Source organism: Variovorax sp. 10N432, from assembly GCF_056394465.1.
Genome location: NZ_JBFTHX010000022.1, coordinates 1 through 52,405 on the forward strand (window position 1 = coordinate 1; position 52,405 = coordinate 52,405).

A 52,405-nucleotide genomic window follows, 5' to 3' on the forward strand; every position below is an offset into this window, starting at 1 on the left:
GGCCGGGGCCGCGCGGGCCTGGGTGGCGGTGGCGGGACGGCTGCCGGCGGTGCCGCGCTGGCCGCTTCGACGGCGGGCGGCGGCGCGATGACGATGCTGCGCGTGATGAAGGTCTGGGCCAGCGGCGAGGGCCGCGGCCCCGAGCCCAGGGGCGCCAGCCCCAGCAGCGCCAGGTGGACCAGCACCACGGCCGCCGTCAACAGCGCCAGCCCGCGCCAGGGCGGGCGCGGAAAGCCGGGGTCGACGGACAGGGCGGGGGAGGGCATCGAGGATGGAGTGGACGCCGGCCCGGAGGTTCACCTCGGTACACTGCCGCCCGTCCACTCAGTTTAGTTGCGTGTGCCCTGCCGGCATCCGCCGTCACCCATGAAACTCGCCACCCTCAAAGACGGTTCGCGCGACGGCCAGCTGGTCGTCGTCTCGCGCGACCTGGCCAGCGCCCACTACGCCACCGGCATCGCCAGCCGCATGCAGCAGGTGCTCGACGACTGGGGCTTCATGAGCCCGCAGCTGCAGGATCTCTACGACGCGCTCAACGCCGGGCGGGCCCGCCACGCGTTCCCCTTCGATCCGGCGCAGTGCATGGCGCCGCTGCCGCGCGCCTACCAGTGGGCCGACGGTTCGGCCTACCTGAACCACGTCGAACTGGTGCGCAAGGCGCGCAACGCCGAGGTGCCCGCGAGCTTCTACAGCGACCCGCTGATGTACCAGGGCGGCAGCGACGACTTCATCGGTCCCTGCGATCCGGTGGTGGTGGCCAGCGAGGCCTTCGGCATCGATTTCGAGGCCGAGATCGCGGTCGTCACCGGCGACGTCAGGATGGGCGCGACGGCGGCGCAGGCGCTGGACGGCATCCGGCTCGTGATGCTCGCCAACGACGTCAGCCTGCGCAACCTGATCCCGGCCGAACTGGCCAAGGGCTTCGGCTTCTTCCAGAGCAAGCCGGCCACCGCCTTCAGCCCGGTGGCCGTGACGCCGGGCGAGCTGGGCGAGGCCTGGCAGGGTGGCCGCGTGCACCTGCCGCTGCAAAGCACGTGGAACGGCCGCAAGGTCGGGATGTGCGATGCGGGCGAGGAGATGACCTTCCACTTCGGCGAGCTGATCGCGCACATCGCCAAGACCCGCAACGTGCGCGCCGGCAGCATCGTCGGCAGCGGCACCGTGAGCAACAAGGGCGTCGAGAAGAAGGGCCGCATGGAATGGCCCAAGGGCTACAGCTGCATCGCCGAGAAGCGCTGCATCGAGACCATCCAGGACGGCCAGCCCAGCACCGAGTTCATGAAGTACGGCGACACCATCCGGATCGAGATGAAGGATGCGGACGGGCAGTCGGTGTTCGGTGCGATCGACCAGGAAGTGGTGGCGGCAGCGGGCTAGCCACTGCCCCGGCGCTCAGGCGCTGCGCATCAGTTCCTTGAGGGTCCGCAGCCCGAGCCGACGGAACGCACGGTATTGGTGCGTGCGCACCGTCGTCAGCTCGATCCCGATCTCGCGCGCCGTCTCCTTGGCGGTCTTGCCGGCCAGCAGGTGGCCGATCACCTCGCGCTCGCGCAGGCTCAGCGCCAGCAGGCGCGAGGCCAGTGCCGGCTCCGCGGCCTCGCGGGCGGCGACGGCGCTGCGGCCGTGGGCGGCGGTGGCGTCGGCCAGCAGCGCGGCGTGGGCTTCGAGCAGCGCGAAATCCGCCGGCCCGAAATCGGGCTGGGCCAGGCTGCGGTAGAAGCTCACCGCGGCGCGCTGGCCGCTCGGCAGCAGCAACAGCACCGAGCTGCGCTCGCGGATGCCGACGTCGCTGTAGCAGGCGGCACGGTAGGCGGCATCTTCGACCTCCTCGGCCCGGTGGTGGCCGAGCCACAACTGCGGCCGCTTCGGCAGCTTGCGGCCCGCCAGCCAGGCCATGTGCGGGTCGAGCCGGTCGAAGCGCTCGGCCACGTAGCGCTCGGCGGTGCGCTCCGCCGTGTTGCCATAGCTGCTGGCGGCCGAGATCGTCTCGATGCGGCCGTTGGCGCCGGCCGCGAAGACCGTGCAGAAGGTCACCGGCAGCACCCGGTGCATCGCCGCCAGGTAGCTGGCGGCCAGGTGGGCGGTGCCGATGCCGGCCAGCACGCTGCCGACCACCGGGCCCGCCAGGGCTTGGTCGTGGGCACGGACGGGCCAGCGCTTCATTGCATTCCTAGGGTAATCACTTCGTACGAAGTTATGACAAAGGGCGAGCCGCCGCATCCGGACAATCCCCTTCCATGAACACCGCTGCCGCGATTCCTCCCGCCGCCCGCGCCGGCGACGCCGCCACCGGCCCGATCCCGCCGGCGGGCGTCGAACTGCCGCCCTCGGTCGGCGCCTTCCACTACACGCGCTTCGCGCCTTCGCTGCCGCCGCTGGTGGGGGGCGTCGAAGCCGGCATGCATCCGGTGGTGATCGCCGGCGGCGGCCCGGTCGGCATGGCGCTCGCGCTCGGGCTCGCGAACCATGGGGTGCGCAGCGTGGTGCTCGAGGCCGACGACACGGTCTGCGTCGGCAGCCGCGCGGCCTGCATCTCGCGCCGCAGCCTCGAGATCATCCAGCGCCTCGGCGCGCTGCCGGCCTTCCTGGCGAAGGGCCTGCCCTGGACCGGCGGACGCAGCTTCTACAAGACCGAAGAGGTGTTCCGCTTCGAGATGCCGCACGACGAGCTGCAGAAGCTGCCGCCGATGATCAATCTCGAGCAGTACTACATCGAACAGTACCTGCTGGACGAGATCGAGCGCCGCAACGCCGCGGTGCCGGGCCTGGTCGACATCCGGTGGGGCAGCACGCTGACCGGGATCGAGGAGGAAGCCGATGGACTGCGGCTGTCGGTGCGCAACGCGCTCGGCGACCATGCGCTGCGCGGCCAATGGCTCGCGGCCTGCGATGGCGGCCAGAGCTTCGTGCGCAAGTCGCTTGGCCTCGAGCTGGTCGGCACCGGCTACGAAGGCCGCTACGTGATCATCGACATCGAGCTGCACAGCGGCCATCCGACCGAACGCCGCGCCTGGTTCGACCCGCCGTGGAACCCCGGCTCGACGGTGCTGATGCACAAGCAGCCCGACGACATCTGGCGCATCGACTACCAGCTGCGCGCCGGCCAGAGCACCGAGGAGGCCTTGCAGCCCGCGGCGGTGCAGGAATTCGTGCAGCGCCACCTCGATGCGATCGGCGAAGGCCACCTGCCCTGGCACACGGTATGGACCTCGGTCTACCGCGCCGGCGCGATGACGCTCGAAAGCTATCGCCACGGCCGGGTCGTGTTCGCCGGCAACGCGGCCCATGCGATGCCGATCTTCGGCGTTCGCGGGCTCAATTCGGGCTTCGACGACGCTGACAACCTGGCCTGGAAGCTGGCGCTGGTGGCGCGCGGCGTGTCCGATGCGTCGCTGCTCGACAGCTATTCGCAGGAGCGCATCGCGGCCTTCCACATCAATGCCGAGAACGCGATGCGCAGCACCGAGTTCATGTCGCCGCCCTCGCGTGGCTTCGACCTGCTGCGCGAGGCGGCGCTGTCGCTCGCGGGCGCGCACCGCGGCATCGCCAACCTGATCAATCCGCGCCAGACCCAGGCCGTGGGCTACGAGGGCTCGATGCTGTCGAGCCCGGGCGACGAACTGGCGCAGGGGCCGCGGCCCGGCGAGGCCCTGTCCGAGCAGGCGCTGGCCGACGGCTCGCACCTCACCGACCGGGTCGGCGCGGCCTTCACCGTGCTGCTGCTGAACCTGCCGCAGCCCGACGACGCCCTGCGTGCCGAGGTGGCGCAGGCGCAGGCCGGCCCGTTGCCCGTGGCGCTGTGCGCGCTGTCGCCGCAGGACGCCGACCCGCAGGTGTTCGAAGCGCTAGGCGCGGGGCAAGGCGCCGTCTATCTGCTGCGCCCCGACGGCCACGTGGCGGCGCGTTGGCGCCGGCCGCCTCCCGGCGCGCTGCGCCGGGCCCTGGCGCGGGCGGCCGCGCTGATCCCCAAGGAGCCCGCATGACGACGACTGCCCTGCCACCCGAGGCGCGTGATCGCGTCTACGCCGAATGCGCCCGCGCCATCAGCGAGGCCGGCCCCGAGCGGGAGTCGCTGTTCCTCGCCCGCCTCGCGCTGCTGCTGTTCGAGCAGGTCGGCGACGAGGCGCGCTGCCGCGAGGCGCTCGCGCAAGCGATCGACGGGCTGCCGACGCCGTCGCTCTCCGCCTGAGCCCTCTGCGCAGCCCTTACATTTGAAGACATACAAACCAGGAGACCTTTCGATGGATCGCAGAACCCTGCTCACCACCCTCGCTGCCACCGCGGCCGCTGCCGCGGCACCGTGGGCGCGCGCCCAGGGCGCCTTTCCCGACCAGCTGATCAAGTGGGTCGTGCCGTACCCGGCCGGCGGCGGCACCGACGTGATCGCGCGCACCCTGTCCGAGGCGATGCGGCAGACGCTGGGCCAGCAGATCGTGATCGACAACCGCCCCGGCGCCTCGACCAACATCGGTGCCGAACTGGTCGCCAAGGCCAAGCCCGACGGCTACACGATCATGTCGGCCGACAACGCGCTGCTGGCCTTCAACGAGCACCTGTTCAGCAAGCTGCCCTTCAATCCCGAGAAGGACTTCAGCTACATCGGCGCGATCGGCAAGTTCCCGCTGGCGCTGGTCGTGCATCCGGACTTTCCGGCGCAGGACTTCAAGGCCTTCCTGGCCTACGTGAAGGCCAATCCGGGCAAGGTCAACTACGCCTCGCCGGGCAACGGCTCGCCGCACCACCTGGCGATGGAGATGTTCAAGGTCCGCACCGGCACCTTCATCACCCACATTCCCTACCGCGGCGCCGCACCGKCGATGGCCGACGTGATGGGCGGCCAGGTGCCGGCGATGTTCCTCGACCTGGCCTCGGGCCTGTCGATCATGCAGGGCAAGAAGGTGCGCGTGCTGGCGATCGGATCGGGCAGCCGCTCGAAGCTGCTGCCGGACGTGCCGACGCTGGCCGAAGTCGGCGTCGCGAATTCCGAGGTGTTCGCCTTCCAGGGCATCGTCGGGCCGGCCGGGATTCCGGCGCCGATCGTCGCGCGGCTGAATGGCGATCTCAACCGTGCCTTCACGACGCCGGCGGTGCAGAAGCGCTTCAGCGACTTCGGCATGGAGGCGATGCCGGGCTCGCCGGCTCAGTTCGCGGCGCTGTCGCGGGCGGAGTCGCAGCGGTGGGGGCCGATCATCAAGGCGGCGGGGATCAAGTTGGATTGAGACCTTGCGGGACAGACCAAAGACTGCGCAGCAGTTCTTGCTCTGTCCTCAACTGATCAAGGCTTTCCCTTCCGCGACCCATCCTCGAACACCTCGTCCTCCCGCTCCAGCTTGCCGTTGGCGTCCCAGCTGCGTTCGCGCGTGACGCGGCCCTTGTCGTCATAGACCGATTCGGCGATGAGCAGGCCGCTGTCGCTGAATCGCTGGTGGGTGCCGGTCGGCAGCTGTCGCAGACGGTCGTTGGCCAGGTAGCGGCCGATCGCGGCGCGCTGGCCGTTGTCGTGGTATTCGGTGACCTCGATCAGGCGCGGGTTGCCGTCCACGCCATAGACCGACTTGCTGCGCGGCTGGCCGTTCTGGTAGAAGCTCTCGTCGCTCAGCGGCGATCCCGTGCTGTTCCAGCGCTGCTCGCGCACCAGCGTCCCCCGCTCGGAGAACTCCTGCTCGCGCTGCCGGACCGTGCCGCGCTCGCCCAGCAGCGAGACCACTTCGCGGCGCTTGACGCCTTCGGACGAAAAGCGCCGTTCGATGCGCTGGTTGCCCATCATCTCGTCCTGGGCCGCGGGCTTGCCGTTGTCGTAGAGCTCTTCGCTGCGCACCCGCTTGCCGGCCACGTAGGACAGCCGCGAGCGCAGGATGCCCCTGGCATCGAACAGCTCGACCCGCGAGGCGCCGCCGACGAATCCGCACAGCTGCGCGTCGTCGGCCGCGGGGGCCAGCACCGGCTTGTCGCCGCAGCGCAGCGCCGAGAGCTGGCCGCGTTCGGTGAACTCGACCGAGGCGCGCTCGCCCGCCGCATCGGCGAAGAAGGTGACGCGGCGCAGCGATCCGTCCGGGTAGAAGATGCGCACCAGGCCCATCTCGTGGCCGTCCTCGTACGTCGCGTCGCGCAGCACCTGGCCGGAGGGCGAGAACTCGCGCGCCCGGCCTTCGATGTTGCCGCGGGCGTTCAGGCTGTGCTCCTTGGCGAGCTTGCCGTCCTCGTAGAAGCGCACCAGGCCCATGAAGGTGCCGCTCTGGACCTGCTGTTCGCGGACCAGCTGACCGCTGTCGCGGTCCTTGCAGCGCATCACGCCGGTCTTGCCGGCAGTGGTTGCCGCGTTGGCCGGGTTCACGGCCTGGCCGTTGAGTTCGCAGTCCTGCACCGCATGGGCGGCCGTGGCGGCGAACAGCAACGCAGCCGCCGCGCCGCCGATGCGCAGGCGCATCGGCGGGGCGACTGGCGCGGCCGACACACTCATGCGTCGTAGACGGTGTCCAGCGACCGGAAGCCCTTGGCTTCGATCGGATTGCCGAAGGGGTCGCAGAAGAACATGGTCCATTGCTCGCCCGGCAGGCCCTCGAAGCGCACCTGCGGCTTGAGCACGAAGTCCATGCCCGACGCCTCGAGCCGCTTCGCCAGTTCCTGCCAGGCCGGCAGCTCGAGCACGATGCCGAAATGCGGCATCGGCACCATCACCTCGCCCACGCGGCCGGTGCGCGCGGTGGCGAAGGGCTCGCCGAGATGCAGCGAGATCTGGTGGCCGAAGAAATCGAAGTCGACCCAGGTGTCGGTGCTGCGGCCTTCTGCGCAGCCCAGCACGCCGCCGTAGAAGCGGCGCGCCTGGTCGAGATCGCGGACATGGAAGGCGAGATGGAAGATGGACATGTGTCTTTCTGTGTCTGTTTGGGCATTGTCCACAAGCCGGGCCCTCATGGCGAGTGCCGGATGCAGCCGGGCACCCCAAAAGCCCTGACGCTTGGAGTAAGCTGCCCGGACAACAAACACAGACCCGGAGCACGCCATGAGCGACGCCAGCAAGCCCTTCGCCTTCAGTCAGTTCGTTCCGGGCTTCGACTTCCTCAAGAATCTGACGGGCGGCGCCAGCGCTTCGCCCGGCGCCGTGCCCGGCCTGCCGAGCCTGTCGAGCTGGGTGGCGCCGACGCTGAGCGTCGAAGAGGTCGACAAGCGCATCCAGGAGCTCAAGACCGTGCAGTATTGGCTCGAGCAGAACGGCCACGCGCTGAAGGCGACCATCCAGGCGCTCGAGGTGCAGAAGATGACGCTCTCGACCTTGCGCGGCATGAACGTCCGCATGGAAGACCTCGCCAACGCCTTCACCCGGCCGGCCCCGACCGCCGCGCCCGAACCCGAACCCGAACCCGAACCCGAAGCGCAGCCGGAGGCCGAAGAGCCACCGGCGCCGAAGCGCGCCAAGGCCGCCGCCGCCCAAGACTCGGCTGGCGTCGTCGATCCGGTCCAGTGGTGGGGTGCGTTGACCCAGCAGTTCCAGCAGATCGCCAGTTCGGCGCTGCAGGAAGCCTCCCAGCTCAAGATGCCGGTGATGCCGCAGCCGCTGGGCGATCACGCGGGCTCTGGCGCTGCGTCCGCAACGGCCCGGGCCGCCGAGCGGCCGGCCGCCGCCGCCAAGAAGGCGCCGGCCACGCGCCGCGGCGCCAGTGCGTCCGCCAAGCGACCTGCGCCGGCGCGCAAGCGCGCGGGCTGAAAGGCCAGCCATGAAGCTGTTTCCGAGCGGGCACGCCACCCATCCGCAATGGCGCATGGCGGCCGGCCTGGTGCTGGCGCAGCTGCGGGCGCAGATGGCGCTGCCGGACTACGCCCGCGCGCCGTCGCTGGGCCTGCTCTACATCACCGACCACTACGGGGAAGATGCCCAGGAGATCCTCGATCACCTGGGCGCCGAGCTGCCCGAGATCACCGACTGGACCGGGACGGTGGGCGTGGGCGTGGCCGCCAACAACGCCGAGTACTTCGACGAGCCGGCGCTCAGCGTGATGCTGTGCGAGCTGCCGAGCGACCAGTACCGGGTGTTTTCCGGCGTGGCGCCGCTGGCCAGCTCCGAAATGAGCGGCTTCGCGGCCCACACGGCACTGGTCCATGCCGACCCGCGGACACCCGAACTCGGCGAACTGATCGCCGAGATGGCGGACCGCACCGACACCGGTTATTTGTTCGGCGGCCTGTCCTCCGGGCGGGTCGGCTCGCTGCAGTTCGCGATCGGCGGCAATGGCAACATCCGCGGCCACGGCGCGGTCGGCGGCGTGTTCTCGGGCGGCCTGTCGGGCGTGGTGTTCGGCGAGGGCGTACGGCTGGTCTCGCGCGTGACCCAGGGCTGCCAGCCGGTCTCGCGCGAACGCGAGATCACCGAGGCCGACGGCAACCTGCTGCTGGCGCTCGATGGCCAGCCCGCGCTCGACGTGCTGCTGGCCGACCTGCGGGTCTCGCTCGATGCCCCCGAGCAGGCGATCGACGCGGTCCGCGCCACCCTGGTCGGACTGGTCGAGGCCGGCAGCGACGGCGTCCGGCGCACCGGCGATCTCGGCGCCGACGTCCGGGTGCGCCACATCATCGGCCTCGACCCGACGCGTCGCGGCGTGGCGATCGCCGACAACGCCGAGGCCGGGATGCGCCTGAGCTTCTGCCGCCGCAACGCGCAGGCCGCGCGGGCCGACCTGATGCGCGTCTGCGCGGAGATCCGCGAGGAGCTGGAGCCGCAGGAGCAGACGCTCGCCACCGCGCGCGAAGTCGCGGCCGGCGAGGCCGAGGCCGCGCCGCATCCGGCGCGCCGCATCGCGGGCGCCATCTACGTCAGCTGTTCGGGCCGCGGCGGCCCGCATTTCGGCGCGCCCGGTGCCGAGCTGCAGATCGTGCGCCATGCCCTCGGCGACGTCCCGCTGGTCGGCTTTTTCGCCGCCGGCGAGATCGCCCGCAATCACCTCTACGGCTACACCGGCGTGCTGACCGTCTTCACCGCGGGGGATTGAGCCGCGGCGCGCAGCCCGGTGAACGCAAAATCGACTTCCGGCTTCAGCCCGCTCACGATCCGCGCGATCGACTTGCCCGAGCCGCAGGCGTGGGTCCAGCCCAGCGTGCCGTGGCCGGTGTTCAGGAACAGGTTCGGCAGCCGGGTGGCGCCGATCAGCGGCACGTTGCTCGGCGTCGCCGGGCGCAGTCCGGTCCAGAACTGTGCTTCGGATGCGTCGCCGGCACCGGGGAACAATTGCTCGACGCGCCGCACGATCGCCTCGCAGCGCACCCGGTTCAGGTCGCGGTCGTAGCCGTTGAGCTCGGCGGTGCCGGCGATCCGCAGCCGGTCGCCGCCGGCCGAGGTGTAGCGCGAGAACACCAGCTTGAACTCGTCGTCGGTCAGCGAGACCTGGTGCGCCCTGGACGCGTCCTTGACCGGCATCGTGACCGAATAGCCCTTGGCCGGATAGATCGGCAGCCGGATGCCCAGCGGCGCCGCATAGAGCGGGCTCAGCGAGCCCATCGCCAGCACGAAGGCATCGCCGCGGATGCGCTGGAAGCGGCCTTCGCTGTCGGTCGCCTCGACATGGTCGATGGTGCCGCCGGCCTCGCGCAGCGCGGTCACCGTGTGGCTCATGAGAAAGCGCACGCCGGCCGTCTCGGCCAGCTTGACCAGCTCGCGCGCGAAGCGGTTGGCATCGCCCGATTCGTCTTCCGCCGTGTAGGTCGCACCGGCCAGCTGCGGGCGGATGTGGGCCAGCGCGGGCTCGAGCTTCACCGCCTCGTCGGCCGAAATCACGCGCCGGTCGCAGCCGAGCGCGCGCATCTGCTCGGCTGGCGCCAGCGCGGCGTCGAACTCCTTTTGCGTCGTGTAGAAGTGCAGGATGCCCTGGGTGCGCTGGTCGTAGGCCAGGCCGGTGTCGCGCCGCAGCTGCTGCAGCGTGTCGCGGCTGTAGGTGCCCAGGCGCACGATCTGCTCGATGTTGTGGCGCGTGCGTGCCGGCGTGCATTCGCGCAGGAACTGCAGGCCCCAGAGCCACTGGCGCATGTCGGCGCGGATGCGGAACAGCAGGGGGGCGTCTTCCTTGCCCAGCCATTGCAGCACCTTGAGCGGCGCGCCCGGATTGGCCCAGGGCTCGGCATGGCTGACCGAAATCTGGCCGCCGTTGGCGAAGCTGGTTTCCGCCGCCGGCGTGGCCTGGCGGTCGATGACGGTCACTTCGTGGCCGAGTTGCTGGAGGTAGTAGGCCGAGGTCACGCCGAGCAGGCCGGCGCCAAGAACGATCACGCGCATATCGAGAACCCTTGAAGGTTGCAGCGCTCGGACGCGACGGTTCGGATTGCCGACGGGAACGAAGGCAACCGGACCGGAAGTCCAAGTTGCCGCTCCCCCTGTCCTCGGTACCTGAGAGATTCACCCGCTGCGCCCGCAGCGGGTTTGCTCCTTCGGTGCATCACGCGCGGGCGCGATGGCTCTCCAGACGGCTTTGACAGTTGGTGCAGTACAGGCCCATCACGTGGGCCGACCTGAGCGTTTATGGGAGTTTGCGCCTTCGGTGGGGCCCGTGGGCCCGCTCTCCTGCAGTGGGCGGATTCTAAGGGCGCCGGAACGCGAAGTCGAGTTCGGGCCGCAGGCCGCTGACGATGCGCGCGATCGACTTGCCGGCGCCGCAGGCGTGGATCCAGGTGCGGGTGCCGGGCGCGGTGTTCAGGAACAGGTTGGGCAGCCGGGTCTTGCCGATCATCGGCAGCCGGTTGGTGCTGACCGCGTGCATCGCCGTGTCGAAGCTGGCCCGGCTGGCGTCGGCCACGCCGGGCAGCAGCATCTCGGTGCGGCGCACGATCGCCTGGAAGCGGTCGGAGTCGGGTTCGGCCTCCTCGTCGAGTCCGGCCATCACGATCGCGTGGATCCGCAACTGGTCGCCGGCCGGGGTTTCGATCCGCACGATACGCAGCTTGCCCTGGCGGTCGCGCAGCGCGATGCGCGGCGCCATGGCGGGATCCAGGATCGGCATCGTGACGATGTATTCGCGCACGAAGCGCAGCGGCATGTCGATGCCGAGGTCTTCCGCGTGCGGCACGCTGGCCGCACCCAGCGCCAGCACGTAGGCCTGGCCGCGCAAGGTGGTGGTCCGGCCGGCGCCATCGAGCAACTCGACATGGTCGATGCGACCGTCCTGCTCCTTGAGCGCGACCACCGTGTGGCGGGTCATGAAGCGCACCCCGGCGGCGCGGCACAGGAAGACCAGGCCGGCGGCGAACTGGGCCGGGTCGCGCGCCGGATCCTCTTGCGCGTAGGTGGCCCCGACCAGCTTGCTGCGCATGGCCGCCAGCGCCGGTTCCAGGCCGATGGCCTCGTCGACCGACAGCAGCCGCTCCTCGCAGCCCAGCCCCGACCAGTGGGTGGCGTTCGCCATCCGGGTCCGAAAGGCCTCGGGGTCGGTGAACAGGTTCATGAGGCCGGCCGTGCGGGCGCCGTGCGGCACGCCGGTTTCGTCGCCCAGGAGGCGCGCGCTCTTGCGGCTGTAGGCGGCCAGGCGCACCAGGTGATCGAGCGGATCGCGCTTCGGCGGCGTGCCGACGGCGCGGTCGATCAGGCGGGCAAAGCCGCGGCGGATGCGGCTGCGCAGTGTCGAGAGCTTCTTGCCGCGCCGCTTCGGCGGCGCGGTCGCAGTCGCCGCGCCGGGACGGGCGGCAGCGACGCCGCGCGCCTTGGCCGCTGGTGTCGCGTGCCGATCCACCACGATCACTTCGTGGCCCAGCTGTTGCAGGTAATAGGCCGAAGTCACGCCGAGCAAGCCGGCGCCAAGTACAACCACGCGCATGTCCGAATCCTTGTGGGAGGGCATGAACGGCGGGCGTTAGCGCTTACTGTGGCAAGCGGCAAGACCCGGGGTTCAGAATGCCGCTCCCCCTGTCTCTGTTACCTGAGAGTTTCACCGCGCTGCGACCGGCAACGGGTTTGCTCCTTCGGTGCACCACGTGGCGTGGTGACTCTCCAGTCGGCGATTGATCACGAATAAGGCAGTGTCTGAACCGCTGCGGGGGCGGTTCACCTGAGCGTTCATGGGAGATTGCGCCATCGGTGGGACGGATGCGTCCGCTTTTCTGCTGGGCGAATCTTACAGAAGAAACCGGTTTCGTGTGTTTTCAGGCCCGGCGCAGGCGGGTGAACAGTTCGAACTCCCAGTTGCGCATGCCCAGCAGCAGCGTGTAGCCCTCGCGCTCCTTGGGCGACAGCTTCTGGTCGGTCTGGTGCTGCTGGGCGAAGTCCTGCGCCACCCGCTGGAGCCGGTCGAGGAAGGCCGGCGCCAGCGACTTGCTGATCGATCCGTGCACCAGCAGCAGCCCTTCGGCCGGGCCGTCGAAGCCGCCGCGGTAGTAGTCGAGCACCACGTTCTCGCGGAAGAAGTCCATCACCGGCCCGTGCGGCCGCCAGCGAAAGGTCTTGGCGAGCTTGAGCCGGTAGCGGTTCAGCGGCCGCAGCTCGATGATGCCGATGCGGTCCAGCTGGGCCAGGTGGCCGATGCACTCGGCCTCGGTGATCCGGTAGGCGCCGACGATCTGCTCCAGCGTCCACTGGCTCAGCACGCAGATCGCCAGCAGCAGCAGCTTCTTGTCCTTGACCACGGCCTTTTCCTGTTCGAGCGTGAGCTCCTTGAGCAGCGGCTGGGCGTCGGCCACCCGGCGTGCCAGTTCGGCGAAGTCGATCTTCAGGGCCCGGCAGATGGCGTCGACCCGGGTCAGCGGCATGTCGCCCTTGGCCAGCATCCGCTTGACGCTGGACTCGGCCATGTCCAGCGACTTGGCCAGGTCGGCATAGGTCATGTGGGCGGACTTGAGCTCGTTCTTGAGGGCATTGACCAGGTCGACAGTGGTACTCATGGGCGGAGGAAGTATTGCGGATTGATACCCGAAGTGGTGAAAAAGTGCTCCGTATCGATTCTCGATGCCGGCCGGTGGGTTGACAACCTAGATTCAGCTCCCACGCGCACCCATCGGAGCCTGCCATGTCCCTGCCGTCCCTGCCGTCGCTCACCCGTCGTGAACATTCCCTGCTCGCGCTGGCCCTGCTGCTGGTCAGCGCCGCGGTGCTCGGGCCCTCGGTCGCGGCCCCGGCGCTGGGCGGCGCGCCCTTCGCCGATGGCCAGTCCTGGCGCACGCTGCCGAACGCCATGGACGTGCTGAGCAACCTGCCTTTCGCGGTGCTGGGCATCTGGGGCCTGCGCTGGCTGCATTGGCTGGACCGTGCCCACGAGCGGCTGCAGGACGCCGCGCCGCTGCCCCAGGCGCTCGCGCTGCCGCCCTTCAATGCGCTGGACTGCGCCTGGATGTTCTTCGCCGGCCTGATCCTGACCGCGCTCGGCTCGGCCTTCTATCACCTGCAGCCCGACGACCTGCGGCTGGCCGCGGACCGCGCCGGCATGGCGGTGGCCTTCTCGGGCCTGGTCGGCTTCGCGGTCTGCGAACGGGTCAGCGCCCGCGCCGGCTGGCCGGCCGCCTGGTTCACGCTCGGGGGCGGGCTGCTGGCGGCGGCGGTCTGCCAAAAGTACGGCAACGCCTTGCCTTGGGCCGTGGTGCAGTTCGGCGGCATGGCACTGGTGCTGGCGCTGGCGCTGTGTCGGCCGGTAGCGGGGGCGATCGGCCTCAAGCTCGGCTGGGTGGTGTTCTTCTATGCCCTGGCGAAGCTGTTCGAGCTCGCGGACCACGCCATCTTCGAGGCCACCCGGCACCTGGTGTCGGGCCACAGCCTGAAGCACCTGACGGCGGCCCTGGCGGCGCTGCCGGTGCTGCACGCCCTGCAGGTGATGGGGCGGCGGACGCTGCGGCACAATTCGCACGCCGCTTCCCTGCGAACGCGCTCCGCCGCCTCCACCTGAAACATGACGCCCACCACCGAAGCTGCCTCCACCCGCCTGCCCGAAGGCCACGCCAACCAGTTCGCGCTGTTGCGGCAGCGGCGCTTCGCGCCCTTTTTCTGGACCCAGTTCGCCGGTGCCGCCAACGACAACCTGTTCAAGTTCGCCTTCACGGTGATGGTGACCTACCAGCTGCAGCTGGCCTGGATGCCCCCGGCGATGGCCGGGCTGGCGATCGGGGCGCTGTTCATCCTGCCTTTCCTGCTGTTTTCCGCCACCGCGGGACAGCTCACCGACAAGCACGACAAGACGAAGATGATCCGCTTCGTCAAGAACCTCGAGATCGCGATCATGGCGATCGCGGCCTGGGGCTTCCTGCGGGCCGACGCCGGGGTGCTGCTCGCCTGCGTCTTCCTGATGGGGCTGCACTCGACCCTGTTCGGCCCGGTCAAGTTCGCCTATCTGCCGCAGGTGCTGGCGCCACGCGAACTGACCGGCGGCAACGGCATGGTCGAGATGGGCACCTTCGTCGCCATCCTGCTCGGCCAGGTGGCCGGCGGGCTGCTGGTGGCCCTGCCGCAGGTCGGCCATGCGACGGTGGCCGTGGCCTGCCTGCTGCTGGCGCTGGCCGGCCGCGCGGTGGCGCAGGCGATCCCGCCGGCGCCGGCCATCGACCCGGGCCTGAAGATCAACTGGAACCCGGTCAGCGAGACCTGGCGCAACCTGAAGCTGGCGCATGGCAACGTGGTGGTGTTCCGCTCGCTGCTGGGCATCTCGTGGATGTGGTTCTTCGGCGCGGTCTTCCTGGCCCAGTTCCCGAGCTTCGCCAAGGAGGTGCTGCACGGCGACGAGCAGGTGGCCTCGCTGCTGCTGGTGGTGTTCTCGGTCGGCATCGGCGCCGGCTCGCTGCTGTGCGAGACGCTCAGCCGCCGCCAGGTCGAGATCGGCCTGGTGCCGCTCGGTGCGATCGGCATGAGCGTGTTCGCGATCGACCTGTACTTCGCCTCGCGGGGGCTGCCGGCCGCCGCGCAGATGGGGCTGGGCACCTTCACGGCCCAGCCGGCGCACTGGCGCGTGATGGCCGACCTGGGCCTGCTGTCGCTGTTCGCCGGGCTCTACAGCGTGCCGATGTATGCGCTGATCCAGATGCGCAGCCAGCCCACCCACCGGGCCCGCATCATCGCGGCGAACAACATCCTGAACGCGCTCTTCATGATCGCCAGCTCGGTCATCGCCGGGGTGCTGCTCAAGGCCGGCTTCACGATCCCGCAGATCTTCCTGTTCACCGGCATCGCCAACGCCGTGGTCGCCTTCTACATCTTCATGCTGGTTCCCGAGTACCTGCTGCGTTTCGTGGCCTGGGTGCTGTCGCGCTTCGTCTACCGCTTCGACATCCAGGGCCAGGAGCACATTCCGGAGGAGGGCGCCGCGGTGCTGGTCTGCAACCACGTCAGCTTCATCGATGCGGTGCTGCTCATGGCCGCCAGCCCGCGCCCGATCCGCTTCATCATGGACCACCGGATCTTCCGCGTGCCGGTGCTCGGCTGGCTGTTCCGGCTCGCCAAGGCGATCCCGATCGCGCCCCAGAAGGAAGACCCGGCGGCCTACGAGCAGGCCTTCGCCGACGCCGTTCAGGTGCTGCGCGAGGGCGACTTGCTGGCGATCTTTCCCGAGGGCGCGATCACGCGCGACGGCAGCCTGCAGCCCTTCAAGGGCGGCGTGATGAAGATCATCGAGGCCGCGCGCGCCGAAGGCATGGAGCCGCCGGTGGTGCCGATGGCGCTGACCAATCTCTGGGGCTCCTACTTCAGCCGGATCGAGCAGCGCGACGGCCAGCAGGTGGCGATGGTGCGGCCGTTCCGGCGCGGCCTCTTCAGCCGCGTCGGGCTCCGCGTCGGCAGCGCGATGCCCCGCGCCGAGGTGCAGCCCGAATCCCTTCAGCGGCGCGTCAGCGTGCTTCTCGGCACCTGACGCCCCGCCGATGCCCCATTTGCACGATCTCCTGCACGCGATCACCTGGTTCGGTGACAGCGGCTTCCTGCTGCCGGCCTCGCTCTGGATCGGCGTCTGGCTCGGAATTCGCAGCCCCACCCGGCCGCTGGCGTGGCTGTGGATCCTGCTGTTCGGCTTCGGCGGCAGCCTGATCGCCGCGTCGAAGATCGCCTTCCTCGGCTGGGGCATCGGCAGCGCCCGGCTCGATTTCACGGGCTTCAGCGGCCACACGGCGATCGCCGCCAGCGTCTGGCCCGTGGCCTGCTGGCTGGCGGTCTCGCGCCAGGGGCACCGCGCGCGGGTCGCGGCGGCCGTTTTCGGCTGGCTGTTCGCCGCCTTCATCGGCGCCACCCGGCTGGCGCTCGACGCCCATTCGTGGTCGGAAGTCATCGCCGGCTACGCGCTCGGCGTGGGCGTCAGCGCCACCTTCCTCTGGTGGCAGCATCGCATGCCGCACCCCCGCGTGAGCTGGGTGCTGGTGCTGCTGAGCCTGGCGACCCCCCTGTTCTTCCTGCAGCCCGGCACGCCGGCGCCGACCCAGAGCCTGCTCGAGAAAATCGCCGTGCGGCTGGCAGGGATCGAGCGGCCTTTCACGCGCGCCGACCTGCTGGCCGGCCGCCGGACGCCGCTTGGTATCGAATAGCGATACCGGCGGCGCAGGGTATCGGCACCACCGAAGGAATGGACCCGGGGCGTCCGATGGCCGGACCATGATCCGCCCACTTTCAACGGCGGACGAGAAGAATTCCATGAAGCTGTATCTGCTGACATTCCTGGTGGCCGCCTGCGCCGCCTGCACCCACCTCATCACGCCGGGCGGGAGCCCGTGGTGAGCCGCCAGATCACCAATTTCGGTCCTTACGAGCGGGAGTACCGGGAGCGGGTGCCGCGCTCGCAGCACCTGCTGCGGCTGGCGCTGCAGGGCGGGCTGACGGCCGCCGCCGTGATCGCGGCCGGCGTCTTCGTGTTCCCGATGGAGCGCAGGCCGGAGGCGGCCGTCGTCCAGAATCAGCCGGCCCGATTCAACCCCCCTTCAACAGAGGAAGATTGCAATGAGCAAGGCACTGCGCCTGTCCGAAAAGTGGTTTCGCCGCGGCCTGTGGGTGGTGGCGATTGTGTTCGCCAGCTTCCTGGTCGGGCTCGGTAGCACGATCGTCGGCGACCTGCCCCGGGTCGAGCACCGGATCGAGCTCGATGATTTCATCGACCGCGCGGCGGCCGACCCGCTGCGCACCACGGTGCGCGATGCCGAGCGCAGCGAGCAGCAGGCCGGGCGCGAGCGCGAGCAGGCCGAACTCAAGCTGGTCACGGCCCAGCAGGCCAGCCGGGCGGCGCGCGAGACCTTCGGCAACTGGCTCGCCACCCGCCGCGCCACCGCCCAGCCCGACCAGGACACCGAGCTGATCGCCCGCACCAGGGCGCTCGACGCCTTGAAGGCGAAGGAGGACGAGGCCGAGCGCGGCGTGGTGGCGCAGCGCCAGATCGCGCTCGACGCCCGGCAGTCGCGGCAGCGGGCCCAGCAGCAGCTGGCGCTGCTCGAGGAAGAAGCACGCAAACGGCTCGAGGCCGAGAACCACAAGGTCGAATTGCGGGTGTTCCTTTACCGGCTGGCGCTCACGCTGCCGTTGCTGGTGGTCGCCGGCTGGCTGTTCGCGAAGAAGCGCAAGAGCACCTGGTGGCCCTTCGTCTGGGGCTTCATCTACTTCGCGCTGTTCGCCTTCTTCGTCGAACTCGTGCCTTACCTGCCAAGCTATGGCGGCTACGTGCGCTATGTGGTGGGGATCGTGGTGACGGTGCTGGTCGGGCGCTACGCCATCCTGGCACTCAACCGCTACCTGGCACGGCAGAAGCTGGCCGAGGCCCAGCCGGAGACCGTGCGCCGCAACGAGCTGAGCTACGACACCGCGCTGGCTCGGCTGGCCAAGAGCGTGTGCCCGGGCTGCGAGCGTCCGGTCGACCTCAAGAACACCGAGATCGATTTCTGCCCGCACTGCGGCATCGGCCTGTTCGACCACTGCCGGGCCTGCGACGCGCGCAAGAGCGCCTTCGCCAAGTTCTGCCATGCCTGCGGGACCTCTGCCGCGCCAGACGCCACGGCGCTGCCGGGGCCGCTTCAGGTCCAGCCGGCGTCCACCACGTAGTCCTGGGCGCTGCACATCTTCGAATCGTCGGCGGCCAGGAACAGCGCCATGGCGGCGATGTCCTCGGCCATCACGCGGCCGGGCAGGCATTGGGCGGCGTCGATCTCGGCGTGCGACTCGGGCTTGACCCATAGCCGCAGCTGGCGCTCGGTCATGACCCAGCCCGGCACGATCGTGTTGACGCGGATGTTGGCCTTGCCCAGGTCGCGCGCCAGCGAGCGCGTCAGTCCGCGGGCGGCCGACTTGCAGGCCTGGTAGACCGGATAGCCGGCGCCCTTGATCATCCAGCTGATCGAGCCGAAGTTGATGATCGAGCCGCCGCCGAGCGCGCGCATGTCGTCGGCCACCGCCTGGGCGGCGAAGAACTGGTGCTTGAAGTTGACCGCGACCAGGCGGTCGAAATCCTCGCTCGTGACGTCGGCCATCTGGTGCCGGCGGTCGTTGGCGGCGTTGTTCAGCAGCACCTGGATCGGGCCGAAGCGCGCGCGCACCGCCCCGATGGCGGCCGCGAGCGCGGCCACGTCGGTGACGTCGCATTCAAGGAACAGGGGCGCGTTGCCGCCGCCGAGCTGCTGCGCCAGCGCCGTGCCGGCCGCGACGTCGAGGTCGCAGAAGCCGACCCGGGCGCCCTGCGCATGGAAGGCGCGCACCAGGCCCTCGCCGATGCCGGAGGCACCGCCGGAAATGAAGACGGTGCGTCCGGCCAGCGAAGGGTAGATGGCCGATGGGGCCGGGGAAGTCGATGTGGTCATGGGCAAATTCTGACCTCCCCGCGTGTCGCCCGCCACCCGCGTGGCCGAAAATAGCCGGCGTCCGCAACGCTTGACGAGGTGCCTTCCAAATGAGTGATGAGCAGACAGGCGCAGCCAGCCCCGCGGGCCTGGTTGAACTGGCCGCCGGCGCGATGCGGCTGCGGCTGGCGCCGCGCGTCGGCGGTGCCATCGCGGCGCTGCACGAGCAGCACGGCGACGAGCGGCTCGACTGGCTGCGGCCGGCCACGCCCGAAGACCTGGCGCGCGGCGATCCCTTCGCGATGGGCAGCTTCCCGTTGCTGCCGTGGTGCAACCGCATCCGCGACAGCCGGGCGCATTTCGGCGACCGCGAGATCGCCCTGGCCGCCGGCCACCCGGCGCGGCCGTCGGGCAAGCATGCGCTGCACGGGTTGGGCTGGCTGCGGCCCTGGCAGGTGGCCGAGGCCGGTCCGGCGCGGGCCCGCCTCGGGCTGGCCCGCGAGGCCGACGGGCAATGGCCCTGGGACTTCGAGGCCTCGCAGCTGTTCGAGCTCGATCCCGCGGGGCTGCGCTGCACGGTGGCCTTGACCAACCGGGATTCGGCGCCGATGCCCGCCGGCATCGGCCACCACCCGTACTTCCCGCACCGTCGCGGCACGCGGCTGCGGGCCGATACCGCGGCCATGTGGCGGGCCGACGCCGAGGTGATGCCGGTGTCGCTCGAAGCCGGCGCCGAGGTCTCGCGGCTGCGCGAGGGCGTGCTGCTGTCGGAACTGGATCTCGACAACAACTTCACGGGCTGGCAGCGCGAGACCCGGATCGAGTGGCCCGATGCCGCGCGCGTGCTGGTGCTGGCGGCCGATGCGCCGCTGGACTTCTTCGTTCTCTATTGCCCGCGCGGCGGCGACCACTTCTGCGCCGAGCCGGTGAGCCAGTGCACCGATGCGGTCAACCTGGCGGGGCGGCATGGGCCGCGGGAGATCGGCGGCGCGGTGCTGGCGCCGGGCCAGACGTTGTCGGGGTCGTGGACCCTGCGCCGCGCGTAAATCCGGCGGGCCTAGATCCCGCGCGCCCGGTCCGCCTTGAAGCGGACGCGGAATTCGGCAAAGGTGCCGGCATCGAGCGCCTCGCGGATCTCGCGCATCAGGTTCAGGTAGTAGTGCAGGTTGTGGATGGTGGTCAGCATCGGGCCCAGCATCTCACCGCAGCGGTCGAGATGGTGCAGGTAGGCGCGGCTGAAGCCGTCGCGGCCGCCGGCCTCCCACGGCACGCCGGAAGCGCCGGCGCAGGCGTGGCAGGTGCAGCTGGCGTCGATCGGCTGCGGATCGCTCTTGTGGCGGGCGTTGCGCATCTTCAGGTCGCCATAGCGCGAGAACAGCGTGCCGTTGCGCGCGTTGCGGGTCGGCATCACGCAATCGAACATGTCGACGCCCTGCGCCACGCCTTCGACCAGGTCCTCGGGCGTGCCGACGCCCATCAGGTAGCGCGGCTTGTGGGCCGGCAGCTTGTGCGGCGTGTGCGCCATGATCCGCAGCATCTCGTCCTTGGGCTCGCCGACGCTGACGCCGCCGATCGCATAGCCCGGGAAGTCCATCTCGACCAGCTGCGCCAGCGATTCCTCGCGCAGGTTCTCGAACATGCCGCCCTGGACGATGCCGAACAGGGCGTTGGGGTTGTCCAGCCGCGCGAATTCGGACTGGCAGCGCCTGGCCCAGCGCAGGCTGAGTTCCATCGACTTGCGCGCTTCGGCCTCGGTCGTGACGTGGCCGTCGACGTCGTAGGGCGTGCATTCGTCGAACTGCATCACGATGTCGCTGTTCAGGATGGTCTGGATCTGCATCGAGACCTCGGGCGTGAGAAACAGCTTGTCGCCGTTGACCGGCGATGCGAAGCGGACGCCTTCCTCGCTGATCTTGCGCATCGCGCCCAGCGACCAGACCTGGAAGCCGCCCGAGTCGGTGAGGATCGGCTTGTCCCACTTCTCGAACTGGTGCAGGCCGCCGAAGGCCGCCATGACGTCGAGGCCGGGCCGCATCCAGAGATGGAAGGTGTTGCCGAGGATGATCTGGGCGCCCATCTCGTGCAGGCTGCGCGGCATCACGCCCTTGACGGTGCCGTAGGTGCCGACCGGCATGAAGATCGGCGTCTGCACCACGCCGTGATTGAGCTTGAGGGTGCCGCGGCGCGCGTGGCTGGTCGGGTCGGTGGCGAGGAGTTCGAAGTTCAGCATGGTGCAGTAGGGGTTCTTGCGAGCAGCATCGCGTCGCCGTAGCTGAAGAAGCGGTAGTTCTCGCGGATCGCGTGGGCGTACAGCGCCATCACGCGCTCGTAGCCGGCGAAAGCGCTGACCAGCATCATCAGCGTGCTCTTGGGCAGGTGGAAGTTGGTGACCAGCAGGTCGACGTGCGCGAAGGCGAAGCCCGGCGTGATGAAGATCCGGGTGTCGCCCGCGGCCTCGCCGCTCTTCGCCCACGACTCGAGCGTGCGCACGGTGGTGGTGCCGACCGCGACCACGCGGCCGCCGCGCGCCTTGCACTCGGCGATCGCCTGCTGCGTCGCCTCGGGCACCTCGTAGCGCTCGGCATGCATCTGGTGCTGGGCGATGTCCTCGGTCTTGACCGGCTGGAAGGTGCCGGCGCCCACATGCAGCGTGACGTTGGCGCGCTGCACGCCGCGCGCCTCCAGCGCAGCCAGCAGCGCGGCGTCGAAGTGCAGCGCCGCGGTGGGTGCCGCGACCGCGCCGGGCACGCGCGCGAACACCGTCTGGTAGCGGCTCTCGTCGTCGGCCGAGTCGGTGTGGGTGATGTAGGGCGGCAGCGGCACGTGGCCGCAGCGCGCCATCAGCGCGTAGGGGTCTTCGCCCGCGGGGCTGTCGAAGCGGAAGCGGAACAGCGCGCCGTCCTCCTCGGGCCAGCGGCCCAGCAAGGTGGCCGCGAAGCCGCCCGCCATCGCCAGCGTGGTGCCGACCGGCGGCTTCTTGCTGACCTTCATGTGGGCCACCACCTCGGCGCCCTGCAGCACGCGCTCCACCAGCAGTTCGAGCTTGCCGCCGGTGGGCTTCTCGCCGAACAGGCGCGCCTTGACGACGCGGGTGTCGTTGAACACCAGCAGGTCGCCGGCGCGCAGCAGCGAGGGCAGCTGGTTGAAGATGCGGTCGACGGCCGGCGAGCCGGTGCCGTCGAGCAGGCGCGAGGCGCTGCGTTCGCTGGCGGGATGCTGGGCCACCAGTTCGGGCGGCAGGTCGAAATCGAAATCGGAGAGCGTGAAGGCGCGCATGGTGCTTGAGGGCCGGACGGGCCCGTGCCAAGGAGGCATGGGAAAAAGGGAGGGCGGCGAGGAGCCGGGCAGAATTGTCCCATGTCCGCCTTGCCCAAGTCTCCGCCGCCCGAAAAGCCCGCCGCCGCGCCCGGCACCGGCCTGAGCGTGGTGCAGCGGGCGCTGCGCAAGCTCGGCCTGGTGCGCGACATCGATTTCGCCCTCTACCTGCCGATGCGCTACGAGGACGAGACCCGGATCGTCCGGCTGGCCGACGTGCGCGACGGGGAGAGCGCGCAGATCGAGGCGGTGGTGACCGACAGCGAGGTCGTGTTTCGCCCCCGTCGGCAGCTGATCGTGACCGTCGACGACGGCAGCGACACCTGCCAGCTGCGCTTCTTCAATTTCTACCCTTCGCAGCAGAAGCAGCTGGCGGTCGGCGCCCGGGTGCGGGTGCGCGGCGAGGTGCGCGGCGGCTTCCTCGGACGCCAGATGATGCACCCGGCCGTCAAGGCCGCCGGCACCGCGCTGCCCGAGGCGCTGACGCCGGTCTATTCGACCATCGCCGGCCTGGCCCAGCCGATGCTGCGGCGCGAGGTGCGCGCCGGCCTGGCGCGGGCCGTGCTCGACGAGACCCTGCCCGCGGGCGCCGCGCCGCATGGCGCCTGGGAGCTGCGCCGGGCGCTCAACTTCCTGCACTACCCGGCGCCGGACGTGCCGATGGCCACGCTCGAGGACCACAGCCATCCGGCCTGGCAGCGGCTGAAGGCCGACGAGCTGCTGGCGCAGCAGCTCTCGCAGCTGCAGGCGCGGCGGGCCCGGGCGGCGCAGCGCGCGCCGGTGCTCGATGCGGCCGCGTCGGGCGCCTCCCTGCACACGGAACTGCTGGCCGCCTTGCCCTTCGCCCTCACCGGGGCGCAGCAGCGGGTCGGCGTCGAGATCACCCGCGACCTCGGGCGCGCGCTGCCTATGCACCGGCTGCTGCAGGGCGACGTCGGTTCCGGCAAGACCGTGGTGGCGGCGCTGGCGGCGGCGCGCTGCATCGATGCCGGCCACCAGTGCGCGCTGATGGCGCCGACCGAGATCCTGGCGGCCCAGCACTTCGGCAAGCTGGTCGGCTGGCTCGATCCGCTGCTGGCCGAGCGCGGCCTGCGCGTGGCCTGGCTCACCGGCAGCCAGAAAAAGAAGGAGCGCGACCAGATGTCGGCCGCGGTCGAGAGCGGCGAGGCGGCGCTGGTGATCGGCACCCACGCCGTGATCTCCGAGAAGGTAAATTTCAGGCGACTCGCGCTGGCGATCATCGACGAGCAGCACCGCTTCGGCGTGGCCCAGCGGCTGGCCCTGCGCGGCAAGGCGGTCGGCGACCTCGAACCGCATCTGCTGATGATGAGCGCGACGCCCATCCCCCGCACGCTGGCCATGAGCTACTACGCCGACCTCGACGTCTCCACGCTCGACGAGCTGCCGCCGGGACGCACGCCGATCGTCACCAAGCTGGTGGCCGACCACCGCCGCGACGAGGTCATCGACCGCATCCAGGCCCAGCTCGAGCAGGGCCGGCAGGTCTACTGGGTCTGCCCCCTCATCGAGGAGAGCGAGGCGGTCGACCTGCGCAACGCCACCGAGACGCGCGACGAACTGGCCGGCGCGCTCGGCGAGAAGGTCGGCGTCGGCCTGCTGCATTCGCGCATGCCCACCGCCGAGAAGCAGGCGGTGATGGAGAGCTTCACGGCCAACCGGCTGCAGGTGCTGGTCAGCACCACGGTGATCGAGGTCGGGGTCGACGTGCCCAACGCCTCGCTGATGGTGATCGAGCACGCCGAGCGCTTCGGGCTCTCGCAGCTGCACCAGCTGCGCGGCCGGGTGGGGCGCGGCGCCGCCGCCTCGGCCTGCGTGCTGCTTTATGCGCCGAACGAGGGCGGCCGGGTCGGCGAGGCCGCGCGCGCCCGGCTCAAGGCAATGGCCGAGACCGCCGATGGCTTCGAGATCGCCCGCCGCGACCTCGAGATCCGCGGTCCGGGCGAGTTCCTCGGCGCCCGCCAGTCGGGCGCGCCGCTGCTGCGCTTCGCCGACCTCACGACCGATGTCATGCTGCTCGACTGGGCCCGCGAACTGGCGCCGCAGATGCTCGACCGGGACCCGGCGCTGGCCGAAAAGCACGTCGACCGCTGGCTCGGCAGCAAGGCCGAATACCTGAAAGCCTGACGGCCTGCGCCCGCCGATGGCGCAGGCGATGCGTCCCTTGCGCATAATTGACGCAGACTATGACCCTCACCGAACTCAAATACATCGTTGCGGTCGCCCGCGAGCGGCATTTCGGCAAGGCGGCCGAGGCCTGCTACGTCTCGCAGCCCACGCTGTCGGTCGCCATCAAGAAGCTCGAGGACGAGCTCGAGGTCAAGCTGTTCGAGCGCAGCGCCGGCGAAGTCACGGTGACGCCGCTGGGCGAGCAGATCGTGCAGCAGGCGCAGAGCGTGCTCGACCAGGCGGCGAGCATCAAGGAGATCGCCAAGCGCGGCAAGGACCCGCTGTCCGGTCCCCTGAACCTCGGCGTGATCTACACCATCGGCCCCTACCTGCTGCCCGACCTGGTGCGCCAGAACATCGCTCGCACGCCGCAGATGCCACTGGTGCTGCAGGAGAACTTCACGGCCAAGCTGCTCGAGATGCTGCGCGCCGGCGAGATCGACTGCGCGATCATGGCCGAGCCCTTTCCCGACACCGGTCTCGCGATGGCCGCGCTCTACGACGAGCCCTTCATGGCCGCCCTGCCGGCGCACCATCCGTTGGCCGAGCGCGAGTCGGTGAGCTCCGACGAGCTCAAGAAGGAGACCATGCTGCTGCTCGGCACCGGCCATTGCTTCCGCGACCATGTGCTCGAGGTCTGCCCCGAGTTCGCGCGCTTCTCGAGCAACGCCGAGGGCATCCGCAAGAGCTTCGAGGGTTCCTCGCTCGAGACCATCAAGCACATGGTGGCCTCGGGCATGGGCGTGACGCTGGTGCCGCGGCTGTCGGTGCCGGCCGAGGCGCTCAAGCCGCGCGGCAAGGGCCGCAAGGAACCCGAGCAGATCGTGCGCTACCTGCCGGTGCGCGACACCCACGGCGGCGAGCCGCCGACCCGCCGCGTGGTGCTGGCCTGGCGGCGCAGCTTCACCCGCTATGAGGCGATCGCGGCGCTGCGCAACGCGATCTATGCCTGCGAGCTGCCGGGCGTCAAGCGCTTGTCCTGAGATAGAGTGCGGCTGTTGCGAAGCGGCCTCCGCTTGGCTCCCGCCCTCCTGCCGTCAACCTTCCTCTAGAAAGACCCGTCGCCATGGCCAAAGTCGTCAAGAAGCCGAAGTCGCCCGCCACCCCTGCACCGGCATCCTCCGCCGGCAAGGTACCGAAGAAAGGCGGCGTCAAGGTCGCCGAGGAATCGGGCAGCCGCAACGCGCCGATCATCAACATCGGCATCGACCGCCAGGACCGCGCAGCCATCGCCGAGGGCCTGAGCCGCGTGCTGGCCGACACCTACACGCTGTACCTGACGACCCACAACTTCCACTGGAACGTGACCGGTCCGCACTTCAACTCGCTGCACGCGATGTTCATGACCCAGTACACCGAGCTGTGGGGCTCGACCGACGTGATCGCCGAGCGCATCCGCGCGCTGGGCCATTACGCGCCGGGCTCCTATGCGGAGTTCAGCAAGATCGCCACCGTGCCCGACGTGCCGCAGACGCCGCCCAAGGCCATGGAGATGGTGCGCATCCTGGTCAAGGGCCACGAGACCGTGTCGCGGATCGCGCGCGAGTTCATTCCCGTGGCCGAGGAAGCGGGCGACGATCCGACCGCAGACATGCTGACCGCCCGCTGCACCGTGCACGACCAGACAGCCTGGATGCTGCGTTCGCTCCTTGAAGAATGATGCCTTGGCCGGGCCCGGGCAGGACGCCGGGCCGGCCGTCTCGACGCCCATGCCCGAGCCCCGCCGCACACGCCTCGCGCTCTACCTGGACCTGATCCGCTGGAACCGCCCGGCCGGCTGGCTGCTGCTGCTCTGGCCCACCCTCGGCGCGCTCTGGTTCGCCGGTGGCGGCTGGCCCGGATGGCACCTGCTGGTGGTCTTCGTCCTCGGCACATTCCTGATGCGCAGCGCGGGCTGCTGCATCAATGACGTCGCCGACCGCGACTTCGACCGCCACGTCAAGCGCACCGCGCAGCGGCCGGTGACGAGCGGCGCGATCTCGGTCAAGGAGGCGCTGGCGCTGGGCGCGGCATTGGCGCTGTGCGCCTTCGCACTGGTGCTCACCACCAACCAGGCGACGGTGCTGTGGTCCTTCGTGGCGCTGGCCGTGACGCTGGCCTATCCCTATGCCAAGCGATTCGTCTCGATCCCGCAGGCGGTGCTCGGCATTGCCTTCAGTTTCGGCATCCCGATGGCCTTCTCCGCGGTCCGGGGCGAGGTGCCGGCGCTGGCCTGGTGGCTGCTTGCGGGCAACCTGTTCTGGGTGCTGGCCTACGACACCGAGTACGCGATGGTCGACCGCGACGACGACCTGCTGATCGGCATGAAGACCTCGGCGATCACCTTCGGCCGCCTCGACGTCCCGATCGTGATGGCCTGCTACCTCACGTTCCTGGTGGTCTGGACCGCGATCGGCGCCGGCATGGGACTGGGCCCGGTCTTCTACCTGGCGATCGCCGCGGCCGCGGCGCAGGCGCTGTGGCACTGGCGCCTGATCCGCGACCGGACCCGCGAAGGCTGCTTCAAGGCCTTCCGCCTCAACCACTGGCTGGGCTTCACCGTGTTCGTCGGCGTGGTGGCGGGCTACGCCCTGCCTTGAATCGGGCTCAGCCCTTGCCGAACTCCGCGCCCAGCTCTTGGGCGCGCTGGTGCGCGGCACGGGCGGCGGCCTTGATCTTGCCGGCCACGTCGGCGTTTTCCATCGATGTGATCGCCGCGTAGGTGGTGCCGCCCTTGGAGGTCACGCGCTCGCGCAGCACCGCGGGCGGTTCGCTGGCGCTGGCGGCCAGTGCCGTGGCGCCCGAGAAGGTGCCGACCGCGAGCTGGTGGGCCTGCTCCGGCGTCAGGCCCAGCTCGATGCCGACCTCGGTCAGGGCCTCGATGAAATAGAACACGTAGGCCGGCCCGGAGCCGGAGATCGCGGTGACCGCGTCGAGCGCCTCCTCGGCGGCGACCCAGAGCAGTTCGCCGGTGGCGCCCAGCACCTGCTCGACCCGCTTTCGGCCCGCCGCGTCGACGGCTTCGCGAGCGAACAGCCCGGTCATGCCCTGGCCCACCAGGGCCGGCGTGTTGGGCATGGCGCGCACCACGCGCTCGGTGCCGAGCCAGCGCGCGATGCTGTCGGAGGGGATGCCGGCGGCGACGCTCAGGTGCACGGCGTCGGGTGCCAGGCCGCGGACCGGCTTGGCGGCCTCGGCGAAGCTCTGCGGCTTGACCGCCCAGACCACGAGCTCGCAGCGCGCCAGGGCCGCGCCGGCCTCGGCCTGGGCGACGATGCCGAAGTCGCGCGCCAGTCGCTCGCGGGCCTCGGCGAAGGGTTCGACCACCTCGAAAGTACTGGCCGGCGTGTCCTGCCGGATCAGCCCGGCGATGATCGCGCTGGCCATGTTGCCGCCGCCGATGAAGGCGATCGGGGGCAGGGGGGTCGGCTCCTGGCGGGGCAGGAAGGTGACTGCGATGTTCATGACTTGTCCGTGAATTCGAAGGCTGCGAACTGGGTGACCTGCAGGGGGTTGAAATTGTCGTCGCTCACCGCCACCAGCATCCGGCGGCCACCGGGCAGATCGGGACCCCAGCAGAGGCCCTCGGTGTTGTCCAGGCGCGAAAGCCCGAGCGCGGCGAAGTCCGCCACCCGTTTTTTCGGTACCGGACGGTGATTGTCGGGGGTCAGCGCGTCGAGGGCCAGGGTGTCGCTGGCGTCGCGGGTATCGATCTCGTAGAGCCGCAGCGAATTTCCGGCCCCGACCGCGTAGGCGCGCTCCAGCACCAGCATCCGGTGGGCGTCGATCATCAGCACCTCGCTCACGCCGTTGTCGGCGTGCGTGCCCGGCAGCAGGGGGCGCAGCGGGATCGGGTCGGGCAGGTAGGCGATCTGGCGCGTGGCCTGCCCGCTCGCCAGGTCGATCCGGGTGAAGCGGCAGGGGCCGCCGGGCGCGCGCAGCGTGGGCGGCGGGCCGTCCTGGCGCAGCGCGTTCTCCATCGCCACCCAGGCGTGGCGGCCGTCGGGCGTCAGGCCCAGGCCCTCCAGGCTCAGGTTGTCCCTGGGGCCGCGCTGGTTGCTGCGGTCGGCCGCGAACATCGGGGGCAGCGCGATCTCCCGCACCAGCGTCCCGTCGCGCCGCGACTCGTAGAGCGCGGGGCCGAAGCCGCGGGAGACGTCGCCTTCGCTGGTCCAGAGCAGCGTGCCGGTGTCCGGCCGCCAGCGGATGGCTTCGGGGTCGACCACCGGGATGCCGGGGCTGGCGGCGCGGCGAGCGGGCCAGGGGCTGCCGTCAGCCTGTCGCAGCCATGTGATGCCGGTGGCCTGCGGCGGCAGGCGCCCCTCGACGTCCCAGTGCGCACTATAGAAACGTGCCGGCGCGAGATCGGACCGGTCGTCGCTGAGGAGCAGGAATTCGCCCGTGGCCCGGTCGTAGTCGATGCCGGACAGCCCGCCGACGGTGCTGCCCTGGTAGTCCATGCGGTGGGGCCAGCGCGCCTCGGCCAGCAGCCGCAGTGCCTGGCCCTCTCGGGCGGCAGGCGGTTGGGCCACCCCGCTGCGGCAGGCCGCCAGGCCGGCGGCGATCGCGGCCAGCAGCAGGCGGCGGCGGGAAAAAGGCGTCGAAGGTCGGGCTGGCACGCCGCGAGTCTACGGGCTCGCGTCTTCGTCGAAGGGAGGGTGTTGACGTCCTGCCAAGACTATGCAACAATCGCGGGCTTCGCTTTTAAAGGATTAACTTTAGGGGCGACGAGTGTTTCTGCAAATTTTGCAGTTTCAAGTTTCAGCCCAATGGAAGCGCGCCGGAGTGGTTTCGGTGTGTGGACGACGGGCCCAAGACTGACCGCAGCGCTGCCATTCGGGATTGTCCGAGCCAGCAAACGGTACAAGTTGGGAATATCACGAAATGATCCAAACAGAATCTCGGCTCGATGTGGCCGACAACACGGGCGCGAAATCCGTCCTGTGTATCAAGGTGCTCGGCGGTTCCAAGCGGCGTTATGCCAGCGTGGGCGACGTCATCAAGGTCAGCATCAAGGAAGCTGCTCCTCGCGGTCGCGTCAAAAAGGGCGAGATCTACAGTGCAGTGGTGGTTCGCACCGCCAAGGGCATCCGTCGCGCCGACGGTTCGCTCGTCAAGTTCGACGGCAATGCCGCCGTGCTGCTCAACGCCAAGCTGGAGCCCATCGGCACCCGCATCTTCGGACCGGTCACGCGCGAACTGCGCACCGAGAAGTTCATGAAGATCGTGTCGCTGGCACCCGAAGTTCTGTAAGGACAACAACGCCATGAACAAGATTCGCAAAGGCGACCAGGTCATCGTGTTGGCCGGGCGCGACAAGGGCAAGCGCGGCACTGTGTCGCTGCGCAAGGATGATTCCCATCTGATCATCGAAGGCATCAACCTCGTCAAGAAGCACACCAAGCCGAACCCCCTCAAGGGTACGACCGGTGGCATCGTCGAGAAGGCCATGCCGATTCATCAATCCAACGTGGCGATCTTCAATGCCGCGACCGGCAAGGCCGATCGCGTGGGCATCAAGGTCACGGACGGCAAGCGCGTGCGCGTCTTCAAGTCCAGCGGCGAAGAAATCAAGCTGGCCTAAGGAGCATTCACATGGCACGCCTCCAACAACACTATCGCGAAAAAGTCGCGAAAGACCTGACCGAAAAGTTCGGCTACACCTCGCCGATGCAGGTCCCGCGCCTGACCAAGATCACGCTCAACATGGGCGTGGGCGAAGCAGTCGCCGACAAGAAGGTGCTCGACAACGCCGTTGCCGACCTCACCAAGATCGCCGGCCAGAAGCCCGTGGTCACCAAGTCGAAGAAGGCCATCGCCGGTTTCAAGATCCGCGAGAACCAGCCGATCGGCTGCATGGTCACGCTGCGCGGCGTCCAGATGTACGAATTCCTCGATCGTTTCGTGACCGTGGCCCTGCCGCGCGTGCGTGACTTCCGCGGTATTTCGGGTCGTGCCTTCGACGGCCGCGGCAACTACAACATCGGCGTCAAAGAGCAGATCATTTTCCCCGAGATCGAATACGACAAGGTCGATGCCCTGCGCGGTCTCAATATCAGCATCACGACGACGGCCAAGACCGACGAAGAAGCCAAGGCGCTTCTCGCTGGCTTCCGTTTCCCGTTCAAGAACTGAGGCGACCTGTGGCTAAAGCATCTTTGATCCAACGCGAACTCAAGCGCGACAACCTGGTCGCCAAGTACGCCGCGAAGCACGCCGAACTCAAGGCGATCGCCAACGACTTCAAGAAGAGCGACGAAGAGCGCGCTGCTGCCCGCCTGGGCCTGCAGAAGCTGCCGCGCAACGCGAACCCCACGCGCCAGCGCAACCGTTGCGAAATCACCGGTCGTCCGCGTGGCACCTTCCGTCAATTCGGTCTGGGCCGCGCCAAGATCCGCGAACTGGCATTCAACGGCGACATCCCCGGTGTCACCAAGGCCAGCTGGTAAGCCAGGCAGGAGCAAACAACATGAGCATGAGTGATCCCATTGCCGACCTGCTGACGCGTATCCGTAACGCGCAGATGGTGGCGAAGCCCACTGTGTCGGTCCCGTCTTCCAAGGTGAAGACCGCGATCGCGCAAGTCCTGAAGGACGAAGGCTACATCGACGGCTTCCAGGTCAAGACCGAAGCCGGCAAGTCCGAACTCGTCATCACGCTGAAGTACTACGCTGGCCGACCGGTCATCGAGCGCATCGAGCGTGTGAGCCGTCCCGGCCTGCGTGTCTACAAGGCAGCGCAAGCCATCCCGCAAGTTCAGAACGGCCTCGGCGTCGCCATCGTCACGACCCCCCAGGGCGTGATGACCGACCGCAAGGCGCGCGCTACCGGTGTCGGTGGCGAAGTCCTGTGCTACGTCGCCTGACCGAGACATCGAGGAGTCACTGAAATGTCCCGAGTAGGAAAAATGCCGATCGCCATCCCCGCAGGCGTGGATGTGTCGATCAAGGAAGACCAGATCAGCGTCAAGGGTTCGGGCGGTTCGCTCAGCCTGGCCCGCAACGCCCTGGTGAAAGTCGCCAACAACGACGGCAAGCTGAGCTTCGAGCCCGCCAACGATTCGCGTGAAGCGAATGCGCTGAGCGGCACGATCCGCCAGCTGGTGAACAACATGGTGGTCGGCGTGACCAAGGGCTTCGAGAAGAAGCTCAACCTGGTCGGCGTCGGCTTCAAGGCCGCGGCGCAAGGCGCCAAGCTGAACCTGCAGGTCGGTTACTCGCATCCGGTCAACAAGGACATGCCGCAAGGCATCACGGTGGCAACGCCGACCCCGACCGAAATCATCATCAAAGGTGCCGACCGCCAGCGCGTCGGCCAGGTCGCCGCTGAGATCCGTGCCATTCGTCCGCCAGAGCCCTACAAGGGCAAGGGCATCCGCTATGCGGACGAGAAGATCACGATCAAAGAGACCAAGAAGAAGTAAGGGGCAGCAAAATGATGTTGACCAAAAAAGCACAGCGCCTTCGCCGCTCGCGCCAGACCCGCATCCGCATTGCGACGCAAGGCGTGGCGCGCCTGACGGTGAACCGCACCAACCTGCACATCTACGCCACCGTCATCTCCGACGACGGCTCCAAGGTGATTGCCAGCGCATCGACGGCCGAAGCCGAAATGCGCACCGCACTGGGCGCTTCGGGCAAGGGTGCCACCGCAGCCGCGGCCACCGCCATCGGCAAGCGCATCGCTGAAAAGGCGAAGGCTGCCGGCGTCGAGAAGGTCGCCTTCGACCGCGCAGGTTTCGCCTATCACGGCCGCGTCAAGGCGCTGGCCGAAGCGGCCCGCGAAGCCGGCCTGCAGTTCTAACCGGACACGAGATTCAAAATGGCAAAGATTCAGGCAAGAACGCAGAACGAAGGCCCCGAGGACGGTCTGCGCGAGAAGATGATCGCGATCAACCGCGTCACCAAGGTGGTGAAGGGTGGTCGTATCCTCGGTTTCGCAGCACTCACCGTGGTCGGTGACGGCGACGGCCGCGTCGGCATGGGCAAGGGCAAGTCCAAGGAAGTGCCCGCTGCAGTGCAGAAGGCAATGGAAGAAGCCCGTCGCAACCTGGCCAAGATTTCGATCAAGAACGGCACGCTGCATCACCGCGTGACGGGCCACCACGGCGCCGCCTCGGTGGTCATGATCCCGGCCCCCAAGGGTACCGGCATCATCGCCGGCGGCCCGATGCGCGCCGTCTTCGAAGTCATGGGCATCACCGACATCGTGGCCAAGAGCCATGGTTCGTCGAACCCCTACAACATGGTCCGCGCCACCCTGGACGGCCTGAAGAACTCGACGACCGCGTCAGAAGTCGCTGCCAAGCGCGGCCTGACCGTCGAAGAACTCTTCGCCTGAGGAGCAGCAACATGACGCAACAACAAACCGTCAAGGTGCAATTGGTCAAGAGCCCGATCGGCACCAAGGAATCGCATCGCGCCACCGTGCGCGGCCTGGGCCTGCGCAAGCTCAACAGCGTGAGCGAGCTGCAGGACACGCCCGCAGTGCGCGGCATGATCAACAAGATCAGTTATCTGGTCAAAGTGCTCTAACCGGCACCGAGAGAGACGCATATGGAACTCAATGGCATCAAGCCGGCCGACGGCGCCAAGCATGCAAAGCGCCGTGTCGGTCGCGGCATCGGCTCGGGCATCGGCAAGACCGCAGGTCGCGGTCACAAGGGTCAGAAGTCGCGTGCGGGCGGTTTCCACAAGGTGGGCTTCGAAGGCGGTCAAATGCCTCTGCAGCGTCGCCTGCCGAAGCGCGGCTTCAAGTCGCAACTGCTCAAGTACAACGCTGAAGTCACGCTGACCGCTCTCGAGCAGCTCGGTCTGGCCGAAGTGGACCTGCTGGCACTGAAGCAAGCCGGTCTCGTGGGCCAGATCGCCAAGGTCGTCAAGGTCATCAAGACCGGCGAACTGACCAAGGCCGTCAAGCTGACGGGCATCGGTGCGACCGCGGGCGCCAAGGCCGCGATCGAAGCCGCCGGCGGCAGCATCGCCTGAACACCCTGGACTGAAAGAAGTTCTTCGTGGCAACCAACGCGGCAACGCTCGCAAAAACAGGCAAGTTCGGTGACCTCCGTCGCCGGCTCGTCTTTTTGCTGCTCGCGCTCGTGGTCTATCGCATCGGAGCTCACATTCCGGTGCCGGGCATCAACCCGGACCAACTGGCGCAGCTGTTCCAAGGTCAGCAGGGCGGCATCCTGAGCCTGTTCAACATGTTCTCGGGCGGTGCGCTGTCGCGCTTCACCGTGTTCGCGTTGGGCATCATGCCGTACATCTCCGCGTCGATCATCATGCAACTGATGACCTACGTGGTGCCGACCTTCGAGCAGCTCAAGAAAGAAGGCGAAGCCGGCCGGCGCAAGATCACGCAGTACACCCGCTACGGTGCCCTGGCACTGGCCCTGTTCCAGTCCTTCAGCATCGCTGTCGCGCTCGAGTCCTCGGCCGGCCTGGTCATCGCACCCGGCTTCGGCTTCCGCATCACGGCCATGGTCAGCCTCACGGCCGGCTCGATGTTCCTGATGTGGCTCGGCGAGCAGATCACCGAGCGTGGCCTGGGCAACGGCATCTCGATCCTGATCTTCGCGGGTATCGCGGCGGGGCTTCCGAACGCCATCGGCGGTCTGGCTTCGCTGGTGACCACCGGTGCGATGAACCCGATCGTTGCGCTCTTCATCATCGCGGTGGTGGTCCTGGTGACCTACTTCGTGGTGTTCGTCGAACGCGGCCAGCGCAAGATCCTCGTGAACTATGCGCGGCGCCAGGTCGGCAACAAGGTCTACGGCGGCCAGTCGTCGCACCTGCCGCTGAAGCTGAACATGGCCGGCGTGATCCCGCCGATCTTCGCTTCGTCGATCATCCTGCTGCCGACCACGGTGGTGGGCTGGTTCAGCACCGGCGAGAGCATGCGCTGGATCAAGGACATCGCGAGCGCGCTGCAGCCGGGTCAACCGATCTACGTGCTGCTGTACGCCACCGCGATCGTGTTCTTCTGCTTCTTCTACACGGCGCTGGTGTTCAACAGCCGCGAAACCGCCGACAACCTGAAGAAGAGCGGTGCGTTCATTCCGGGTATCCGCCCGGGTGACCAGACCGCACGCTATATCGACAAGATCCTGGTTCGACTGACGTTGGCCGGCGCGGTGTACATCACCTTCGTCTGCCTGCTGCCGGAGTTCCTGATCCTCAAGTACAACGTGCCGTTCTATTTCGGCGGCACGTCCTTGCTGATCATCGTGGTCGTGACGATGGACTTCATGGCCCAGGTGCAGAACTACATGATGTCGCAGCAGTACGAGTCGCTGCTGAAGAAAGCCAACTTCAAGACATCGTAGTCACGGGTCTTAGAGCGCAATGAATTTTCAGGCGAATGGTTCGCCGAGTTGAACAAGAGTTTTAGGAGAATGAAATGAGAGTTTCGGCTTCGGTCAAAACCATCTGCCGTAATTGCAAGATCATCCGCCGCAAGGGTGTGGTGCGTGTGATCTGTACCGACCCGCGCCACAAGCAGCGCCAGGGTTGATTGTTAGAGATTTAGAGGACGCACATGGCACGTATTGCTGGCATCAACATTCCGCCGCACAAGCACGCTGAAATCGGCCTGACCGCCATTTTCGGCATCGGTCGCACTCGCGCACGCAAGATCTGCGAAGCGAGCGGCATCGACTATGCGAAGAAGATCAAGGATCTGACCGACGCCGATCTCGAGAAGATCCGCGACCAGATCGCTCTCTTCACCATCGAAGGTGACCTGCGTCGCGAAACGACGATGAACATCAAGCGTTTGATGGACATCGGCTGCTATCGCGGCTTCCGTCACCGCCGCGGCCTGCCGATGCGCGGCCAGCGCACGCGCACGAATGCCCGTACCCGCAAGGGTCCGCGCAAGGCAGCGCAGTCCCTGAAGAAATAAGGATAGACCATGGCTAAAGCTCCTGCCAACAACGCGGCACAACGCGTTCGCAAGAAGGTTCGCAAGAACGTTGCGGACGGTATTGCCCACGTGCACGCCTCGTTCAACAACACGATCATCACGATCACCGATCGCCAGGGCAACGCCCTGTCGTGGGCATCGTCGGGTGGTCAGGGCTTCAAGGGCTCGCGCAAGTCGACTCCGTTCGCTGCGCAGGTCGCTTCCGAAGTCGCCGGCCGCGCCGCGGTCGAGCAAGGCATCAAGAACCTCGACGTCGAGATCAAGGGCCCGGGCCCCGGTCGCGAATCGTCGGTGCGCGCGCTGGCCGCGCTCGGCATCCGGATCAACTCCATCGCCGACGTGACCCCGGTGCCGCACAACGGCTGCCGTCCGCAGAAGCGCCGTCGCATCTAAGGCGACAGCGCCCGGCGCAGCCTGCTTCACGGCGGCTGCGCATTTTTTGTTTTTATCGAAGCCCACCGCCGTCGGCACGCCGCCGATGGCTCCCGCAGTTCCGCTGCGGCAGATGACACAGAAGGAAATCACGTGGCACGCTACCTCGGCCCCAAGGCCAAACTCTCCCGCCGCGAAGGCACCGACCTGTTCCTGAAGAGCGCCCGCCGCTCGATCCAGGACAAGTCGAAGTTCGACTCCAAGCCCGGCCAGCACGGCCGCACCTCGGGTCAGCGCACCTCCGACTTCGGCCTGCAACTGCGTGAAAAGCAGAAGGTCAAGCGCATGTACGGCGTGCTCGAGAAGCAGTTCCGCCGCTACTTCGAGGAAGCCGATCGCCGCCGTGGCAACACCGGCGCGAACCTGCTGTTCATCCTCGAATCGCGCCTGGACAACGTCGTCTATCGCATGGGCTTCGGCTCGACGCGCGCCGAAGCACGCCAGTTGGTGTCGCACAAGGCGATCACCGTGAACGGCCAGTCGGTCAACATCCCGTCGTACCTGGTCAAGACCGGCGACGTGATSGCTGTCCGCGACAAGTCGAAGAAGCAGACCCGCGTGGCCGAAGCGCTGCAGCTGGCCGCCCAGGTGGGCATGCCGGCATGGGTCGACGTCAACGCCGACAAGGCGGAAGGCACCTTCAAGAAGGTCCCCGATCGCGACGAATTCGCTGCCGACATCAACGAATCGCTGATCGTCGAACTCTACTCGCGTTAAACAGAGGATAACGAGGCGCTTTGCGCCTCGTCCTTGTCATTTTTGTTCCCGCCGGGGCTGCGCCCCGCGGGCGCTTCACCAGCCTTACCGGTGTAACGAGCCGGGGGTATTGAGAGGAAGTCTGCATGCAAACAACCCTGCTGAAACCCAAGACCATCCAGGTCGAGCAACTCGCGCCCAACAAGGCGAAGGTCACGCTCGAGCCGTTCGAGCGCGGCTACGGCCACACGCTCGGCAATGCACTGCGTCGCGTCCTGCTGTCGTCGATGGTCGGCTATTCGGCCACCGAAGTCACGATCGCCGGCGTGCTGCACGAGTACTCGTCGATCGATGGCGTGCAGGAAGACGTCGTCAACATCCTGTTGAATCTCAAGGGCGTGGTGTTCAAGCTCCACAACCGCGATGAAGTCACGCTGAGCCTGCGCAAGGACGGCGAGGGCCCGGTCACCGCTTCGGACATCCAGACGCCGCACGACGTCGAGATCATCAACCCCGACCACGTGATCGCCCACCTGTCGCAAGGCGGCAAGCTCGACATGCAGATCAAGGTCGAGAAGGGCCGCGGCTACGTGCCCGGCACGATGCGCCGCTACGCCGACGAGCCGACCAAGTCGATCGGCCGGATCGTGCTGGACGCTTCGTTCTCGCCGGTCAAGCGCGTGAGCTACACGGTCGAAAGCGCCCGTGTCGAACAGCGCACCGACCTCGACAAGCTGCTGGTCGAAATCGAGACCAACGGTGCGATCACCGCCGAAGACGCGGTCCGCGCCTCGGCCAAGATCCTGGTGGAACAACTGGCTGTGTTCGCCCAGCTCGAAGGCGGCGAACTCGCGGCGTTCGACGCCCCGGCACCGCGCAGCGCCCAGCAGTTCGACCCGATCCTGCTGCGCCCGGTCGACGAACTCGAACTCACGGTGCGTTCGGCCAACTGCCTGAAGGCCGAGAACATCTACTACATCGGCGACCTGATCCAGCGCACCGAGAACGAGCTGCTCAAGACCCCGAACCTGGGTCGCAAGTCGCTCAACGAAATCAAGGAAGTGCTCGCCTCGCGCGGCCTGACCTTGGGCATGAAGCTCGAGAGCTGGCCGCCGGCCGGTCTCGATAAGAGATAATTGAGGATAACAAGGCCTCCTTCGGAGGCCTTGAACTTCTGATTTAGGTGAACGTTCAGTACCTGATACGGCTGGACGAATTTAAAAGGTAAAGGAAAACACACCATGCGTCACGGTCACGGACTCCGCAAACTCAACCGCACCAGCTCGCACCGCCTCGCGATGCTGCAGAACATGATGAACTCGCTCATCGAGCATGAGGCCATCAAGACCACGCTGCCCAAGGCCAAGGAACTGCGCCGCGTCATCGAACCGATGATCACCCTGGCCAAGAAGCCGACGGTCGCCAACAAGCGCCTCGCCTTCGACCGCCTGCGCGACCGCGACATGGTCGTCAAGCTGTTCGGCGAACTCGGCCCGCGCTACCAGGCACGTCCCGGCGGCTACACGCGCATCCTGAAAATGGGTTTCCGCGTCGGCGACAACGCACCCATGGCCCTGGTCGAACTGGTCGATCGCCCCGAAGTGACAGAATCTTCGGACGACTCGCAAAACGCCGCAGAATAGTATATAATTCCATCTTGCCGCGCGATGGAGCAGCCTGGTAGCTCGTTGGGCTCATAACCCAAAGGTCGCAAGTTCAAATCTTGCTCGCGCAACCAAATTCCCGATAACCCCAAAAAGGTTGTCGACGAAGCAAAAAAGCCCACTTTCGAGTGGGCTTTTTTGCTTTCGGACCTTCGGACGTTTGGGTTTTTGGAATTCACGGCCCCGCGAAGCTGCGGGACCAGCCCGCAGGTCTCGCCCCCTGAATCAGTCCGGGATGACCGCCGTGACCTCGATCTCGACCTTGGCCCGCGCCTCGACCAGCCTGGCCACCTGGACGCAGGTCATCGCCGGGAAATTGCGGCCCACGGCCTCGCGATACACCGGCCCCAGCTCGCCGAGGCGGCTGTTGTACTCGTCGCGGTCGGTGATGTACCAGGTCATGCGCACCATGTGCTCCGGGCCTGCGCCGGCCTCGCGCAGCACCTCGACGATATTGCGCAGCGCCTGGCCCGTCTGCGCGATGAAATCGTCGGTCTCGAATTGCTGCTGCGAATTCCAGCCGATCTGGCCGCCGACGAAGATTTGCGTGCCGCGCGCGGCAATGCCGTTCGCATAGCCCTTGGGGGGCAGCCAGCCTGGAGGTTGAAGGTGCTTCATCATGTCATTTGCCTCAATTTGAATCTCTGGAGTTTTCCGGTCTCGGTGCGTGGCAGGTTGGCCACGAAGGTAATTTCCCGCGGGTATTTGTACGGTGCGATGGTGGCCTTGACGTGCTCCTGCAGCGCCTTGGTCAGCGCCGCGTCGCCCGTGTGTCCGGGCTTGAGGACGCAGAACGCCTTGACGATCATGCCGCGCTCTTCGTCGGGCTTGCCGATCACGCCGCACTCGGCCACCGCCGGATGCTTGAGCAGCGCATCCTCGACTTCCGGGCCGCCGACGTTGTAGCCGGCGGTGACGATCATGTCGTCGGCGCGCGACTGGTAGAAGAAATAGCCGTCCTCGTCCTCGACGAAGGCATCGCCGGGGTAGTTCCAGCCGTTGCGTACGTAGTCGGCCTGCCTCGGATCGTCGAGGTAGCGGCAGCCGACCGGGCCGATGATCGCCAGCTTGCCGACCGTGCCGCGCGGCACCTCGTTGCCCTCTTCGTCGACGATCTTCGCCGTGAAGCCGGGCACCGCCTTGCCGACCGCGCCGCGCCGCACTTCGTCGCCGGCGGCCGAGATGTAGATGTGGAAGACCTCGGTGCCGCCAATGCCATCGACCATCTCGAGTCCGGTCGCCTGCTTCCAGAGCTGCCGTGTGGCGTCGGGGAGCGCTTCGCCGGCGCTCACGCTGATGCGCAGGCTCGGCACGCCGGCGGCCTTCGCGAAAGGCGCCATCTGCCGGTAGAAGGTGGGCGCCGTATAGCAGAGGGTGGCGCCGATGTCGCGGATCACCTGGACCATGGTCTCGGGCGTGTAGGGCTTGTCGTGGAAGTACACCGAGGCGCCGGCCCACATCGGAAACACCAGCAGGCCGCCGAGCCCGAAGGTGAAGGCCAGTGGCGGCGAGCCGATGACGATGTCTTCGCTGCGCGCCTTGAGCACGTGGCGCGGCCAGGTCTGGCACATCGCGAGCACGTCGCGGTGGGTGGTGACCGGGGCCTTGGGCTTGCCGGTGGTCCCGGAGGTGAAGGCCAGCAGGGCGATGTCGTCGGCGGCCGTGGGGCAGGCCTGGAACACGCCGTTCTTCGCGGCGGCCCGGGCGGTGAGCGAATCGGGTGCGTCGAGCTGATTGAAGGCGACGATGGTGCGCAGCACCGGATGGGCCTGCTGCGCGGCCAGCAGCTCGTCGAGCAGCTTGCCTTCGCAGAGCGCGACCGTGGGTTGCGCCTTGTCGATGATCTCGCCGAGCTCCTTGGCCCGCAGCAGCGGCATCGTGGCGACCGCGATCAGGCCGGCCTTGACCACGGCCAGCCAGGCCAGCGCCATCGCGATCGAATTGCCGCCGCGCAGCAGGACGCGGTTGCCCGGCACCAGCCGCAGGTCCTCGGTCAGCACCTGGGCGATGCGATTGACCTCGACGGCAGCTTCGGAATAGGTGAGCGTGCGGCCGGGGGAGCGCAGCATCGGCTTGTCCGCAAAGCCCTTGGCGGCCGCCTTGTCGAGCAGTTCCTCGACCAGGTTCAGCTGGTCGGGCAGCTGCAGCTCGGGCAGCTCGTAGCGGAAGATCGGCAGCTGGTCCGACGGCGGCAGGCGGTCGTGCACGTAGCGATCGGTTTGTGCACTGCGGCTCATGGATTCCTCAGCACGGCCTTGCCGATGATCAGTTGCTGGACTTCGGTCGCCCCCTCGTAGATGCGCAGCGAGCGGATGTCGCGGTAGAGGCTCTCGACCTTGGTCCCGACCTTGACGCCGAGGCCGCCGTGCATCTGCAGCGCCATGTCGATCACGCGGCTGGCGTTCTCGGTGGCGCACATCTTGGCCATCGCGGCGGCGGAGGTCAGGTCGCCGACGGCGGGTGCTCCGCGGCGCTCGCTGTCGTCGCGCATCCAGGCTGCGCGGTAGGTCAGGAGCGCGGCGCTGTCGATCAGCGCCGCCATCTCGCCGAGCTTGGCTTGGGTGAGCTGGAAGTCGGCCAGGGTCTGGCCGAACATCTTGCGCTTCTGGGCATGCTGGATGGCTTCGGCGAGGGCTCGCCGCGCCATGCCGAGCGCCGCACCCGCCACCGAGGCGCGGAAGATGTCGAGCGTGCGCATCGCCAGCTTGAAGCCGCCGTTGAGCTCGCCGAGCTGGGCCGTGCGCGGCACCGTGCAACCGTCGAAGCGCAGGGTCGCGAGCGGATGCGGCGCCATCACCTCGATGTGGGCCGAGGTGTCGAGACCGGGTGTGCTGGCGTCGACGATGAAGGCGGTGATGCCGCGCGAGCCGGCGGCCGGATCGGTCTTGGCGAAGACGCAATAGAAGTCGGCGATGCCGCCGTTGCTGATCCAGGTCTTCTCTCCCGTGAGGCGCCAGCCGTCGGCGGTCGGCTCGGCGCGCATCGCCATCGCGCCGACATCGGAGCCGGCCTCGGGCTCGCTGAGCGCGAAGGCGGCGATCTTGTCGCCGCGTCCGACCGGCGCCAGGTAGCCGGCCTGCTGCGCGGCGCTGCCGGCGAGCGTGATGGCGCCGCTGCCCAGCCCCTGCATCGCGAAGGCGAAATCGGCCAGCGGCGAGTGGAAGGCGAGGGTCTCGCGCAGCAGCACCAGTGCGCGCGAGTCGAGGCGCTCGAGCGCGCCGCCCGAGGCGGCGGGCACGCAGTAGCGCAGCCAGCCGCCGTCGCCGAGCCGGCGCACCCAGTCGCGGCAGGCGGCGCGATCGTCGCGCTCGTCGACCGCCTGGGCCGCGGCCCAGGGCAGCAGCTCGCGGGCGAGGGCCCGGTGCGCCTCGTCGAAGAAGGGCAGCGCGAGATGCGCCGTCGAGGGATCTACAGCGGATGCGGCCATGCGGTCAGTCTCCCTGGAAGGCGGGCTTGCGCTTGGCCGAGAAGGCCTCGTAGGCACGCTTGAAGTCTTCGGTCTGCATGCAGATCGCCTGGGCCTGGGCCTCGGCCTCGATCGCCTGGTCGATGGTCATCGACCATTCCTGCGACAGCATGGTCTTGGTCATGCCGTGGGCGAAGCTCGGGCCTTCGGCCAGGTCGCGGGCGACCGCGGTGGCGGCGGCGAGCAGGGCGTCGCTGTCGTGCAGGGCGTTGAAGAAGCCCCAGGCCTGGCCCTCCTGCGCGGTCATCGCGCGGCCGGTGAACAGCAGCTCGGAGGCGCGGCCCTGGCCGATCACACGCGGCAGCAGGGCGCAGGCGCCCATGTCGGCGCCGGCCAGGCCGACCCGCGTGAACAGGAAGGCGGTCTTGGTCGCGGGCGAGCCGTAGCGCAGGTCGCAGGCCAGCGCGATCATGGCGCCGGCGCCGGCGCAGACGCCGTCGATGGCGCCGACGATCGGCTGCGGGCAGTGGCGGATCGCCTTCACGAGGTCTCCGGTCATGCGGGTGAACTCGAGCAGCTCGGGCATCGTCATGCGGGTCAGCGGGCCGATGATCTCGTGGACGTCGCCGCCCGAGCAGAAATTGCCGCCGGCGCCCGTGACCACGATCGCCTTGACGTCGGTGGCGTAGTTCAGCGCCCGGAACAGGTCGCGCAGCTCGCCGTAGGAGTCGAAGGTGAGCGGGTTCTTGCGCTCCGGGCGGTTCAGCGTGATGGTGCCGACGCCGGCCTCGAAGGCCCACGAGAAATGCTCGGCCTGGTAGCCGGCCTTGGGTTCGAACTGTGCGCGCATGGGACTCGTCGCGCCGATGTAGTGCTTCATAGGGCCTCCGCCATTTGTTGATGCGAGTGCTGCTTGACCTTGCCGAGCAGCTTGTGGAGCTGGTTGATTTCTTTCGGGCTCAGCGACGCGAAGGCGTCGCAGATCCAGGCTTCATGCTGTTGCGCCATGTCGTTGAAGAGCTTGCGTCCGCGCGCCGTGAGGCGCACCCGCCAGGCGCGGCGGTCGCCAGCGACATCGACCCGCTCGACCAGCCCTTCGGTGACCAGCTGGTCGGTGATGCCGGTGACGTTGCCGCCCGTGACCATCATGCGGCGCGACAGCTCGTTCATCTTGAGGCCCTCGGGCGAACGTTCGAGCTGCGACATCAGGTCGAAGCGCGGCAAGGTGGTGGCGAACTGCTCGCGCAGCTCGTTGCGCACCTGCTTCTCGATCAGCTGGGTGCAGGTCAGCAGGCGCAGCCAGAGCCGGAGCTCGTCCGGGTGCTCGCTGTGGGCGCGGGCTTCGAGGTCCATGTCAGTGTTCTTCTTCGGCGGCGCGCGGAGCGGCCGCCAGCGCCGCCGCCAGCTGCTGCTGCTTGGCGATCTCGCGGTACATCTGGTCGCGGCCGCTCAGGTACTGCTTGGGCCAGTCGACCTCGCGGCTCTGCAGCTTGGCGGCCTCGTGCAAGGTCCAGGCCGGATCGGCCAGGTGCGGCCGGGCGATCGCGCAGAGGTCGGCACGGCCGGCCGCGATGATGCTGTTGGCCTGGTCGGCGTCGGTGATGGCGCCGACCGCGATGGTCGAGATGCCGACTTCGTTGCGGATCCGGTCGGCGAAAGGCGTCTGGTACATGCGGCCGTACACCGGCTTGGCGGCCCGGGTGGTCTGGCCCGAGGAGACGTCGATGAAGTCGGCGCCGGCTTCCTTGAAGGCGCGCGCCATGGCCACCGCGTCGGCGTCGGTGTTGCCGCCCGGCGCCCAGTCGTGGGCCGAGATGCGCACGCTCATCGGGCGCTCGGCCGGCCAGGCGGCGCGCATGGCGCGGAACACCTCGAGCGGGTAGCGCAGCCGGTTCTCGAGGCTGCCGCCGTAGTCGTCGGTGCGAAGGTTGGTCAGCGGGCTCAGGAAGGCCGAAAGCAGGTAGCCGTGGGCGCAGTGCAGCTCGAGCCAGTCGAAGCCGATCTCGGCGGCGCGGCGGGTGGAGGCAACGAACTGGTCGCGCATCTGGTCCATCTGCTCGCGGGTCATCGCCGCCGGCAGCTGGTTCTGCTCGCCATAGGCCAGCGCGCTGGCCGACAGCAGCGGCCAGTTGCCGGAGGCGAGCGGCTCGTCGGTGACTTCCCAGCCGAGCTGGGTCGAACCCTTGGGACCGCTGTGGCCGAGCTGCATGCCGATCTTGGCGCTCGACTGCGCATGGACGAAGTCGACGATGCGCTGGAAGGCCGCCTGCTGGGCGTCGTTGTAGAGCCCGGTGCAGCCGGGCGTGATGCGGCCTTCGGGCGTCGGGCTGGTCATCTCGACCATCACCATCGCGGCGCCGCCGAGCGCACGGGCGCCCAGGTGCACCAGCAGGAAGTCCTGCGGCACGCCGTCGACCGCGCTGTAGGTGGCCATGGGCGAGACGACGATGCGGTTCTTGAGCTCGAGGCCGCGCACCTTGAGCGGCATCAGCATCGGTGCGATCGGCTTGCCGCCCGACAGCCACTGCTCGTAGCCGCCGAGCCACTGCGTGTCGCGCAGCCGGAGGTTCTCGTGGCTGATGCGCTGCGAGCGCGTGAGCAGCGAATAGGCGAACTGCTCGATCTCCATGCCGGTGTAGCGCGGCACGTTCTCGAACCACTCGGTGGAGTTGCGCGCCGCGTTCTGGATCTTCAGTACCTCGACGCTGCGGCGGGCCTCGTAGGCTTCGAGCACCGGGTCGATGTCGCCGCCGGTCTCGAACTCGTTGGCGAGGTCGACCGCGTCCTCGAGCGCCAGCTTGGTGCCGGAGCCGATCGAGAAGTGCGCGGTGTGGGCGGCGTCGCCCATCAGCACCACCGGAACCGTCCGGCCGTCGACCTCGATCCGGTGCGTCCAGTGGTTGCAGACCACGCGCGGGAAGCGGATCCAGTTGGCCGAGCCGCGCAGGTGGGTGGCGTTGCTGATCAGCGTGTGGCCGCCCAGGTACTTGGCGAACAGCTTCTCGCAGAAGGCGATGGCCTCGGGCTGCTCCATCTTGTCGAGCCCGTGGGCCTCCCAGACCGCCTCGGGCGTCTCGACGATGAAGGTCGAGGTCTTGTCGTCGAACTGGTAGGCGTGGGCCTGGAACCAGCCGTGCTCGGTCTGTTCGAAGGCGAAGGTGAAGGCGTCGAAGGTCTGGTGGGTGCCGAGCCAGACGAAGCGGCACTTGCGCAGGTCGATGTCGGGCTGGTAGACCTCGGCGTAGCGCTGGCGGATGCGGCTGTTGAGGCCGTCGCTGGCGATCACGAGGTCGGCCTTGTATTGCGCCGCCAGGGCCTGGTCGTCGGTGGCGTCGGTCTCGAACACCAGGTTGACGCCGAGTTCGAGGCAGCGCTCCTGCAGGATGTTCAGCAGCCGCTTGCGGCCGATGCCGCAGAAGCCGTGGCCGCCCGAGCGCACCTGCCGGCCCTTGAAGAAGACCTGGATGTCGTCCCAGTGATGGAACTCGTTGCCGATCAGCTTGGCGGTGGGCGCGTCGGCGGCGGCCAGGTTGGCCAGCGTCTGGTCGCTCAGCACCACGCCCCAGCCGAAGGTGTCGAACGGACGGTTTCGCTCGATCACCGTGATCTCCAGCGAAGGCTGGCGGGCCTTCATCAGCAGCGCGAAGTAGAGCCCTGCGGGGCCACCGCCGATGCACAGCACGCGGCGAAGATTCGGGGTAAAGCTATTCATGGATAAATAGTTTAGACATAAACGATCTCGTGTCAACCATGGGAAGCCCGAAGTTCCATGCCCCTGCGGTTGACGAGGCCGTTTCCACTGGCAAGAATGTTCTGTATGCAAAGCCTGATCCCGAAGATCGAGTCCCAGCTTTCCTCGCTGTCCGTTCCCATCGCGCTGCAACTCCCCGATGGCCGGCAGGTCGCCCAGGCCGGCGCCCGGGTCACCCTGGCCTTCAAGGACTGGTCAGAGCTGGCCAAGCTGGGGCGACGCCAGATCGGCGCCATCGGCGAGGCCTATGTGGAGGGCCGGGTCCAGATCGAGGGCGCCATGCGCGACCTGATCGATGCCGCGGTCGGCCTGCTGCCCGGCAATCCGGCCGAGACCAACACCGGCTGGTGGAGCCGCCTGCAGCGCCGCGCCAAGTCGCGCGGCTCGCATTCGCTGGGCAAGGACGCGGCCCAGATCGAATTCCACTACGACGTCTCGGACGATTTCTACGCCTTGTGGCTCGATCCGCGGCGGGTCTATTCGTGCGCCTACTTCCGTGACGCGGACATGACGCTGGCCCAGGCCCAGGAGGCCAAGCTCGACCACATCTGCCGCAAGCTGATGCTGAGGCCGGGCGAGCGCTACCTGGACATCGGCTCGGGCTGGGGCGCGCTGCTCATGTGGGCGGCCGAGCACTACGGGGTGGATGCCACCGGCATCACGTTGTCGAAGAACCAGCACGCTCATGTGCAGCGCCTGATCGACGAGAAGGGGCTGGGGGGACGGGTTCGGGTCGAGCTGCGCGACTACCGGCAGCTGGACGTCGCCCAGCCCTTCGACAAGATCTCCTCGGTGGGCATGTTCGAGCATGTGGGCAGCGCCAACATGGGGACCTATTTCCGCAAGCTGCATGCGCTGCTGGCGCCCGGCGGGCTGGTGATGAACCACGGCATCACCTCGGGCCAGCTCGACTACCGGCAGCTCGGCGCCGGCATGGGCGACTTCATCGAGAAGTACATCTTCCCGGGCGGCGAACTGCTGCACGTGACCCATGTGCTGCGCGAGACCGCGGCGGCCGGGTTCGAGATGGTCGATACCGAGAACCTGCGGCCGCACTACGCGCGCACGCTGTGGGCCTGGTCCGACACCCTGGAGGCCCGGCTCGACGAGGCGCGCCAGGTGCTGCAGAAAAGCGGCGGGCGCCAGGCCGAGAATGCCGAGCGGATCCTGCGCGCCTACCGGCTCTATCTCGCCGGTTCGGCGATGAGCTTCGAGCAGGGCTGGATATCGCTGCACCAGATGCTGTCGACCAAGCCCGACGGCCAGGTCGACGCGCGGTCGCTGCGCGGCGCGCAATCGGAGTACCCTTTCAACCGCGACTACATCTACAACAAGTAAAGAGAGGCTTCATGCTGTATCGATTCCAATCGCGGGCGACGCCCCCCTTCGTGATGCTCGAGGTGAACGCGCGTCAGTTGTTCGAGATCATCGGCCGGGCGCCGGCCCCGAAGGGCGTGATCACGACCGACCAGATGCCGGCCGCCATCGCGGCACTCGAGGCCGCCATGGCGCGCGAAGGCGAAAACCTCCACAACGCCGACGCCTACGCGGTGGAAGGGCACGACAACGAGGCCGAGAAGCAGCATGTCGGGCTGCGCCAGCGCGCGACGCCCCTGCTTCACATGCTCAAGGACTCTCTCGCGGACGGAAAAGACGTCATCTGGGAGGTGTAGCTCGTCCGGCGGTCAGTCGACCTTTGCGCCGGACGCTTTCACGACCTTCGCCCACTTGACGTGCTCGGCGTCGATCAGCTTGGCGAAATCGGCCGGTGAATTGCCGCTCGGGATCGCGCCCTGGGCGACCAGCTTTTCTTTGACGGCCGGGGAGTTCAGCGCCTTGGCCACTTCCTGCTGGACGCGGTTGACGATGTCCGGCGGCGTGCCGGCCGGCGCCAGCAGGCCGAACCAGGAACTGGCCTCGTAGCCCTTGAGCGCGGGGCCGCCGGCTTCCTCGACGGTGGGCACGTCGGGCAGGGCCGGCGAGCGCTGGGCGCTGGTCACGGCCAGCGCCTTGAGCTTGCCGCCCTTGATCTGCTGCATCGAGGAGGGCAGGTTGTCGAACATCACGTCGGCGTTGCCGCCGACCATGTCCATCAGCGCCGGACCCGAGCCGCGGTACGGGATGTGGGTCATGTAGCTGCCGGTCATGCTCTTGAACAATTCGCCCGCCAGGTGGATCGAGGTGCCGCTGCCGCTCGACGCCATGTTGAGCTTGCCGGGGTTGGCCTTGGCGTACTTGACGAAGTCGGCCACGTTGTTGATGTTCAGCGCCTTGGCCTTGTCGACGTTCATTTCCATCACGTTGGGCACCGCAGCGACCAGCGTGATCGGCACGAAGTCCTTGATCGGGTCGTAGGGCAGCTTGGGGTAGAGCGCCCGGTTGATGCCGTGGGTGCCGACCGTGCCCATGAGCAGCGTGTAGCCGTCGTTCGGGGCCCGGGCGACGATCTCGGCGCCCACGTTGCCGCCGGCGCCGGCGCGGTTGTCGACGATGAACTGCTGGCCGAAGGCCCTCGACAACTCGGGCGCGACGGCGCGCGCCAGGATGTCGGTGGTGCCGCCGGGCGCAAAGGGCACGATGATGCGCACCGGCTTGGTCGGCCAGGTGGACTGGGCCGCGGCGGGCCCGGCCAGGAGGGCGAGCGCGGCGCTCGCGGCCAGCGCCAGGGCGGCGCGGCGCGAATGAGCAGGAGAGAAGTTCATGGGCCTGTTTTACCGGCTAAGCCGCCTCGGCGTCGCGGGTGGAAACCCCGGGCGGCGCGCTGGCGCTGCAGCAGGCCACCGAGGCGATCAGCTTGTCGAGCGTGGCGTTGAGCTGCTGCAGCTCGGGGGCCGCGACGCCGGCGAACAGTTCGGCCTCGCGCTCGCGCGCCTGCACCGCCACCGCCGCGTGCACGGCCTTGCCGGCGCTGCTCAGATAGAGCCGGCTGCGGCGCTGGTCCGTCGGGTCTTCGTGGCGATGCAGCCGGCCGGCCCGCTGCAGGCCCGCGAGGGCGCGGCTCACCGCCATCTTGTCGAGCCCGGTGAGGTCGGTGAGCTGGGTGGCGGTGAGGCCGGGGCGGGCGCCCAGCAGCGCCATCGTGCGCCACTCGTTGAGCGTCAGCTGGTGCAGCCGTCCGACCCGCTGCTGGAACGGCCGCGCCGTCAGGTTGACGACCCGCACCAGCTTGAGGAAGACCGTGTCTTCGACGGTCGATGCGGGGTCGTCGGGGTTCATCCGAGCAGTTTCCGTGCGGCGCTCGCGATCTGCCCGGCACCGACCCGCGACTGGGCTTCCAGCACCGGCGCGTACCCCACCGGGATGCGCGGCGCCCCGAGCCGCGCCACCCGGCAGCCGGTCGCCTCGGCCGCGCTGGCGGCGATCTCGGCGCCGAAGCCGGCCGCCTGCACCGCCTCGTGCACCACCAGCAGCCGGCCGGTGCGGCCGCAGGAGGCCAGCACGGCCTCGCGGTCCCAGGGCCACAAGGTGCGCAGGTCGATCAGGTCGACGTCGATGCCCTCGGCCGCCAGCGAGTCGCAGGCGGTGTCGCAGACCTGCATCTGCCGGCCCCAGCTGACCAGGGTCAGGGCATCGCCGCGGCGCCACCGGGCCGCCTTGCCGAGCGCCACGGGCCGGCTTTCGTCGACCGGCCCGCGTGCGCCCCAGAGCGTCTTGTGCTCGATGTAGACCACCGGATCGCCGCATTGCAGCGCCGCGCGCAGCAGCGAATAGTTGTCCTGCGGCGTCGACGGGCAGACCACCACGACGCCGGGCAGGTGCGCGAACCAGGCCTCGAGCGATTGCGAATGCTGCGCCGCCGAGGCGTCCCAGATGCCGCCGGGCATGCGCGCGACCAGCGGCACGCGGCCCTGGCCGCCGAACATGAAGCGGTTCTTGGCGGCCTGGTTGACCAGCTCGTCCATGCCGCAGAGCGCGAAGTCGACCACCCGCATCTCGACCACCGGGCGCAGCCCGGCCAGTGCCATGCCGACCCCGGCGCCCATGATCGCGGCCTCGGAGATCGGCGTGTCGATCACGCGCTCGGCGCCGAAGCGCTGCTGCAGGCCCTTGTACTGGCCGAAGATGCCGCCGCGGCCGACGTCCTCGCCGAGCACCACCACGCGCGGGTCGGCTTCCATTTCGCGCTGGACCGCCAGCACGGCGGCTTCGGCATAGCCGAGCTGAAGCACGGCGGCGGCCGGTTCGTGGGTCATGTCCATTGGCCGGCTCCGGTGGTCTGCACGTCGGTGAAAGCCGCGCCGGCCTCGGGCCACGGTGCGGCGTCGGCGGCGGCGAGCGCGGCCTCGACCTCGGCATGGGCTTCGTTCTCGATCGCGGCCAGCGCCGCGGCATCGATGCCGCTGGCGGCCAGCCGGGCGCGGGCCCGTGCGATCGGGTCGGTCTCGAGCGCCGCGGCCAGTTCGGCCGGGTCGCGGTAGGCGGCCGGATCGACCGAGACATGGCCCTTGACCCGGTAGGTCAGGGCGTGCAGCAGGCGCGGTCCGCGGCCGGCGCGCACCTCGGCGACCAGGCGGCGGGCCGCCGCGTGGACCTCGAACACCTCGTTGCCGTCGACCTGGGTGGCGGCGATGTCCATGGACTCGGCGCGGGCCGAGGCGCCGTCGCCCGCGGTCATCGGCCCGCTGGCGGTGGTGGCGCTCCAGCGGTTGTCCTCGCAGACGAACAGCACCGGCAGCTGGTAGACCCGGGCCCAGTTCAGCGATTCGAGGAAGGGGCCGCGGTTGATCGCGCCGTCGCCGAAGAAGCAGACCGTGATGGCGTCCTTCTTCTGGAGTTTCTGCGCATGGGCCGCGCCGACCGCGATTGGCAGGCCGGCCGCCACCACGCCGTTGGCGCCGAGCATGCCGACCGAGAAGTCGGCGATGTGCATCGAGCCGCCCTTGCCGCCGTTGAAGCCGCTCGCCTTGCCGAAGAGCTCGGCCATCATGCGGCCCAGGTCGGCGCCCTTGGCCAGCGTGTGGCCGTGGCCCCGATGGGTCGAGGTGAGGTAGTCGGCGCGGCTCAGGTGGGCGCAGACGCCGGCCGGCACCGCCTCCTGGCCGGTCGACAGGTGCAGCGGGCCGCGCACCTTGGCGCCGCCCGCCGCCTCCTGGCCGTAGGCGCTGACGCCGCCCTGGCTGGCGGCCTCGGCGGCGTTCTCGAAGGCGCGGATGCGCACCATCGTGCGGTAGAGCGCCAGGCGCTCCGGGGCTGGAATCTCAGGGTCCATCTTGTCTCCGGCTCATGCACAGCTTGCGTTGTTCGCGAAATCGTATCGATCGTGACTAATCAGGCGCAGCGCATTTACCCGCAGGGAATATCCCAATGCCGACACGTAGGCCTGCTGACATAGTTCGTCGCTCAAACTAAATCAAACCTGGAGACCGCCATGAAGTTCGCCCCGACACTGACCGCCCTGGCCCTCGGACTGACCGCGCTCGGCGCTTGCGCCCAGACCGTGGTCGGCGTGAGCTGGTCGAATTTCCAGGAAGAGCGCTGGAAGACCGACGAGGCCGCGATCAAGGCCCAGCTCGAGAAGCTCGGCGCCAAGTACATCAGCGCCGACGCGGGCGGCTCGCCCGAGAAGCAGCTGGGCGACATCGAGGGCCTGATGTCGAAGGGTGCCAAGGCGCTGATCGTGCTCGCGATGGACAAGGACGCGATCCTGCCGGCGGTCAACAAGGCGCTGAAGCAGAAGGTGCCGGTGGTGGCCTACGACCGGCTGATCGAGACGCCCGGCGTGTTCTACATCACCTTCGACAACACCGAGGTCGGCCGGATGCAGGCGCGCGCGGTCTACAAGCTGCAGCCCAAGGGCAACTACGTGATGATCAAGGGCTCGCCGACCGACCCGAACGCCAACTTCCTGCGTGCCGGCCAGCAGGAGGTGATCGCCGATGCGGTCAAGAAGGGCGACATCAAGATCGTCGGCGACGAATTCACCGACGGCTGGAAGCCCGAGGTGGCGCAGAAGAACATGGAGCAGATCCTCACCAAGGCCGGCAACAAGGTCGATGCGGTGGTGGCCTCGAACGACGGCACCGCGGGCGGCGCGGTGGCGGCGCTCACGGCCAAGGGCATTCGCGGCATCCCGGTGTCGGGCCAGGACGCCGACTTCGCGGCGCTCAACCGGATCGCGCTCGGCACCCAGACCGTGTCGGTGTGGAAGGATTCGCGCGAACTTGGACGCGAGGCGGCCTCGGCGGCCGTGGCGCTGGCCGCCGGCAAGCCGGCCGACAAGGCGGCCGACTGGAGCGGCGGCGAGAAGAAGGTGGCGATCTCGTCGCGCTTCCTGACGCCGGTGCCGATCACGCGCGACAACCTCGACGTGGTGGTCAAGGCCGGCTGGATCAAGAAGGACGAACTCTGCAAGGGTGTCAGCGGCGACAAGGCCCCTTCGGCCTGCAAGTGAAGTTCACCCCCAGGCTGGCCCACTTCGTGTGGCCGCCCACCCCCTCTCCGGGGGCAACACCAGCGGCCCGGCAAAGCCGGTTCCGCGGTGTTTCTGGCAGGGAGCCCGCATCATGAGTTCTTCACCGAATCTGTGGCGCCGCAGCGGCGTCGATCTCCGGCTGCTGCTCATGAGCGTGCTGCTGGTGGTGATGGCGATCGTCTTCCACGTCCTGTCGGGCGGCGTCTTCCTGTCGCCCGAGAACCTCTACAACATCGCGCAGCAGACCGCGGTGGTCGGCATCGTCTCGACCGTGATGGTGCTGATCATCGTGGCCCGCCACATCGACCTGTCGGTGGGTTCGGTGATGGGCTTCGTCGGCGTGCTGATCGCCTACCTGCAGTACTCGGCCGGCTGGTCCTGGCCGGCGGCGAGCCTGGCCGGGCTGGCGGTGGCGCTGCTGGTGTCGCTCTACCAGGGCGGGCTGACCGCGGTGCTCGGCGTGCCGTCTTTCGTGGTCACGCTGGGCGGGCTGATGTCGTTCCGGGGCGCCGCCTTCCTGGTGGCCGACGGCAAGACGCAGCCGGTCAACGACGAATTCTTCCAGCGCCTGGGCGGCGGCTACGACGGCGGCATCGGCACCACGGCGTCCTGGGGGCTGGCGGCGCTGGTGGCGGTCGTGATCTTCGCGCGCATGCTGCAGAAGCGCAGCGCCCGGCAGCGCCACGAGATGCCGGTCGAGCCCCTGTGGCTGGACCTGCTGCTGGCCGCAGTGCCCGCGGCGGTGGTGTTCGCCTTCGCCGCCACCATGAACAACTACCAGATCTCGTCGAAGACCGAGGCCCAGGGCATCCCGATCCCGGTGCTGATCTGGGCGGTGGTGGCGGTGGTGCTGTCGTTCATCGTGCACCGCACCCGCTTCGGGCGCTACGTTTTCGCGATGGGCGGCAATCCGGACGCGGCGGCGCTGGTCGGCATCCCGGTCAAGCGCG

58 protein-coding genes, 1 tRNA gene, 1 pseudogene and 3 riboswitches (1 of these 63 cut by a window edge) are annotated in these 52,405 nt (G+C 68.4%); of the genes and pseudogenes, 38 read left to right on the forward strand and 22 right to left on the reverse strand.

Translation table 11 applies throughout. The features are described 5' to 3' along the window. Nucleotides 1-266: pseudogene (locus tag AC1DF3_RS23190) on the reverse strand (DUF3108 domain-containing protein); the annotation flags it as partial. Nucleotides 267-366: 100 nt separating this feature from the next. On the opposite strand from AC1DF3_RS23190, the gene AC1DF3_RS23195 reads away from it, so the two are divergent. Further along, nucleotides 367-1,377 carry a fumarylacetoacetate hydrolase family protein gene (locus AC1DF3_RS23195; protein WP_286534367.1) on the forward strand — a complete coding sequence of 337 codons (1,011 nt, stop codon included), beginning with the start codon at nucleotides 367-369 and terminating at the stop codon, nucleotides 1,375-1,377. 15 nt (nucleotides 1,378-1,392) lie between these two features. On the opposite strand, the gene AC1DF3_RS23200 is transcribed toward AC1DF3_RS23195, so the two are convergent. Next, on the reverse strand, nucleotides 1,393-2,163 hold the full coding sequence (locus tag AC1DF3_RS23200; protein WP_478140974.1) for a helix-turn-helix transcriptional regulator: 771 nt from the start codon (nucleotides 2,161-2,163) through the stop codon (nucleotides 1,393-1,395). 74 nt (nucleotides 2,164-2,237) lie between these two features. Between AC1DF3_RS23200 and AC1DF3_RS23205 the strand changes: the two genes are divergently transcribed. Genes AC1DF3_RS23205 through AC1DF3_RS23215 form a run of 3 tightly spaced genes read left to right on the forward strand, consistent with a single transcriptional unit; the run spans nucleotide 2,238 to nucleotide 5,219 of the window. Continuing rightward, nucleotides 2,238-3,983, forward strand: a complete 1,746-nt coding sequence (locus AC1DF3_RS23205; protein ID WP_478140975.1) for an FAD-dependent monooxygenase — start codon at nucleotides 2,238-2,240, stop codon at nucleotides 3,981-3,983. Beyond that, on the forward strand, nucleotides 3,980-4,189 hold the full coding sequence (locus AC1DF3_RS23210) for a DUF2783 domain-containing protein (RefSeq protein ID WP_286534364.1): 210 nt from the start codon (nucleotides 3,980-3,982) through the stop codon (nucleotides 4,187-4,189). Before AC1DF3_RS23205 ends, AC1DF3_RS23210 begins: the two co-directional genes overlap by 4 nt. A gap of 52 nt (nucleotides 4,190-4,241) precedes the next feature. Beyond that, nucleotides 4,242-5,219 (forward strand): Bug family tripartite tricarboxylate transporter substrate binding protein, encoded by a 978-nt coding sequence (locus AC1DF3_RS23215; protein ID WP_478140976.1) that lies wholly within the window; start codon nucleotides 4,242-4,244, stop codon nucleotides 5,217-5,219. Between the two features lie 56 nt (nucleotides 5,220-5,275). On the opposite strand, the gene AC1DF3_RS23220 is transcribed toward AC1DF3_RS23215, so the two are convergent. Further along, nucleotides 5,276-6,460 (reverse strand): toxin-antitoxin system YwqK family antitoxin, encoded by a 1,185-nt coding sequence (locus AC1DF3_RS23220; protein ID WP_478140977.1) that lies wholly within the window; start codon nucleotides 6,458-6,460, stop codon nucleotides 5,276-5,278. Continuing rightward, nucleotides 6,457-6,867, reverse strand: a complete 411-nt coding sequence (locus tag AC1DF3_RS23225; protein WP_286521973.1) for a VOC family protein — start codon at nucleotides 6,865-6,867, stop codon at nucleotides 6,457-6,459. The genes AC1DF3_RS23220 and AC1DF3_RS23225 overlap by 4 nt, the downstream gene beginning before the upstream one ends. Nucleotides 6,868-7,003: 136 nt before the next feature. On the opposite strand from AC1DF3_RS23225, the gene AC1DF3_RS23230 reads away from it, so the two are divergent. Together AC1DF3_RS23230 and AC1DF3_RS23235 are read left to right on the forward strand one after the other, a co-directional pair. Next, nucleotides 7,004-7,705: a PhaM family polyhydroxyalkanoate granule multifunctional regulatory protein gene (locus tag AC1DF3_RS23230; protein WP_478140978.1), complete on the forward strand. Its 702-nt coding sequence runs from the start codon at nucleotides 7,004-7,006 to the stop codon at nucleotides 7,703-7,705. A gap of 10 nt (nucleotides 7,706-7,715) precedes the next feature. After that, nucleotides 7,716-8,984, forward strand: coding sequence for an FIST signal transduction protein (locus tag AC1DF3_RS23235; RefSeq protein WP_286534360.1), 1,269 nt, complete (start codon nucleotides 7,716-7,718; stop codon nucleotides 8,982-8,984). Here AC1DF3_RS23235 and AC1DF3_RS23240 read toward each other — a convergent pair. The 3 genes from AC1DF3_RS23240 to AC1DF3_RS23250 form a co-directional block, all read right to left on the reverse strand. After that, nucleotides 8,945-10,261 (reverse strand): D-amino acid dehydrogenase, encoded by a 1,317-nt coding sequence (locus AC1DF3_RS23240; protein ID WP_478140979.1) that lies wholly within the window; start codon nucleotides 10,259-10,261, stop codon nucleotides 8,945-8,947. The two genes, AC1DF3_RS23235 and AC1DF3_RS23240, sit on opposite strands and share 40 nt — an antisense overlap. 88 nt (nucleotides 10,262-10,349) lie before the next feature. After that, a riboswitch (glycine riboswitch) is annotated at nucleotides 10,350-10,458 on the reverse strand. A 15-nt stretch (nucleotides 10,459-10,473) separates the two neighbouring features. Next, a riboswitch (glycine riboswitch) is annotated at nucleotides 10,474-10,559 on the reverse strand. A gap of 3 nt (nucleotides 10,560-10,562) precedes the next feature. Beyond that, entirely contained in the window at nucleotides 10,563-11,792 is a 1,230-nt protein-coding gene (locus tag AC1DF3_RS23245; RefSeq protein WP_478140980.1) for an FAD-dependent oxidoreductase, read from the reverse strand. Nucleotides 11,793-11,871: 79 nt separating this feature from the next. Next, nucleotides 11,872-11,979: riboswitch (glycine riboswitch) on the reverse strand. A gap of 138 nt (nucleotides 11,980-12,117) precedes the next feature. After that, nucleotides 12,118-12,852 (reverse strand): helix-turn-helix domain-containing protein, encoded by a 735-nt coding sequence (locus AC1DF3_RS23250; protein WP_286506498.1) that lies wholly within the window; start codon nucleotides 12,850-12,852, stop codon nucleotides 12,118-12,120. A 125-nt stretch (nucleotides 12,853-12,977) separates the two neighbouring features. Between AC1DF3_RS23250 and AC1DF3_RS23255 the strand changes: the two genes are divergently transcribed. The 5 genes from AC1DF3_RS23255 to AC1DF3_RS23275 all read left to right on the forward strand — a co-directional run bounded on the left by AC1DF3_RS23255 (nucleotide 12,978) and on the right by AC1DF3_RS23275 (nucleotide 17,959). Further along, the gene (locus AC1DF3_RS23255; protein WP_478140981.1) at nucleotides 12,978-13,847 is read left to right on the forward strand and encodes a hypothetical protein; all 870 of its coding nucleotides are present in this window, start codon (nucleotides 12,978-12,980) and stop codon (nucleotides 13,845-13,847) included. 3 nt (nucleotides 13,848-13,850) lie between these two features. Beyond that, nucleotides 13,851-15,797, forward strand: coding sequence for an MFS transporter (locus tag AC1DF3_RS23260; RefSeq protein WP_478140982.1), 1,947 nt, complete (start codon nucleotides 13,851-13,853; stop codon nucleotides 15,795-15,797). A gap of 10 nt (nucleotides 15,798-15,807) precedes the next feature. Continuing rightward, nucleotides 15,808-16,461: a phosphatase PAP2 family protein gene (locus tag AC1DF3_RS23265; protein ID WP_286534352.1), complete on the forward strand. Its 654-nt coding sequence runs from the start codon at nucleotides 15,808-15,810 to the stop codon at nucleotides 16,459-16,461. Nucleotides 16,462-16,528: 67 nt separating this feature from the next. Further along, a complete protein-coding gene (locus AC1DF3_RS23270; RefSeq protein WP_286534350.1) occupies nucleotides 16,529-16,651 on the forward strand; it encodes a hypothetical protein in 123 nt (40 codons plus the stop codon). A 219-nt stretch (nucleotides 16,652-16,870) separates the two neighbouring features. After that, on the forward strand, nucleotides 16,871-17,959 hold the full coding sequence (locus tag AC1DF3_RS23275; protein ID WP_478140983.1) for a serine endopeptidase: 1,089 nt from the start codon (nucleotides 16,871-16,873) through the stop codon (nucleotides 17,957-17,959). Here the strand turns inward: AC1DF3_RS23275 and AC1DF3_RS23280 are convergent. Continuing rightward, nucleotides 17,932-18,711, reverse strand: coding sequence for an SDR family NAD(P)-dependent oxidoreductase (locus AC1DF3_RS23280; protein WP_286534349.1), 780 nt, complete (start codon nucleotides 18,709-18,711; stop codon nucleotides 17,932-17,934). The two genes, AC1DF3_RS23275 and AC1DF3_RS23280, sit on opposite strands and share 28 nt — an antisense overlap. Before the next feature lie 89 nt (nucleotides 18,712-18,800). Between AC1DF3_RS23280 and AC1DF3_RS23285 the strand changes: the two genes are divergently transcribed. After that, on the forward strand, nucleotides 18,801-19,736 hold the full coding sequence (locus AC1DF3_RS23285; RefSeq protein WP_286534347.1) for an aldose 1-epimerase: 936 nt from the start codon (nucleotides 18,801-18,803) through the stop codon (nucleotides 19,734-19,736). An 11-nt stretch (nucleotides 19,737-19,747) separates the two neighbouring features. Here the strand turns inward: AC1DF3_RS23285 and tgt are convergent, their stop codons facing one another. Next, nucleotides 19,748-20,920, reverse strand: coding sequence for a tRNA guanosine(34) transglycosylase Tgt (tgt, locus tag AC1DF3_RS23290; RefSeq protein ID WP_478140984.1), 1,173 nt, complete (start codon nucleotides 20,918-20,920; stop codon nucleotides 19,748-19,750). Further along, on the reverse strand, nucleotides 20,914-21,966 hold the full coding sequence (gene queA, locus AC1DF3_RS23295; RefSeq protein WP_478140985.1) for a tRNA preQ1(34) S-adenosylmethionine ribosyltransferase-isomerase QueA: 1,053 nt from the start codon (nucleotides 21,964-21,966) through the stop codon (nucleotides 20,914-20,916). The genes tgt and queA overlap by 7 nt, the downstream gene beginning before the upstream one ends. Before the next feature lie 81 nt (nucleotides 21,967-22,047). On the opposite strand from queA, the gene recG reads away from it, so the two are divergent. The 4 genes from recG to ubiA all read left to right on the forward strand — a co-directional run bounded on the left by recG (nucleotide 22,048) and on the right by ubiA (nucleotide 26,771). Then, on the forward strand, nucleotides 22,048-24,150 hold the full coding sequence (gene recG, locus AC1DF3_RS23300; RefSeq protein WP_478140986.1) for an ATP-dependent DNA helicase RecG: 2,103 nt from the start codon (nucleotides 22,048-22,050) through the stop codon (nucleotides 24,148-24,150). Nucleotides 24,151-24,209: 59 nt separating this feature from the next. After that, on the forward strand, nucleotides 24,210-25,175 hold the full coding sequence (locus AC1DF3_RS23305) for a LysR substrate-binding domain-containing protein (RefSeq protein ID WP_286534342.1): 966 nt from the start codon (nucleotides 24,210-24,212) through the stop codon (nucleotides 25,173-25,175). A gap of 83 nt (nucleotides 25,176-25,258) precedes the next feature. Beyond that, nucleotides 25,259-25,852, forward strand: coding sequence for a Dps family protein (locus tag AC1DF3_RS23310; RefSeq protein ID WP_286521990.1), 594 nt, complete (start codon nucleotides 25,259-25,261; stop codon nucleotides 25,850-25,852). A 49-nt stretch (nucleotides 25,853-25,901) separates the two neighbouring features. Next, nucleotides 25,902-26,771, forward strand: a complete 870-nt coding sequence (gene ubiA / locus AC1DF3_RS23315; protein ID WP_478141037.1) for a 4-hydroxybenzoate octaprenyltransferase — start codon at nucleotides 25,902-25,904, stop codon at nucleotides 26,769-26,771. Between the two features lie 7 nt (nucleotides 26,772-26,778). Here the strand turns inward: ubiA and proC are convergent, their stop codons facing one another. Both proC and AC1DF3_RS23325 read right to left on the reverse strand, forming a co-directional pair. Next, on the reverse strand, nucleotides 26,779-27,636 hold the full coding sequence (gene proC, locus AC1DF3_RS23320; RefSeq protein ID WP_301806240.1) for a pyrroline-5-carboxylate reductase: 858 nt from the start codon (nucleotides 27,634-27,636) through the stop codon (nucleotides 26,779-26,781). After that, nucleotides 27,633-28,790, reverse strand: a complete 1,158-nt coding sequence (locus tag AC1DF3_RS23325; protein WP_478140987.1) for an esterase-like activity of phytase family protein — start codon at nucleotides 28,788-28,790, stop codon at nucleotides 27,633-27,635. The genes proC and AC1DF3_RS23325 overlap by 4 nt, the downstream gene beginning before the upstream one ends. 265 nt (nucleotides 28,791-29,055) lie before the next feature. On the opposite strand from AC1DF3_RS23325, the gene rplN reads away from it, so the two are divergent. The 18 genes from rplN to AC1DF3_RS23415 all read left to right on the forward strand — a co-directional run bounded on the left by rplN (nucleotide 29,056) and on the right by AC1DF3_RS23415 (nucleotide 37,960). Further along, nucleotides 29,056-29,424 (forward strand): 50S ribosomal protein L14, encoded by a 369-nt coding sequence (rplN, locus tag AC1DF3_RS23330; protein WP_068674584.1) that lies wholly within the window; start codon nucleotides 29,056-29,058, stop codon nucleotides 29,422-29,424. Between the two features lie 13 nt (nucleotides 29,425-29,437). After that, entirely contained in the window at nucleotides 29,438-29,755 is a 318-nt protein-coding gene (gene rplX / locus AC1DF3_RS23335) for a 50S ribosomal protein L24 (RefSeq protein WP_286521994.1), read from the forward strand. A gap of 11 nt (nucleotides 29,756-29,766) precedes the next feature. Next, nucleotides 29,767-30,306 carry a 50S ribosomal protein L5 gene (gene rplE, locus AC1DF3_RS23340; RefSeq protein ID WP_028250827.1) on the forward strand — a complete coding sequence of 180 codons (540 nt, stop codon included), beginning with the start codon at nucleotides 29,767-29,769 and terminating at the stop codon, nucleotides 30,304-30,306. A gap of 8 nt (nucleotides 30,307-30,314) precedes the next feature. Continuing rightward, nucleotides 30,315-30,620, forward strand: a complete 306-nt coding sequence (gene rpsN, locus AC1DF3_RS23345) for a 30S ribosomal protein S14 (protein WP_286371088.1) — start codon at nucleotides 30,315-30,317, stop codon at nucleotides 30,618-30,620. A gap of 20 nt (nucleotides 30,621-30,640) precedes the next feature. Continuing rightward, the gene (gene rpsH, locus AC1DF3_RS23350) at nucleotides 30,641-31,036 is read left to right on the forward strand and encodes a 30S ribosomal protein S8 (RefSeq protein ID WP_286521995.1); all 396 of its coding nucleotides are present in this window, start codon (nucleotides 30,641-30,643) and stop codon (nucleotides 31,034-31,036) included. Nucleotides 31,037-31,060: 24 nt separating this feature from the next. Beyond that, nucleotides 31,061-31,594 (forward strand): 50S ribosomal protein L6, encoded by a 534-nt coding sequence (gene rplF / locus AC1DF3_RS23355; RefSeq protein WP_286521996.1) that lies wholly within the window; start codon nucleotides 31,061-31,063, stop codon nucleotides 31,592-31,594. Nucleotides 31,595-31,608: 14 nt separating this feature from the next. After that, on the forward strand, nucleotides 31,609-31,974 hold the full coding sequence (gene rplR, locus AC1DF3_RS23360) for a 50S ribosomal protein L18 (RefSeq protein WP_286522277.1): 366 nt from the start codon (nucleotides 31,609-31,611) through the stop codon (nucleotides 31,972-31,974). A gap of 18 nt (nucleotides 31,975-31,992) precedes the next feature. Beyond that, nucleotides 31,993-32,511 carry a 30S ribosomal protein S5 gene (gene rpsE / locus AC1DF3_RS23365; RefSeq protein ID WP_028250822.1) on the forward strand — a complete coding sequence of 173 codons (519 nt, stop codon included), beginning with the start codon at nucleotides 31,993-31,995 and terminating at the stop codon, nucleotides 32,509-32,511. 11 nt (nucleotides 32,512-32,522) lie between these two features. Next, nucleotides 32,523-32,705: a 50S ribosomal protein L30 gene (gene rpmD, locus AC1DF3_RS23370; RefSeq protein ID WP_286371091.1), complete on the forward strand. Its 183-nt coding sequence runs from the start codon at nucleotides 32,523-32,525 to the stop codon at nucleotides 32,703-32,705. Nucleotides 32,706-32,726: 21 nt separating this feature from the next. Next, nucleotides 32,727-33,158 (forward strand): 50S ribosomal protein L15, encoded by a 432-nt coding sequence (gene rplO / locus AC1DF3_RS23375; RefSeq protein WP_286506519.1) that lies wholly within the window; start codon nucleotides 32,727-32,729, stop codon nucleotides 33,156-33,158. A 26-nt stretch (nucleotides 33,159-33,184) separates the two neighbouring features. Continuing rightward, the gene (gene secY, locus AC1DF3_RS23380; protein WP_286506520.1) at nucleotides 33,185-34,495 is read left to right on the forward strand and encodes a preprotein translocase subunit SecY; all 1,311 of its coding nucleotides are present in this window, start codon (nucleotides 33,185-33,187) and stop codon (nucleotides 34,493-34,495) included. 74 nt (nucleotides 34,496-34,569) lie between these two features. Beyond that, on the forward strand, nucleotides 34,570-34,683 hold the full coding sequence (gene rpmJ / locus AC1DF3_RS23385) for a 50S ribosomal protein L36 (RefSeq protein ID WP_038201958.1): 114 nt from the start codon (nucleotides 34,570-34,572) through the stop codon (nucleotides 34,681-34,683). Nucleotides 34,684-34,707: 24 nt separating this feature from the next. Next, a complete protein-coding gene (gene rpsM / locus AC1DF3_RS23390; protein WP_286371094.1) occupies nucleotides 34,708-35,073 on the forward strand; it encodes a 30S ribosomal protein S13 in 366 nt (121 codons plus the stop codon). Between the two features lie 9 nt (nucleotides 35,074-35,082). Next, on the forward strand, nucleotides 35,083-35,487 hold the full coding sequence (gene rpsK, locus AC1DF3_RS23395) for a 30S ribosomal protein S11 (protein ID WP_009124825.1): 405 nt from the start codon (nucleotides 35,083-35,085) through the stop codon (nucleotides 35,485-35,487). A gap of 132 nt (nucleotides 35,488-35,619) precedes the next feature. Then, nucleotides 35,620-36,243 carry a 30S ribosomal protein S4 gene (rpsD, locus tag AC1DF3_RS23400; protein WP_478140988.1) on the forward strand — a complete coding sequence of 208 codons (624 nt, stop codon included), beginning with the start codon at nucleotides 35,620-35,622 and terminating at the stop codon, nucleotides 36,241-36,243. Between the two features lie 125 nt (nucleotides 36,244-36,368). Continuing rightward, a complete protein-coding gene (locus AC1DF3_RS23405; protein WP_093382585.1) occupies nucleotides 36,369-37,358 on the forward strand; it encodes a DNA-directed RNA polymerase subunit alpha in 990 nt (329 codons plus the stop codon). A 105-nt stretch (nucleotides 37,359-37,463) separates the two neighbouring features. Beyond that, nucleotides 37,464-37,865 carry a 50S ribosomal protein L17 gene (gene rplQ / locus AC1DF3_RS23410; RefSeq protein WP_286521998.1) on the forward strand — a complete coding sequence of 134 codons (402 nt, stop codon included), beginning with the start codon at nucleotides 37,464-37,466 and terminating at the stop codon, nucleotides 37,863-37,865. A gap of 18 nt (nucleotides 37,866-37,883) precedes the next feature. Next, a tRNA-Met gene (locus tag AC1DF3_RS23415) sits at nucleotides 37,884-37,960 on the forward strand. A 151-nt stretch (nucleotides 37,961-38,111) separates the two neighbouring features. On the opposite strand, the gene AC1DF3_RS23420 is transcribed toward AC1DF3_RS23415, so the two are convergent. The 6 genes from AC1DF3_RS23420 to AC1DF3_RS23445 are packed head-to-tail and all read right to left on the reverse strand — an operon-like array spanning nucleotide 38,112 to nucleotide 45,004. After that, a complete protein-coding gene (locus AC1DF3_RS23420; RefSeq protein WP_286534337.1) occupies nucleotides 38,112-38,507 on the reverse strand; it encodes a RidA family protein in 396 nt (131 codons plus the stop codon). Then, the gene (locus AC1DF3_RS23425) at nucleotides 38,504-40,123 is read right to left on the reverse strand and encodes an AMP-binding protein (protein ID WP_478140989.1); all 1,620 of its coding nucleotides are present in this window, start codon (nucleotides 40,121-40,123) and stop codon (nucleotides 38,504-38,506) included. The genes AC1DF3_RS23420 and AC1DF3_RS23425 overlap by 4 nt, the downstream gene beginning before the upstream one ends. After that, the gene (locus tag AC1DF3_RS23430) at nucleotides 40,120-41,313 is read right to left on the reverse strand and encodes an acyl-CoA dehydrogenase family protein (protein ID WP_478140990.1); all 1,194 of its coding nucleotides are present in this window, start codon (nucleotides 41,311-41,313) and stop codon (nucleotides 40,120-40,122) included. The genes AC1DF3_RS23425 and AC1DF3_RS23430 overlap by 4 nt, the downstream gene beginning before the upstream one ends. A 4-nt stretch (nucleotides 41,314-41,317) precedes the next feature. After that, nucleotides 41,318-42,172 (reverse strand): enoyl-CoA hydratase family protein, encoded by an 855-nt coding sequence (locus tag AC1DF3_RS23435; RefSeq protein WP_286534332.1) that lies wholly within the window; start codon nucleotides 42,170-42,172, stop codon nucleotides 41,318-41,320. Next, a complete protein-coding gene (locus tag AC1DF3_RS23440) occupies nucleotides 42,169-42,645 on the reverse strand; it encodes a MarR family winged helix-turn-helix transcriptional regulator (protein WP_286534330.1) in 477 nt (158 codons plus the stop codon). Before AC1DF3_RS23440 ends, AC1DF3_RS23435 begins: the two co-directional genes overlap by 4 nt. A gap of 1 nt (nucleotide 42,646) precedes the next feature. Further along, nucleotides 42,647-45,004, reverse strand: coding sequence for a bifunctional salicylyl-CoA 5-hydroxylase/oxidoreductase (locus AC1DF3_RS23445; RefSeq protein ID WP_478140991.1), 2,358 nt, complete (start codon nucleotides 45,002-45,004; stop codon nucleotides 42,647-42,649). A 105-nt stretch (nucleotides 45,005-45,109) separates the two neighbouring features. Here AC1DF3_RS23445 and AC1DF3_RS23450 point away from each other — a divergent pair, with 105 nt between their 5' ends. Continuing rightward, on the forward strand, nucleotides 45,110-46,381 hold the full coding sequence (locus AC1DF3_RS23450) for an SAM-dependent methyltransferase (protein WP_286534328.1): 1,272 nt from the start codon (nucleotides 45,110-45,112) through the stop codon (nucleotides 46,379-46,381). Nucleotides 46,382-46,392: 11 nt separating this feature from the next. Beyond that, nucleotides 46,393-46,716 (forward strand): DUF1840 domain-containing protein, encoded by a 324-nt coding sequence (locus tag AC1DF3_RS23455; RefSeq protein ID WP_286522006.1) that lies wholly within the window; start codon nucleotides 46,393-46,395, stop codon nucleotides 46,714-46,716. Between the two features lie 12 nt (nucleotides 46,717-46,728). On the opposite strand, the gene AC1DF3_RS23460 is transcribed toward AC1DF3_RS23455, so the two are convergent. From AC1DF3_RS23460 to AC1DF3_RS23475, 4 genes are read right to left on the reverse strand one after another with little or no spacing between them, the layout of a single operon-like run. Continuing rightward, the gene (locus AC1DF3_RS23460) at nucleotides 46,729-47,745 is read right to left on the reverse strand and encodes a Bug family tripartite tricarboxylate transporter substrate binding protein (RefSeq protein ID WP_478140992.1); all 1,017 of its coding nucleotides are present in this window, start codon (nucleotides 47,743-47,745) and stop codon (nucleotides 46,729-46,731) included. 16 nt (nucleotides 47,746-47,761) lie between these two features. Then, nucleotides 47,762-48,259 (reverse strand): MarR family winged helix-turn-helix transcriptional regulator, encoded by a 498-nt coding sequence (locus tag AC1DF3_RS23465; protein WP_478140993.1) that lies wholly within the window; start codon nucleotides 48,257-48,259, stop codon nucleotides 47,762-47,764. Further along, a complete protein-coding gene (locus AC1DF3_RS23470; protein WP_478140994.1) occupies nucleotides 48,256-49,242 on the reverse strand; it encodes an alpha-ketoacid dehydrogenase subunit beta in 987 nt (328 codons plus the stop codon). Before AC1DF3_RS23470 ends, AC1DF3_RS23465 begins: the two co-directional genes overlap by 4 nt. Beyond that, nucleotides 49,233-50,252, reverse strand: coding sequence for a thiamine pyrophosphate-dependent dehydrogenase E1 component subunit alpha (locus AC1DF3_RS23475; protein ID WP_478140995.1), 1,020 nt, complete (start codon nucleotides 50,250-50,252; stop codon nucleotides 49,233-49,235). The genes AC1DF3_RS23470 and AC1DF3_RS23475 overlap by 10 nt, the downstream gene beginning before the upstream one ends. Before the next feature lie 159 nt (nucleotides 50,253-50,411). Here AC1DF3_RS23475 and xylF point away from each other — a divergent pair, with 159 nt between their 5' ends. Then, nucleotides 50,412-51,434, forward strand: coding sequence for a D-xylose ABC transporter substrate-binding protein (xylF, locus tag AC1DF3_RS23480; protein WP_286522010.1), 1,023 nt, complete (start codon nucleotides 50,412-50,414; stop codon nucleotides 51,432-51,434). A 112-nt stretch (nucleotides 51,435-51,546) separates the two neighbouring features. After that, a protein-coding gene (locus tag AC1DF3_RS23485; protein ID WP_478140996.1) for a sugar ABC transporter permease crosses the window boundary here: on the forward strand, nucleotides 51,547-52,405 show its 5' portion. 329 nt of this gene lie beyond the right edge of the window; only the first 859 of its 1,188 coding nucleotides appear in the window; the start codon lies at nucleotides 51,547-51,549; the stop codon falls past the right edge of the window.

Excerpts from the sequence above, each read along its gene's own strand:
- AC1DF3_RS23195 (WP_286534367.1), top strand. The coding sequence starts at position 367 with ATGAAACTCGCCACCCTCAAAGACGGTTCGCGCGACGGCCAGCTGGTC.
- AC1DF3_RS23200 (WP_478140974.1), bottom strand. The coding sequence starts at position 2,163 with ATGAAGCGCTGGCCCGTCCGTGCCCACGACCAAGCCCTGGCGGGCCCG.
- AC1DF3_RS23205 (WP_478140975.1), top strand. The coding sequence starts at position 2,238 with ATGAACACCGCTGCCGCGATTCCTCCCGCCGCCCGCGCCGGCGACGCC.
- AC1DF3_RS23210 (WP_286534364.1), top strand. The coding sequence starts at position 3,980 with ATGACGACGACTGCCCTGCCACCCGAGGCGCGTGATCGCGTCTACGCC.
- AC1DF3_RS23220 (WP_478140977.1), bottom strand. The coding sequence starts at position 6,460 with ATGAGTGTGTCGGCCGCGCCAGTCGCCCCGCCGATGCGCCTGCGCATC.
- AC1DF3_RS23225 (WP_286521973.1), bottom strand. The coding sequence starts at position 6,867 with ATGTCCATCTTCCATCTCGCCTTCCATGTCCGCGATCTCGACCAGGCG.
- AC1DF3_RS23230 (WP_478140978.1), top strand. The coding sequence starts at position 7,004 with ATGAGCGACGCCAGCAAGCCCTTCGCCTTCAGTCAGTTCGTTCCGGGC.
- AC1DF3_RS23235 (WP_286534360.1), top strand. The coding sequence starts at position 7,716 with ATGAAGCTGTTTCCGAGCGGGCACGCCACCCATCCGCAATGGCGCATG.
- AC1DF3_RS23240 (WP_478140979.1), bottom strand. The coding sequence starts at position 10,261 with ATGCGCGTGATCGTTCTTGGCGCCGGCCTGCTCGGCGTGACCTCGGCC.
- AC1DF3_RS23245 (WP_478140980.1), bottom strand. The coding sequence starts at position 11,792 with ATGCGCGTGGTTGTACTTGGCGCCGGCTTGCTCGGCGTGACTTCGGCC.
- AC1DF3_RS23250 (WP_286506498.1), bottom strand. The coding sequence starts at position 12,852 with ATGAGTACCACTGTCGACCTGGTCAATGCCCTCAAGAACGAGCTCAAG.
- AC1DF3_RS23255 (WP_478140981.1), top strand. The coding sequence starts at position 12,978 with ATGTCCCTGCCGTCCCTGCCGTCGCTCACCCGTCGTGAACATTCCCTG.
- AC1DF3_RS23260 (WP_478140982.1), top strand. The coding sequence starts at position 13,851 with ATGACGCCCACCACCGAAGCTGCCTCCACCCGCCTGCCCGAAGGCCAC.
- AC1DF3_RS23265 (WP_286534352.1), top strand. The coding sequence starts at position 15,808 with ATGCCCCATTTGCACGATCTCCTGCACGCGATCACCTGGTTCGGTGAC.
- AC1DF3_RS23270 (WP_286534350.1), top strand. The coding sequence starts at position 16,529 with ATGATCCGCCCACTTTCAACGGCGGACGAGAAGAATTCCATGAAGCTG.
- AC1DF3_RS23275 (WP_478140983.1), top strand. The coding sequence starts at position 16,871 with ATGAGCAAGGCACTGCGCCTGTCCGAAAAGTGGTTTCGCCGCGGCCTG.
- AC1DF3_RS23280 (WP_286534349.1), bottom strand. The coding sequence starts at position 18,711 with ATGACCACATCGACTTCCCCGGCCCCATCGGCCATCTACCCTTCGCTG.
- AC1DF3_RS23285 (WP_286534347.1), top strand. The coding sequence starts at position 18,801 with ATGAGTGATGAGCAGACAGGCGCAGCCAGCCCCGCGGGCCTGGTTGAA.
- tgt (WP_478140984.1), bottom strand. The coding sequence starts at position 20,920 with ATGCTGAACTTCGAACTCCTCGCCACCGACCCGACCAGCCACGCGCGC.
- queA (WP_478140985.1), bottom strand. The coding sequence starts at position 21,966 with ATGCGCGCCTTCACGCTCTCCGATTTCGATTTCGACCTGCCGCCCGAA.
- recG (WP_478140986.1), top strand. The coding sequence starts at position 22,048 with ATGTCCGCCTTGCCCAAGTCTCCGCCGCCCGAAAAGCCCGCCGCCGCG.
- AC1DF3_RS23305 (WP_286534342.1), top strand. The coding sequence starts at position 24,210 with ATGACCCTCACCGAACTCAAATACATCGTTGCGGTCGCCCGCGAGCGG.
- AC1DF3_RS23310 (WP_286521990.1), top strand. The coding sequence starts at position 25,259 with ATGGCCAAAGTCGTCAAGAAGCCGAAGTCGCCCGCCACCCCTGCACCG.
- ubiA (WP_478141037.1), top strand. The coding sequence starts at position 25,902 with ATGCCCGAGCCCCGCCGCACACGCCTCGCGCTCTACCTGGACCTGATC.
- proC (WP_301806240.1), bottom strand. The coding sequence starts at position 27,636 with ATGAACATCGCAGTCACCTTCCTGCCCCGCCAGGAGCCGACCCCCCTG.
- rplN (WP_068674584.1), top strand. The coding sequence starts at position 29,056 with ATGATCCAAACAGAATCTCGGCTCGATGTGGCCGACAACACGGGCGCG.
- rplX (WP_286521994.1), top strand. The coding sequence starts at position 29,438 with ATGAACAAGATTCGCAAAGGCGACCAGGTCATCGTGTTGGCCGGGCGC.
- rplE (WP_028250827.1), top strand. The coding sequence starts at position 29,767 with ATGGCACGCCTCCAACAACACTATCGCGAAAAAGTCGCGAAAGACCTG.
- rpsH (WP_286521995.1), top strand. The coding sequence starts at position 30,641 with ATGAGCATGAGTGATCCCATTGCCGACCTGCTGACGCGTATCCGTAAC.
- rplF (WP_286521996.1), top strand. The coding sequence starts at position 31,061 with ATGTCCCGAGTAGGAAAAATGCCGATCGCCATCCCCGCAGGCGTGGAT.
- rplR (WP_286522277.1), top strand. The coding sequence starts at position 31,609 with ATGTTGACCAAAAAAGCACAGCGCCTTCGCCGCTCGCGCCAGACCCGC.
- rpsE (WP_028250822.1), top strand. The coding sequence starts at position 31,993 with ATGGCAAAGATTCAGGCAAGAACGCAGAACGAAGGCCCCGAGGACGGT.
- rpmD (WP_286371091.1), top strand. The coding sequence starts at position 32,523 with ATGACGCAACAACAAACCGTCAAGGTGCAATTGGTCAAGAGCCCGATC.
- rplO (WP_286506519.1), top strand. The coding sequence starts at position 32,727 with ATGGAACTCAATGGCATCAAGCCGGCCGACGGCGCCAAGCATGCAAAG.
- rpmJ (WP_038201958.1), top strand. The coding sequence starts at position 34,570 with ATGAGAGTTTCGGCTTCGGTCAAAACCATCTGCCGTAATTGCAAGATC.
- rpsM (WP_286371094.1), top strand. The coding sequence starts at position 34,708 with ATGGCACGTATTGCTGGCATCAACATTCCGCCGCACAAGCACGCTGAA.
- rpsK (WP_009124825.1), top strand. The coding sequence starts at position 35,083 with ATGGCTAAAGCTCCTGCCAACAACGCGGCACAACGCGTTCGCAAGAAG.
- AC1DF3_RS23405 (WP_093382585.1), top strand. The coding sequence starts at position 36,369 with ATGCAAACAACCCTGCTGAAACCCAAGACCATCCAGGTCGAGCAACTC.
- rplQ (WP_286521998.1), top strand. The coding sequence starts at position 37,464 with ATGCGTCACGGTCACGGACTCCGCAAACTCAACCGCACCAGCTCGCAC.
- AC1DF3_RS23420 (WP_286534337.1), bottom strand. The coding sequence starts at position 38,507 with ATGATGAAGCACCTTCAACCTCCAGGCTGGCTGCCCCCCAAGGGCTAT.
- AC1DF3_RS23425 (WP_478140989.1), bottom strand. The coding sequence starts at position 40,123 with ATGAGCCGCAGTGCACAAACCGATCGCTACGTGCACGACCGCCTGCCG.
- AC1DF3_RS23430 (WP_478140990.1), bottom strand. The coding sequence starts at position 41,313 with ATGGCCGCATCCGCTGTAGATCCCTCGACGGCGCATCTCGCGCTGCCC.
- AC1DF3_RS23435 (WP_286534332.1), bottom strand. The coding sequence starts at position 42,172 with ATGAAGCACTACATCGGCGCGACGAGTCCCATGCGCGCACAGTTCGAA.
- AC1DF3_RS23440 (WP_286534330.1), bottom strand. The coding sequence starts at position 42,645 with ATGGACCTCGAAGCCCGCGCCCACAGCGAGCACCCGGACGAGCTCCGG.
- AC1DF3_RS23445 (WP_478140991.1), bottom strand. The coding sequence starts at position 45,004 with ATGAATAGCTTTACCCCGAATCTTCGCCGCGTGCTGTGCATCGGCGGT.
- AC1DF3_RS23450 (WP_286534328.1), top strand. The coding sequence starts at position 45,110 with ATGCAAAGCCTGATCCCGAAGATCGAGTCCCAGCTTTCCTCGCTGTCC.
- AC1DF3_RS23455 (WP_286522006.1), top strand. The coding sequence starts at position 46,393 with ATGCTGTATCGATTCCAATCGCGGGCGACGCCCCCCTTCGTGATGCTC.
- AC1DF3_RS23460 (WP_478140992.1), bottom strand. The coding sequence starts at position 47,745 with ATGAACTTCTCTCCTGCTCATTCGCGCCGCGCCGCCCTGGCGCTGGCC.
- AC1DF3_RS23465 (WP_478140993.1), bottom strand. The coding sequence starts at position 48,259 with ATGAACCCCGACGACCCCGCATCGACCGTCGAAGACACGGTCTTCCTC.
- AC1DF3_RS23470 (WP_478140994.1), bottom strand. The coding sequence starts at position 49,242 with ATGGACATGACCCACGAACCGGCCGCCGCCGTGCTTCAGCTCGGCTAT.
- AC1DF3_RS23475 (WP_478140995.1), bottom strand. The coding sequence starts at position 50,252 with ATGGACCCTGAGATTCCAGCCCCGGAGCGCCTGGCGCTCTACCGCACG.
- xylF (WP_286522010.1), top strand. The coding sequence starts at position 50,412 with ATGAAGTTCGCCCCGACACTGACCGCCCTGGCCCTCGGACTGACCGCG.